Consider the following 56115-nt stretch of genomic DNA (forward strand, 5'->3'; position numbering starts at 1 on the left):
TGCGATCCTTCAGGAAACGGGGAAGCAAAGAAGAGATATTTTGCATGTCATGCTCCTCCGATCCGGATTGTGGAAAAACGCCGGATGACCGGCTCGGGCAGGGTGTAGCTGTAGAGGCTCCAGATCGGCAGATCACGGGCGTCATATTCCACCTTGACCGTGAACTGGTTGGCATTGGCGGGATCGGTGGCGACGTTGACCGTGAAACGCGTCTTGTCCATGAAGGCGTAGCTGAGGTCACTTTTGGTGACGAAATCACGGGCCAGCTGCTGGCGCTCGGTCGTATTCAGTCCGGCAACAGCCGTCCTTGCCGCGTCGGCGGCGATCTGCTGCACCGAATAGGCGGCCATCAGGTAGATACCGTAGGCAATCATGGTCAGCAGGACGAGAAAGAAAATCGGCGCGACGATGGCGAACTCGACAGCGGACGAGCCGGATCGATCACGAAGGAAATGCACTCCATTACGCATAAAGCACCCCCGTTTCTTCAGGCACCAAAGTCAGATGCCTTTATTCTTATTTTCGGAAATGCTAATTTGTAGGTGTTAATTTTGTATTGATGTCGCTCTTATGGGTTGCAGGCCGGGAAAGGCCTTCGCGTTGATACCCATGGATTTCAGATCAGCCGAAGCCCTTTGAAGCTGGCGTGGCCGTCTTTGCCGATGATGATGTGGTCGTGCACCGCTATCCCCAGCGGCTTTGCCGTATCGATGATGGTTTTGGTCATCTCGATATCGGCACGCGAGGGGGTAGGGTCTCCACTCGGATGATTATGTATTAAAATCAAAGCCGTAGAGGAAAGTTCGAGGGCGCGGCGCACCACTTCGCGCGGGTAAACCGGCGTGTGGTCCACGGTTCCCTGACCCTGCACCTCGTCGGCGATCAGGACGTTGCGCTTGTCGAGGAACAGGATGCGGAATTGTTCGCGGGTTTCATGGGCCATGGCGGCATGGCAATAGTCGATGACCGAAGACCAGGAGCCGAGAATCTGCTTGTTGCGGATTTCGCCCTTCAGCATGCGCTGGGAAACGGAGGCGACGAGCTTCAGATCGAGCGCCACGGCCTCACCCACGCCCTTCACCTCCTGCAACAGCGGCAGCGGCGCGCCGAGCACCCCGCCAAGGGTACCAAAGCGGGCGATCAACGCCTTGGCGATGGGTTTGGTGTCACGCCTCGGTATCAGCCGGAAAAGCAGAAGCTCCAGCAGTTCGTAATCGGCAAGGGCGGTATCGCCGCCGTCGCGATAACGCGCCCGCAGCCTGTCCCGATGGCCGTGATAGTGTGCGATCTCCGCTTCCGGCTCCGCAACGGCTGCGGGGTGTTCCGAGGTCTTCTTCACCGCACTTCGCGGTTCGGCAAAGAAGCCGCGCTCATCCGTTCCGTCGAACAGATCGCCGTTTCCCGCCTGAAAGCCGGAGGTCGATGGAAGATCGGCGGAAGGCGGGGCAGGGCGTTTTGCCATGGCGGTCTGGCCTTATGCGAGTGGCGGCAGGCCCGGACGGTCAAAGCCGCCCGGCGACAGTGTGAAGATTTCGCAACCGGTCGCGGTTACGCCGACCGCATGTTCGTATTGTGCGGAAAGGGAGCGGTCGCGCGTTACTGCCGTCCAGCCATCGGAGAGTACCTTCACATGCGGCTTGCCGAGGTTGATCATCGGTTCGATGGTGAAGATCATGCCCTCGCGAATCTCCGGGCCTTCGTCCGGGCGGCCGTAGTGCAGGATATTGGGGGTGTCGTGGAACAGGCGTCCAACGCCGTGGCCGCAGAAATCACGCACCACCGAGCAGCGTTCTGCCTCGGCATAGGCCTGAATAGCTGCGCCGATCGCGCCGGTGCGCGCACCCGGTTTCACTGCCGCGATGCCGAGCATCAGGCATTCATAGGTCACTTCCATCAGACGTTCAGCCGCGCGCTTGATCGTGCCAACCGGATACATGCGGCTCGAATCGCCGTGCCAGCCGTCCAAAATATAGGTCACGTCGATATTGACGATTTCGCCTTCACGCAGCGGCTTTGCGTCCGGAATGCCGTGGCAGACCACATGGTTGATAGAGGTGCAGACGGATTTCGTATAACCGCGGTAATTCAGTGTTGCCGGCAAAGCGCCATGGTCGGCGCCGAACTCGAAGACGAAACGGTCGATGGCATCAGTCGTCACACCCGGCTTGACGATTGCCGCCAGTTCGTCGAGGCAACGCGCCGTCAGCTGGCACGCCTTGCGCATCCCGTCGAAATCCTCAGGGGTATAAAGGCGGATGACGCCGGTATTCTTGAGGGGGGCGGAGGCTGCGTCGATATAGGTGACCATCATAGTGCTTTCTGTCTCTTCACGTCCCTGTTCATAAAACAGCCGGACGCCATTCGTCCATCTTAACCGTTCCCGTGACTGAAATTTGTGCCGGGGAAACGTCGCATTTCACCGCATAGGCCTCCACGCCGCGCGACATGGCTCGCTGAAACGCCAGCGCATAGACCGGATCCAGATCATCGCAGATGCGCATCCGGTCGCAATCGTTGCGCTGAATGAGATAGAGCATCACCGCGCGGTGACCGGCCTCCGCTGCGTCGCCCAGCTCCTCCAGATGTTTGGCGCCGCGTTTGGTGGCGGTATCAGGGAATTCGGCCAGACCTTTTTCGCGCATGAAATGCACGTTTTTTACTTCCACATAGGCATCCGGCCGCCCAATTTCGGAAAGCAGGAAATCGATGCGGGAATTGCGGCCGTATTTCTGCTCGCGCCGGATCGTCGAATAGCCGGCAAGCTGCGGGATGCGGCCATTGAGGATCGCTTCTTCCGCCAGCCGGTTCGGCATGCCGGTATTGATGCCGACCACGGTGCCATCGGCCTCGACCATTTCCAGCATATGCCGGTACTTGCGGGTTGGGCTGTCATGCTCGGACAGCCAGATACGCGAGCCGGGCGTGGTCAATCCGCGCATGGAGCCGGTATTGGGGCAGGAGCCTGTAATCGCCGTGCCGTCCTCCAGAACAGCGTCGAAGAGGAAACGCTTGTAGCGGGCGATCAGCGTGGCGGGAACGAGTGGGGGCGTGAAGAGCATGTGGCCTGAAAGATGAGAGGTGGGGGCTGGTCAGGACAGGACGTAGGTTCCGGGGGCATCGCCGAGCACTGGTCGCTTGCCGTCTCCCGGCGCCCTTGCCTTTACCTTTTCGCCATTCTGGCTTTCGATCCAGTTTTGCCAGTGCACCCACCATGATCCCTTGTGGGCCGTGGCTGCGGCCTGCCAGGCATCAAAGTCTCCGGATGGTGACGCGCCTGTCCAATATTGGTATTTTTCGGATTGCGGCGGATTGACCACACCGGCTATGTGGCCGGAAGCGCCGAGCACGAATTCCACGGGGCCGCCAAACAGTGCCGCCCCCGTGAAGACCGATTTCGCTGGCGCGATATGGTCGTCGCGGGTGGCGAGATCATAGACGGGGATTTTTATGTCGCCGAGGTTGATCCGTTTGTCCGCCACGCGCATCAGCCCGCGGGCGAGATTGTTGTCGAGATAACAATTGCGCAGATAGAAGGAATGGCAGGCAGCGGTCACCCGGGTCGAATCTGAATTCCAGTAGAGGAGATCGAAGGGCAGGGGTTCCGTGCCGCGCAGATAATTATCGACCATATAGGGCCAGATGAGATCGGAGGCGCGCAGCATGTTGAAGACTGTGGCCATGATCGAGCCATCGAGATAACCGACGGCCTGCATGTGCCTGTCGAGCGCGGCGAGCTGGCCTTCGTCGATGAAGACCTTGAGGTCGCCCGCATGGATGAAATCCGTCTGGGCTGCGAGAAGTGTGGCGCTGCGAATGCGCTCATTGCCTTCCTGCGAATGCAATGCCAGGGCCGAAGACAAAAGCGTGCCGCCGACGCAATAGCCGATGGCATTGATCTCTTTTTCGTCGGTTTGCTCCTCGATCGTGTCGAGGGCGAAATCGATACCTTCGCGAATATAGTCCTCCCAACCCTTGTCGGCCAGCCTGGCGTCCGGGTTGATCCACGAGACCATGAACACGCTGTGACCCTGATCGAGACACCATTTAACGAAGGATTTCTGTGGGTTGAGATCGAGGATATAAAATTTGTTGATCCATGGCGGCACGATGAGCAGCGGCCGTTTGAGGGCCTTTTTCGTCGTCGGCGCGTAATGGATGATCTCGCAGAGCGGGCTTTTGGCAACCACCTTGCCTGATGTGATGGCGATGTTCTGGCCGATGACGAATTTGCTGTAATCGGTCTGGCGCAGTTTCAGATGGCCGTGGCCGGCCGCGACATCTTCGGCAAGCTGTGCCATGCCCTTGACGAGATTGGCCCCGCTCGACGCGACCGTCTCGCGGAAGACCTGCGGATTGGTGAAGACGAAGTTGGCCGGCGAGAGGGCTTCCGTCACCTGGCGCATGTAAAACAACGCCTTGGTGCGGGTGTGCTCGTCCAGCCCTTCGGCTTCCATAACCATCCGGTCGGCAAAACCGACGGTGGTCTGATAGGCTTTGAGGAGAAAATCGAAAAATGGATTGGCCTGCCAGTCCGCGTCGGCAAAACGCCTGTTCTTTCGCTCTGCCGGGCCGGTCTGTGCGGCTTTTTCCGAGCGGGAATCGGCATCTTCCGAAAACTGCGCCACCGATTTTGTCCACAGATCGTAATAGCTGGAAAGCAGATGGGTCTGCGCTTCGAGCGAGCGCTTCGGTTCAGCCATCCAATATTCGGCGACGTCGGACAGCGTCTTGACGAGGTCGGTCATCGGATCGGCGCTGGTCTGCGGAATTTCACCGCGTTCGCGGGGTGCCAGCCATTCGGACGCGGCTTTGCCGAGGTTTTCCAGCGCGCGGGCGATGTTGACCGCAAAGGCTTCCGGGTCGCGAATCAGGTAAGCCTCGGCGGATGTGGCGTCGAAACCGGGCGTTTTGCCACCCTTTTTCTCTGCCCCGCCGTCAACACCTGCCATGCGCTGTCCTCCACCAAATTTGTGTTTGCACATTCTGCATGAAAACGAATACAAGTTCCACCAGCAAGGGGAGGCCACGAAGAGCCGAACCGCAGTCGAATTCGATATCGGCGATATCCTTACAGGCGGAACATGACGATGGGCAAGCACATGGGTACATGGGGAAGATTTGCGGAAAACGCTGGAAGGATCGCCCTTCTTTCGCTTTCCGGCGCCATGCTCGTTACAGTACTTGCCGCCTGCAAGACCCCGGCACCGATCGTCGCACCGGCCCATATGCCCCACCCGCAAGCCCAGATCGTCGGCCCGCGCCCCGTCAGCGACAATGTGGTGAGCCAGAGACGCGATACCGGCACCTATCCAAGCTTTTCAGCGCCGATTACGGCTGCCGGCAGCCAGATGGGGGATGACGAGGCGTCCAAAATGGAATCGAACCTGTCGCGCCTCGGTGCTGCACGCCGCAACGGCCAGATTTCGGAAGCTGAATACAAACGCCGAGTCGCGGAATTACGGGCGCTTGGCGAAAACCAGAAGCCGGTTGCGACGCCTGTTACGCAGTGAGGTTCTTCCGTTCGTCGTTCTGGGGCCTTTACCGAGAATCGACAACCTGTGGATCTCGAGATTCGCTCGGCACAAGGCCGAGGATAACGGCAATCCTTGTGCTTCATTCTGTTACCAAGCCGTTCTCATAACCCCTTATTTACCCTGCCTTTGAACCATCTGCTTACTGAAGATGTTAAGCGGATGGATGCGCTTTGCCGCTTATGATGCGGTCATAACAAACAGGCCGCTGAAAAAGCGGTAGACAGGGTGAAATATCATGAGATGCATCGCTGCTTTGCTGGTTCTTGCCGGTTTTGCGCTCGCACCCGCGCAGGCGCGGGCGCCGTACATCAACATCGGAACGTCAGCGCCTCAGGGACGATGAAAAGTTGAAAAACGCCGGTCAGTCGTTTCCGGCGGCTTCGCTGAGCATATCGAGGTCCGGCACTGTAATATGACGGTTGTTCTCGATGCTGATCGTGCCTTCCTTGCGCAGCTTAGTCATTTGCCGACTAACTGTTTCGATGGTGAGACCAAGGAAATCGGCTATATCTGCGCGCGATAGCGGCAGGTCGAACGTTGATTTATCGTCCTTTTCCGGATCGATATGCGTGGCGATCATATAAAGGAAGCTGGCAACCTTTTCCTGCGCCGATTTTCGGCCAAGTGTCAGCATCCAGTCGCGCGCCTCATCCAGTTCCTTCAGAGACTGGCTGTGAAGCTTGCGTTCCATATCCGGCACTTCGGAAACCATGCGGTCGACGATGCGGCGCGGGAACAGGCAGATTTCCACATCGGTTGCGGCTTCCGCCGTCATCTTGCTTTCCGCCATGAACGGGCGGCCGAGAAAATCCGGTGCAAATTGCAGGCCGACGATCTGCTGGCGGCCATCTGACATCATCTTCGAGAGCTTCACCACGCCGTTGAGAATGTTGCCGTAGGAGCTGACGAGCTCCCCCTGGGCAAGCAGCTCGTTGCCCGCTTCCAGCTTCTTACGGCTGGAATGACGGTTGAGGTCGCAGAGCTGCTGCGGCGTCAACGTGCTGCAAAGACCACCGTGACGCGCCTCGCAGGAGCGGCATACGACGGGATATTCCGAATTGTGGATGGTCTTCTGTAGCGTGTCCATCAGCCTTTTCCGATGCTGGCTTTAAGGGACGAATGCGACCGCAGGTGTAAAATCCGGTCTTTTCGAAGGCTTGCGCCGTGTAGTCGTCGCCCCCGCGTCTACTTTAGCAAGAACTTAAGGTGCAATTTGATTGAAGTCAAAGTTGCAAACTGTCGCAGCCGTTACTGAAGGGGAGGAAATCGACATTTTCTTGATAAAAGGCAAATCCGGGGATGAATACCGAACTTCTTCGCAAATATTCGGGCGCCGTGCCGCGTTACACGAGCTATCCTACCGCGCCGCACTTTCACGAGGGAATCGATAATGGCACTTATCGCCGCTGGCTCGGCGAGCTTGGCCACCGGAACCGGATATCGCTTTACCTGCATATTCCCTATTGCGACCGGCTGTGCTGGTTCTGTGCCTGCCACACCAAGCACACGCTGAAATACGAGCCGATTGCCGTTTATCTTGAGGCACTTAGGCGGGAGATAGAAGCCGTCGGCTCGCTTGTTTCCCCCGATGCAGTGGTCAGCGCAGTGCATTTTGGCGGCGGTTCTCCCACTATGCTGAGGCCTGAAGACATGGTGGGCTTGATGGACTGCCTAAGACGCCATTTCACCTTTGGTCTGGCGCCCGAAATCAGCGTGGAAATGGACCCGAACGATCTTGACGAAAGTCGCTATGACGCGCTTGCCGTCATCGGCATGACGCGCGCGAGCCTCGGTGTGCAGGACTTTGATGACAAAGTGCAAAAAACCATCAACCGGATTCAGACCTTCGAGCAGACGGAATCGGTGGTAGATGCCGTGCGGGCAAGGGGCGTTCACTCGGTCAATTGCGACATTCTCTATGGCCTGCCGTTCCAGACCTGCGAGACATTGCAACAGACGGTTGACCAGATCATCTCACTCGACCCCGACCGGATCGCGCTGTTCGGTTATGCGCATGTTCCGTGGATGAAAAAACACCAGTCGCTGATCCCTGAGCAGGCATTGCCAGATATTGCCGAGCGCTACCGCCAGATGACGATGGCGGCGGAGATGCTCGGCAAGGCGGGTTACAGGGCAATCGGGATCGATCACTTCGCCAAGCCCGCCGACACTCTGAGCCGGGCGGTCGAGACGGGGGAGCTGCGGCGGAATTTTCAGGGCTACACCACTGACACGGCCGATGCCCTGATCGGGCTTGGTGCATCCGCGATCGGCCGGTTGCCCCAGGGCTACGTGCAGAACATGGTGGCGACGGGGGAATATCAGCGGATGGTGGGCGAGGGTGGTTTCGCGGTTCTAAAGGGAATAGAATTGTCTGACGAGGATCACCTGCGCTCCTATGTCATCGAGCGGCTGATGTGCGATTTTTCGCTCGATCTGGGCGATTTGAAGCGGCGTTTCGGCAGGGTCAGCCATTCCGTCAGCATGGAGGCGCAGCTTTTCGCTGGCGGCGACAGGGACGGTGTGGTGCGGATGGATGGCGATGTTTTTGCCGTGACGGAGGCGGGAAAACCCTTTGTCCGTCATATCGCGGCAACCTTCGACGCCTATCTCGGCAGCGGACGCGGCCGTCATTCGGTTGCTGTTTAGGCAACAGTTTTAAGGCAAATTTCAAAGTTACGTCACGAAACCATTGGCTTTTTTGTGCGACTTGCCTATGTGGTGCGTCAGACAGGATATTTAATACGAACGACAATAAGGATTATGGGCGTGACAGCTACATTCGACAAGGTTGCCGACATTATCGCCGAAACCAGCGAAATCGACCGCGAAACCATTACGCCGGAAAGCCACACGATCGACGATCTGGGCATCGACAGCCTCGACTTTCTGGATATCGTTTTCGCCATCGACAAGGAATTCGGTATCAAGATTCCGCTCGAGCAGTGGACGCAGGAAGTCAACGAAGGCAAGGTTACCACCGAAGAATATTTCGTGCTGAAGAACCTCTGTGCCAAGATCGACGAATTGCGCGCAGCCAAGGGCTGAGGCGATAATGCCCGCTTCGAGCGGGCATTTCTTTTTCTGGACCTGACCTTCAGGGACGGGTCGTAACCGACCAGAAACGGGCCGGACGGATGCTGCTTGAATATTTTCAGATGATCGACAAGGTCGAAGCCGTGGATATGGCGACGCGCACATTGAAGGCGCGGTCTGTCGTTCCCGACAAAAGCCCGGTTTTCGAGGGACATTTCCCCGGCATGCCGCTGGTTCCGGGCGTGCTTCTGATCGAGACCATGGCGCAGGCTTCCGGCATGATGGTTCTGGCGTTCAGCGATTTTTCCGCCATGCCCTTCCTGATGTCGGTTGACGGCGCCAAGATGCGCACCTTCGTGGAGCCGGGGGCGGTTCTCGATATCGAGGCGGTGCTGGAACATGACGGTTCGGGTTTTGCAGTCACCAAAGCGAAGATCACTTGCGAAGGCAAGAAGGTCTGCGATGCGCAGCTGAAGCTCAGGACAATGCCTTTCAGCGAAATTCCGCTCGCGCCTATCGTCAGGAAGCGGGCCGAGGAAGTCGGCCTGATGGCGGCGATTGCCGCGGATGCGCAAAAATAAGCGCTTCCGCTGATGCCGGGAGACGGCATTTTTCCCCTAGACCCGGTTTTGATTCACGAAAATCGTGGGCTTGTGCTGGCGGATCGGGCCTTCACCATTGCCAATCCGCATCGCGCGCTTTATTCCGCAACGCATGGAGTGGTCGTTTGCGACCGCTGTTGGATAGCCGTGACCGCTTCAATGGTCAGGCTGCAAAGGATGACAGACGATGAAATCTGACAATGATGTGGTGATAACCGGGGTCGGCATCGTGACCTGTCACGGCGTCGGCAGCCAGGCGCATCTTGCGCTTCTTTCGGGAACTGCGGCGCCGGCAACGGTGATCGAGACCGAAAAGTTCAAACCCTATCCGGTTCATCCCATGCCGGAGATCGACTGGTCCACGCAGATTGCCAAGCGCGGCGACCAGCGCCAGATGGAAAACTGGCAGCGTCTCGGCGTTTTTGCCGCCGGCCTCGCGCTTGATGATGCAGGGCTGAAGGAAAACCCGGAGGCCTGCGCTACCATGGACATGATCGTGGCTGCGGGCGGTGGCGAGCGTGACATCAATGTCGATACGCTGATTGTCGATGAGGCGCTGAAACGCAACGACCGCGAAGTGCTGCTCAACGAGAAGCTGACGACGGAATTGCGTCCGACCCTGTTTCTCGCCCAGCTTTCCAATCTGATGGCCGGTAACATCTCCATCGTGCATAAGGTCACAGGGTCCTCCCGCACCTTCATGGGCGAGGAAGCAGCCGGCATTTCCGCCGTCGAGACGGCGTTTCACCGTATCCGTTCCGGCGAATCCAGCCACGCCCTGGTGGGCGGCGCCTTCTCGGCTGAGCGCCCGGACATGATCCTGCTGTTTGAAGCGATCGGCGCGCATGCGCAGGGCGATTGGCAGCCGCTTTGGTCGCGTGGCGGCCAGGACGGCGGCGGCATGATTTCCGGTTCGCTGGGAGCCTTCCTGGTGCTGGAATCGCGCAAGCACGCCAGTGAACGCGGCGCACGCATCTATGCCCGCATCGACGCCATCGAGGGCGATCGTGGCAGCCGTGATGACGGCAAGATGGAAAAGCGCATGGAACGGCTGCTTGCCCCTGCAAAGGACAGTGCTGCGACCGTCGTGTTTTCCGGTGCGAGTGGTTACGACGCCGTGACGCAGCGTGAAAAGAATATTCTCGAAAAAGCTTTGCCGCAGGCCGTCATTCGCGGTTTCGGCGGTATCACCGGCCATGGACTTGAAGCACAGTTCCCGCTTGGGCTGGCGCTTGCTGCCCTGACGCTTGAAAGCGGCGCTAAGGTTCCTACTTTCGATGGCGCCGCGGAAAAGCCCATGGGCGAGGCGGCCAGCGAAGCGGTCGTCACCACCGTCGGCCATGTTCGCGGCGAAGGTGTCGCCGTTCTGTCCCGTGACGTGTGAGGAGAAAAGACCATGACTTCCAACTTCAAGGATCATCTCGGTCGCCCGATCGTTGCAGTCACCGGTATGGGCATCATCACATCGCTCGGGCAGGGTCTTGCCGATAACTGGGCGGCTCTGACTGCGGGCAAGTCGGGCATCCACAAGATTACCCGCTTCCCGACGGAGGGGCTTTCCACAAGGATTAGCGGCACCGTCGATTTCATCGACATCCCGGTTCCGAATTCCGTCGAGCGCTCTTATGCCTTTGCACGCGAGACAACCATTGAGGCTTTGGCGCAGGCCGGCATCTCGGGCGATTTCGATGGCCCGCTGTTTCTGGCTGCACCACCGATCGAGCCGGAATGGAGCGCCCGTTTCGAGCTTGCCGACCGGTCTCCGCCGGCCGCCCAGCCGGGTGATGCCTATGAACGGTTCCTGACGGCTTTCCGTCAACGTCCGGACCCGGCGTTTCAGGAAGCGGCTCTATTCGGTGCGATTTCGGAGCGTCTTTCGGACCGCTTTGGTACACGGGGCCTGCCGGTCACGCTCTCGACGGCCTGTGCATCCGGCGCGACCGCAATCCAGCTTGGTGTCGAGGCTATCCGCCAGGGCCGCACCGAGCGCGCGCTGACGGTTGCGACAGACGGTTCGGTCAGCGCCGAAGCGCTGATCCGCTTTTCGCTTCTTTCGGCGCTGTCGACCCAGAATGAGCCGCCGGAAAAGGCATCCAAGCCGTTCAGCAAGGACCGCGACGGTTTCGTGATCGCCGAAGGTGCGGCAACGCTGGTGCTGGAATCGCTTGAATCGGCAATTGCGCGCGGCGCGAAGGTTCTCGGCATCATCAAGGGCGCCGGCGAGAAGGCCGACAGCTTCCACCGCACGCGTTCCTCGCCAGATGGCGGCCCGGCGATCGCGACGATCCGCGCCGCACTTGCGGATGCGGGTGTTGCTGAAAGCGATATCGGCTACATCAACGCCCACGGCACCTCGACGCCGGAAAACGACAAGATGGAATATGGCTCGATGCTTGCCGTCTTCGGCGAAGGCCTGAAAGACATTCCGCTGTCATCCAACAAGTCGATGATCGGCCATACGCTGACGGCGGCCGGTGCTGTGGAGGCGGTGTTCTCGTTACAGACCATGCTGACCGGCACCCTGCCGCCGACGATCAACTACAACAACCCTGATCCGACCATTTCGCTCGATGTGGTGCCGAATGTGAAGCGGGACGCGACGGTCAATGCCGTGCTTTCCAACTCCTTCGGGTTCGGCGGGCAGAATGCCAGCCTTGTCATGACGCGTGAACCGGCTTAACCGGTTCCGCCAGAAGACAGGGGCGTTTCCGGCCTGAACGAAGCCCGGGAACGCTCTCGCTGGTGTGACTACACATTCCGACCGCAAAACCGTTACAGAGTTTTGCTGGAATTACTCTTGAGATAGACGCCTCCGGGCGAAGGACTAAAAACATGCGCGCTCTTCAACTCGTGGACGACCGGAAGCTCGAAAAAGTGGACCTGCCTGAACCCGATGCACCAGGTCCGGGCGAGGTGACGCTGCGCGTCAAGGCCGTGGCGCTGAACCACATCGACGTCTGGGGCTGGCGCGGCATGGCTTTTGCCAAGCGCAAGATGCCGCTGACGATCGGTGCTGAGGCTTCGGGCGTAGTGGAGGCCATTGGCCCGGGCGTTTCGAATGTGCTGCCTGGCCAGCTCGTCGCGATCTACGGCGCGCGCACCTGCGGGATCTGCAAGCCGTGCCGTGAAGGCCGTGACAATCTTTGTGAACATGTTCAGGGCGTGCACGGTTTCCATCTCGACGGCTTTGCGCAGGAAAAGATCAATATTCCGGCCCGCCAGCTCGTTCCGGCGCCGCATGGCGTCGATGCCATCGGCGCGGCTCTGGCGCCTGTGACCTTCGGCACGGTCGAACACATGCTGTTTGACAATGCCAAGCTGGAATCGGGCGAAACGATCCTCGTGCATGCCGGCGGTTCCGGTATCGGCACGGCGGCGATCCAGCTGGCCAAGAAGATGGGCTGCACCGTCATCACCACGGTCGGCTCCGACGACAAGATCGAACGGGCGAAGGCTCTGGGTGCCGATCACGTCATCAACTACCGGACCGACCGTTTCGAAGGCGTCGTGCGCAAGCTGACGAAAAAGAAGGGTGTAGACGTGGTGTTCGAGCATGTCGGCAAAGACACCTGGGCGGGATCGATGTTCTCGCTGAAGCGTGGCGGCCGTCTCGTCACCTGCGGCTCAACCTCAGGCGTATCGACCGATATCAACCTGATGATGCTGTTCCAGCAGCAGCTGAAGCTGCTCGGCTCCTTCGGTTGCCGCATGGAAAACATGGCCAACGCCATGCAGAAGATGGCGCGCGGCATCGTTCATCCTGTTATCGACACAGAAGTCACCTTCGAGGATATCGACCGGGCGCTAGAGCGCATGGAAACGCGCCAGGTATTCGGCAAAATCGTTCTGCGGATGGATTGACGCCTTGAAACTGTTCATTACGCGGATCGTCCTGAAGCTGGACCATTTCCGGCAATGGCTGATTGCGACGTTTGCCTTCGGCCTTCTCAATCTGCTGAAGATATTTCCAGCTGACGCGGGAATTCGCGCTGCCGACAGGCTGGCGCGTTTCGTGGGGCCGAAAACCGGCCGCCACAAGCTGATGCTCTACAATCTGGCGCGCGCCTTTCCGGAGAAATCCGAAGAGGAGCGGCTTACCATCGCAATGGACAGCTGGGGCAGCATGGGGCGGCTTGCGGCGGAATATGTCTTTCTCGACAGGCTGTTCGATTTCGATCCGGAAAATAGCGAGCCGGGCCGTATCCGGGTCGAGGGTATTTCGACCTTTATCGAGCTTCGCGATAACCCGCGGCCCTTCATCGTATTTACTGCCCATAGCGGCAATTTCGAATTGTTGCCGGTGGCCAGTTCTGCCTTCGGTCTGGATGTGACGGTGCTGTTCCGGCCGCCGAATAATCCTTTCGTGGCCGACAAGGTGTTCAAGTTCCGCAAGGAACGCATGGGCAATCTCGTGCCGTCGCATGCCGGCTCTTCCTTCGCGCTTGCGCGGCAGCTGGAAAGGGGCGGCGGTGTCGGCGTGCTCGTCGACCAGAAGTTCGGCAAAGGCTTGACGACGAAGTTCTTCGGCCATGAGGTGCGCACCAACCCGCTTCTTGCCAAGCTGGTGCGGCAGTTCAATTGCGATGTCTATCCCGCCCGCTGCGTGCGTCTGCCTGATAACCGCTACCGGCTGGAAATAGAGCCGAGGGTTGAAATTCCGCGCGATGAAAAAGGAAATGTCGATATTCAGGCGACGGCGCAGCTTTTGAATGACAAGGTGGAAAGCTGGGTCCGCGAATATCCAGAACAATGGCTGTGGTATCACGACCGTTGGGACGTTAAACACCAGATCTGATTATTTGCAGCGCGGCCGAATTTCTAGTGATTTTTTACAGAATTCGGCCGTAAAATTGCGTTTTTAAGTATTTTTACTTATTAGTGGAACCTTATTTTTCGTTCATGGATTATCGAAATTGAAAAAATAGCAGTAGCTATGATATTTTAGAGATTAATCCCTGCGGCGGTCCTGCGTGTCGTTACGTGATTTTTTAATGCACAGACGCTACAATGAGGGGATAAGTGTCTATCCATTCGGATTGGGAGCGGGCTGTCTGCCCGTTCAGGGAGAGTTGGGTTGAAAGATTTGATTGAGCTGTTCTGGCTGCGTTATACGGAACTGCAATCAGCGGTTGGTAAGAACGAGGCCGACAAGATCGCAGTGCTGGAGCGTGAACTGGAGCTGCTGCTTGATCGGGTCATCGGGCGTAAGACCGGCAGTTCCGAGGACATTCGTGAGCAATTCCGTTTCGCCATCGACCTCCTCAATCACGAGGCGGAAGATCTCGGCTGCGTGCAGCGCAATTCCGATCTTTTGAGAACGCTGGTCGACCGCTATGTCGGCATGCCGCTCAAGGCAAAGGTGATCGGCGACGAGGACGAGGACATCCTGGAGTGGCACCACCGCCATCTCATTCTCGATGAGGATATGCTGAACGATCTTGACGAGCCGGTGGTCGTCGTTTCTCCCGGTTATCGGGTATCATTCTCCAATGGGATCGATGCTTTTCCGCGCAATACGCCGGAAGGGCCTTTGGGATGTCATATCGCCGAGCTTGTCGGAGTGCACCGTTTTCAGAACGATCTGCGGGAGAGGCTCGACAATTGCTTCAAGGGCGGTACGTCGAAATACACCTATGCCGAAGATCATGACGGCCATACGATCGTAAAATCGCTGGAAATGTCGCCCTGCTATTCCTCCAACTACAAGCTGGTTGGCGCAATGGTGGTCATCCGCGAAATCGCCGATCGCAGGCGCCGTCGCGCCACGGCATAAATTCACGGTTCGAACGCAAGCGTCGAGCCGTGTCCTTTTCCTGTCATTTCGGGAAGATGGTTTCCCAGATCGTGGCGATTGACCATGCGGATGATGCATCCGCGAGAAGCTTCGTCGCCATTGCCAGACAGGAAAGAACCAAAAGCGGGCGTATGATCTTCGCGCCGTTTTTCATCGCGAAACGCGATCCGATCTGCGCGCCGACGAACTGGCCGATGCCCATGGCGATGCCAAGCTTCCAGAGAACCGCGCCTCCAGCCGCAAAAACAACAAAGCCGCCGAAGTTCGAACCCAGGTTCAGAAGCTTGGTATGGGCGGTTGCCTTCAGCATGCCGAAGCCGGCAAGCCCCACGAAGGCAAGCATGTAGAAGGAACCCGCGCCGGGGCCGAAAACGCCATCATAGAAACCCACGAGCGGTGCGGCGGTGAGGCCGAACACGAAAGGCGTTATGCGGCGATGGCTGTCGATATCGCTGAGCTGCGGCTTGAAGGCGAAATACAGGGCAATCGCGATCAGCAGAAAGGGCATGATGGTGCGCAGGAGGTCTGACGGCACGAAGGCGGCGGTGAAAGCACCGAGCCCGCCGCCGATCATCGCCATGATCGCCATCGGCAATTGTTCCCTCAGATTGACATGGCCGCGGCGGGCATAGGCAATGGTGGCCGACGCCGAGCCGAACTGCGATTGCAGCTTGTTTGTGCCGAGCGTATCGAGCGGCGGAATTCCCATGATCAGCATGGCCGGGATAGTGATGAGACCGCCGCCGCCGGCGATGGAATCGATAAATCCGGCAAAGATTGCGACGCAGAAAAGAACGAGGAAAACGTTGAGGGCGATGTCTTGCACTTGGCATGTCCAGGCGGGCTTAAGGGAGAGGGCCTCTTCTTTCACCGAAAAGATCGCCACGCAATATTTTTCTCTCCGATCCGAGACGGGCAGGGGGATTGCGGTGTTGCCGCTTATGGGTATGTTTCCGTGGCGCACCGCCAGACGCGGCGATGACGAGACATCAGAATGAGGGCATTATGCATAAAGTGATATTCGATACGGACCCCGGTGTAGATGATGCCATGGCGCTTCTTTTCCTGCACCGTCACCCCGATATCGATCTGATCGGCGTCACCACCGTCTTCGGCAACGCGCCCATCGATATCACCACCCGCAATGCGCTCTTCCTGAAACGGGAATGGCAGATGACGGCGCCGGTAGCGAAAGGTGCGGGCGTGACCTTCGATCCGGCCCGCAAGGAAGGCCACTGGCCGACTTTCATTCATGGCGAAAACGGTCTCGGCGATATCGATATTCCAAAGACCATTGATCTCCCGCTCGATCCGCGTCCCGCGCATCGCTTTATTATCGAGACGGTCAAGGCCAATCCCGGCGAGGTGATGCTGATCGCTGTTGGTCGCATGACCAATCTGGCCTTGGCGCTGCGCGAAGAGCCGGATTTTGCGGCGTTGGTGAAGCAGGTGATCGTCATGGGCGGCGCCTTCGATATCAACGGCAATGTGTCGCCGGCGGCCGAGGCCAATATTCACGGTGATCCGGAAGCGGCCGATCTCGTCTTCACCGCGCCCTGGCGCGTGGTCGTCGTCGGCCTGGACGTGACGACGAAAACGGTGATGACGAGCGCCTTCATGGCCGAGATGGCAGAGGCGGGCGGCAAGCCGGTGCAGCTACTTTCCGATCTGTCGCAATTCTACATCGATTTCTACAAGACACGCACCGGCGATGGCATGGTGGTGCATGATAGCTGCGCCTGCGTTTACCTTGTCGCGCCCGAACTGTTCGAGACTCGCAGCGGCCCTATACGCGTCGTCTGCGGCGGGCTTGCCGATGGCCAGACCATTCAGAAGCCGGATGGCCGCGCCTTTCCGCCGGGCGACTGGGACGGGCATCCGAGCCAGCTCATCTGCACCGATATCAAGCCGGAGCGGGTGCTTTCCGTCATTCGCGCGGCAATTGTGAAGGGCGAGCGCGACTGAACGACCGGAATGGCCGTTCTTGAGCATGGTCTGCCTTGCATTTTCCAAGAATCTGGCGTTATGCAGGTTTCCTGATTACATTGCGCAATTCGCCTTGCCTGTGGTCTGAAAAGGCCGCGCCGAGCCACAAGGCGGATGATCGCGATGCCGCGTGGACCGAGAAAACCGCTGTAGGTTTTCTTGTGCTTTGCGGTACAATGAATAGCGCCCGCCGGATCGGTTCGTGTCGGCGGCGTTTAACAACAAGAACGAACTTCGTTATGGGCCGGCAGAACCGGTCCATTTCCATGAGGAAAGTGATGGAAGAGTTTCATAAGGTCCGGCGTCTGCCGCAATACGTCTTCGAACAGGTCAACCGTTTGAAAGCGAGCGCGCGAGCGGCCGGGGCCGATATCATCGATCTCGGCATGGGCAATCCCGACCTTCCGACCCCCAAGGCGATCGTCGACAAGCTGTGCGAAGTCGTTCAGGACCCTCGCACCCATCGCTATTCCTCGTCCAAGGGCATTCCCGGCCTCCGCCGCGCGCAGGCTGGTTATTATGCCCGCCGGTTCGGCGTGAAGCTGAACCCCGATACGCAGGTCGTCGCGACCCTTGGTTCCAAGGAAGGTTTCGCCAATATGGCGCAGGCCATCACCGCGCCTGGTGACGTGATCCTGTGTCCGAACCCCACCTATCCGATCCACGCTTTCGGCTTCCTGATGGCGGGCGGCGTTATCCGTTCCATGAATGTGGAGCCGGACGAGAGCTTCTTCGGGCCTCTGGAGCGGGCGGTGCGCCACTCCATTCCGAAGCCGCTGGCGCTGATCGTCAACTATCCGTCGAACCCGACGGCGCATGTTGCCTCGCTCGATTTCTACAAGGACGTGATCGCATTTGCGAAGAAGCACGAAATCATCGTGCTTTCCGACCTTGCCTATTCGGAAATCTATTTCGACGACAACAATCCGCCGCCTTCGGTTCTCGAAGTTCCCGGTGCAATCGACGTTGCGGTGGAATTCACCTCCATGTCGAAGACCTTCTCCATGCCCGGCTGGCGCATGGGCTTTGCCGTTGGCAATGAGCGGCTGATCGCGGCGCTGACCCGCGTGAAGTCCTATCTCGATTACGGTGCCTTCACGCCGATCCAGGTTGCGGCGACGCACGCGCTGAACGGCGACGGCTCCGACATCGCGGAAGTTCGCAGCGTTTATCGCCGCCGTCGCGACGTCATGGTCGATACGTTCGGCAAGGCGGGCTTCGAAGTTCCACCGCCGGCGGCAACGATGTTCGCCTGGGCGAAGATCCCGGAAAAGTTCCGCCATCTCGGCAGCCTGGAGTTTTCCAAGCTTCTGGTTGAGAAGGCAGACATTGCCGTTGCTCCCGGCATCGGCTTCGGCGAAATGGGCGATGATTACGTCCGCCTCGCGCTCGTTGAAAACGAGCATCGAATTCGTCAGGCAGCGCGCAATCTGAAGCGTTTCCTGTCGAGTGCTGACGAAACGATGCACAATGTCGTTTCGCTCAATGCCCACAGATAAGGGCAACCGAAGGCGGCCGGGCCCCGGCCGTCACCATCACCAGCAAATCAGGAACATACCCATGGCAGATTCATTGAGAATCGGCATAGCGGGGCTCGGCACTGTCGGCGCTTCGCTCGTGCGCATCCTCCAGCAGAGAAGCAACGAACTTGCGATTACCTGCGGACGCGCGATTGAGATTATTGCAGTGAGCGCGCGCGACCGTTCGCGTGACCGCGGCATCGATCTCAAGGGTATTACCTGGTTCGATACGCCGGAGCAGCTTGCAAACGAAGCCGATATCGACGTGTTGGTGGAACTGGTCGGCGGTGCTTCCGGCCAGGCGGAAAAAGCTGTGCGCGCGGCACTTTCGCGCGGTCTCCATGTGGTGACAGCCAACAAGGCGCTGCTTGCCAAGCACGGCGTCGAGCTGGCGACGATTGCCGAAGACAAGGGTGCGCTTCTCAATTTCGAAGCGGCTGTGGCCGGCGGTATTCCCGTCATCAAGGCGCTGCGTGAATCTCTCACCGGCAACAATGTGTCGCGCATCTACGGTATCATGAACGGCACCTGCAACTACATCCTGACCAAGATGGAGAAGGAAGGGCTATCGTTCGAGGTCTGTTTGAAAGAAGCGCAGCGGCTGGGGTATGCCGAAGCCGATCCGGCCTTCGATATCGAGGGTAACGACACCGCCCACAAGCTCGCCATTCTGACGACGCTTGCCTTCGGCAACAAGATTTCGGCCGACGACATCTATCTCGAAGGCATCACCAACATCTCCAGCGAGGACATTCAGGCGGCCGCCGAGCTCGGTTATCGCATCAAGCTTCTCGGCGTGGCGCAGGTGACCGAATCCGGTATCGAGCAGCGGGTGCATCCGACCATGGTGCCACTCGATTCCGTTATTGCGCAGGTTGATGGCGTCACCAATGCGGTGGCGATCGAGTCCGATATTCTTGGCGAACTTCTGATGGTTGGCCCAGGTGCGGGCGGCAATGCCACGGCCTCTGCCGTGCTCGGTGACATCGCCGATATCGCCAAGAGCCGTCCCGGTGCCCAGCAGGTTCCGGTGCTCGGCCGTCCGGCGAAGTCGCTGACCGATTATCGTCGCGCCAAGATGAAGAGCCATGAAGGCGGCTATTTCATCCGGCTGACGGTGAAGGACCAGGCGGGCGTCTTCGCTTCCATCGCTACCCGCATGGCGGATAACAACATCTCGCTGGAATCCATCGTGCAGCGCCAGCGCGTGCATGTGGAAGGCGCGCCGCAGACGATTATCCTCGTGACCCACGCGACGATGGAAGATGCGATCCGCAAGGCCGTCAAGGCGATCAAGAACGAGAAATATCTGGTCAGCGAACCGCAGGTCATCCGCATCGAGCGGACCTGAGACGCTTTACAATTTTTCTGAATTTGAGGGCCGCGCCACCACATGGAGGCGCGGTCTTTTTTCTCCCGAAATCCGTTTTGGCGGCCACAGGATAAAACCGCCGTAAAATTTGAGGGTATCGCCTCAGAACCGCTGGAAAACAACGCGATTCGGTTCTATGGTTAATCATGTTACCAAGCGAGGGAGGCGTGGCTGTGACATCGATTATCCTTTTCAAGGACAGTAAGCGCGAAAGCGTTCTGGCCGCCAATCATCGGGCGCGGCCTCACAATGCCAACGACAATATTCGAGGCATGGAATTCGATATTGCCGAATATGAGCGCAACTGGTGTTCACTTGCGGTGTTTTCCCTGTTGCTGCTGGTCGGCGCGGTATCGATCGTCAGCCCGTTTTTCTCGATTTTCTCGGTGTGAAACCTCATACGGGCGTTTTTGCTTGAAAAAGACGCCATCGCCATTTAGCCCGTTGTCATGACAAGGCGCGGATACGCATTCGCATGACAGGACGATGGACAGGATGGCAATGATGGAGCCGGCCGATACGGTGGTCCGCGCATTTCTAAGCGTGGAGCGGTCGGCGACAGAGCAACGTTGGGTTTCGCGGCTGGATCAGGCCGCACAGAACCGTGCGCTGGCCATGTCCCAGATCCATGCCATTCCCGAACTGATTGCCCGGGTGCTGGCCGGGCGAGGGGTGGGGGTGGATGAGGCTCTCGCTTTTCTCGATCCGACCATTCGCTCATTGATGCCCGACCCGCATGTTCTGACCGATTGCGAAAAGGCTGCCGAAAGGCTGGTCCGCGCCATCGAGACCGGCGAGAAGGTGGCGATCTTCGGCGATTATGACGTTGATGGCGCCGCGTCTTCCGCGCTGATGTATCGTTTTCTCGCGCATTTCGGGCTGACGCCGGAAATCTATATTCCAGATCGTATTTTCGAGGGTTATGGGCCGAACCCGGCGGCGATGCAGCAGCTTGCCGCCAATGGCGCGACCCTGATCGTGACGGTCGATTGCGGCTCCACCAGCCATGAATCGCTGAATGCCGCAAAGGATGCCGGAACAGATGTGGTGGTGATCGATCACCACCAGGTCGGTTCGGAACTGCCGCCGGCGGTGGCGCTGGTCAATCCCAACCGCGAAGACGATCTTTCGGGGCAGGGGCATCTCTGCGCCGCAGGCGTGGTGTTTCTGGTTCTGGTCGCCACCCTCAGGCTGTTGAAGGACAGGCGCAACAGACAGGCGTTCACGATCGATCTGCTGGCGCTGCTGGATATAGTCGCACTCGCAACCGTATGCGACGTGGTGCCCTTGAAGGGGCTGAACCGCGCCTATGTGGTAAAGGGGTTGATTGCCGCGCGCCATATGAACAATGCCGGGCTGGCGGCGCTGTTCAGAAAGGCGGGGTTGGGCGGGCCGGTGACACCGTATCATTTCGGTTTCCTGATCGGACCGCGCATCAATGCCGGTGGCCGTATTGGCGATGCCGCACTGGGTAGCCGTCTGCTTACACTCGACGACTCGTCACAGGCGGACGTGATTGCCGAAAAGCTGGATGAGCTGAACCGCGAGCGACAGGCGATGGAAGCCGTGATGCTGGCGGAAGCCGAAGCGGAAGCGCTTTATGAGTATGGCGACGGGTCTGGCGCTGGCGTCATCGTTACCGCACGGGAAAACTGGCATCCTGGCATCGTCGGACTGCTCGCCTCACGCCTCAAGGACCGTTTCCGCCGCCCGGCCTTTGCCATCGCTTTCGATCCCTCTGGCAAGGGCACAGGCTCCGGCCGCTCGATCAATGGTTTCGATATGGGCAGAATGGTCCGCGCCGCTGTGGATGCCGGCCTGTTGGTCAAGGGTGGCGGTCACGCCATGGCCGCGGGCCTGACGGTGGAACGCGCCAATCTCGGCAAACTCCGGACCTTCTTCGAGGAAGCCGCCGCAAAGACGGTGAGCGAGCTGGTGGAAAGCAGCGTGCTGAAGATCGACGGCGCAATCGGCGCGTCTGGCGCGACCCTGCAGCTTGTCGATCAGCTGGAACAGGCAGGTCCTTATGGCTCCGGCCATTCTCAGCCCATTTTTGCCGTGCCTGCCCACCGGCTGCGCGATGTGCGTCTGGTCGGCACCTCACACGTCAAGATCACGCTGGAGGCCATGGATGGTTCACGGCTGGATGGCATCGCATTCCGCGCCGCAGAGGCCCCTCTGGGGCAGATGCTGCTGAATGCGCGTGGCAGGTCCATCCACGTGGCAGGCACAGTGGGTGCCGATCTCTGGCAGGGCCAGAGGCGTGTGCAGCTGCGTGTTCTGGACGCGGCTTTCGCGCCCTGACAGTCGGCACAGATCGAGACTTGATTTTACGGGAAAAGCTGAAGGAAGGCCGGAAACGGCATGCATCCTATATCTCACACATCACGTGAAGATTTGAACGCATAATACTGATTTTCAAGGAAAAGCAAGTGGCACGCCCTAGGGGAGTCGAACCCCTCTTTTCAGAATGAAAATCTGACGTCCTAACCGATAGACGAAGGGCGCGTGCGCTTGTGGTGTGGCGCCCTTATAGTCAGGCTCCCGTTGCTCCGCAAGCGGAAAAATTGATTTTTTCCGCTTCGTGACGAGTTTTTTTATGGAGGCCGGACCGGCTGTGGAAAACTGCGCCGGGACTGGCCAAGGCCTTGAAATTTCGCCGCTATCACTGCGCGCCGGCAATGCCTTCATGACTCGTGGAAGGCCTCGGGGCGTGGTTTTCCAACCCTTAGCTGGCATCTGCTGCCCGCCAGAAATAACCGACGATGTGATTTGGCTGGAAGGGGAAAGGCAAGCCGGTCGATTTGCCCGCTGGCGATTCATCCGGCTCGCCTTCCATCGGGGGGGACACCACTCTAACGTATCGCCCGGGAATCGGTTCCGGCGCATCGATCAGGCGTGACGAATTCGCTATCTGCGAAGCTGCTTTATATTTTCGAAGGGGGAAACACGAAGGCAAGTGGCACGCCCTAGGGGAGTCGAACCCCTCTTTTCAGAATGAAAATCTGACGTCCTAACCGATAGACGAAGGGCGCGTGCGCTTGTGGTGTGGCGCCCTTATAGTCAGGCTCCCCGTGGTCCGCAAGCGGAAAAATGCATGATTTGACAAAAAAATGACATTGGCTGTCAGAACCCTTGGAAAACAAGGATTTCCGTTTCGTAACAAATGGTTAAACCGAGGTCGGCTTGGCAGTTTCAGTGCTTCTCGCGGATGAAGAACGATGTGAGACGACGATTTGCAGGGGCCGGTGATTCACTCAGCGGGGCTTCTGGTGCGAAAGAAGCCATCAAAATGAATGGCGAACCTTGCCAAACATTCCGGCGTCACCCTTGGGTTTTTCCCGAGATCCGCAACCGCTCGATTTTGTTGACTTAGATATTTAGGACAAGCCCATGGATGAGGTCGAGCGTGGAGAGGCTGTCGTCAAATGAAAACGGGGCCGAAATGGCCCCGTTTCGTGATGCTAGCTGATTGCAGTGTCTCAGTGCAGGATCTGGCTGAGGAACAGCCTTGTGCGCTCGTGCTGGGGATTGTCGAAGAATTCGGCGGGCGAATTCTGTTCGACGATCTGGCCCTGGTCCATGAAGATGACGCGGTTTGCGACCTGGCGGGCAAAGCCCATTTCGTGGGTCACGCACAGCATCGTCATGCCGTCTTCGGCAAGGCTGACCATGGTATCAAGCACTTCCTTGACCATTTCCGGGTCAAGCGCCGAGGTCGGCTCGTCGAACAGCATGATCTTCGGCTTCATGCACAGCGAGCGGGCGATCGCCACGCGCTGCTGCTGACCGCCGGAGAGCTGGCCAGGGTATTTATGCGCCTGTTCGGGGATCTTGACGCGCTTCAGATAGTGCATCGCCACTTCTTCGGCTTCCTTTTTGGGCATCTTGCGAACCCAGATTGGCGCCAGCGTGCAGTTTTCCAGAATCGTCAGATGCGGGAAGAGGTTGAAGTGCTGGAACACCATGCCGACTTCACGACGCACCTCATCGATCTTCTTCAGATCGTTGGTGAGTTCGATACCGTCGACGTTGATCGTGCCCGACTGATGTTCTTCCAGCCGGTTGATGCAGCGGATCATGGTCGATTTGCCCGATCCCGAAGGGCCGGCGATGACGATACGCTCGCCCTTCATCACCTTCAGGTTGATGTCGCGCAGGACGTGGAAGTCGCCATACCACTTGTTCATGCCGACGAGTTCGATTGCCACGTCCGTTGTCGAAACGGCCAGTTTTTTTGTTTGGGTTTCTGCCATTTTGAGCGTCCCTTATCGTTTATGCCCGGTGTCGAGGTGCCGTTCCATGAACAGCGAATAACGCGACATGCCGAAGCAGAATATCCAGAATATGAACCCGGCGAAAATATAGCCCGTCATTGCGGTGACAGGTGTCGCCCAGTTCGCATCCGATTGGTTGAGTGTGACAATGCCAAGCAGGTCGAACATGCCGATGATCGAGACCAGCGACGTGTCCTTGAAAAGACCGATGAACGTGTTGACGATGCCCGGAATGACGAGCTTCAGCGCCTGCGGCAGCACGATCAGCCGGGTTTTCTGCCAATAGTTCAGGCCGAGCGAGTCTGCCCCTTCATATTGCCCCTTCGGGATGGCCTGCAAGCCGCCACGGATCACCTCCGCCATATAGGCGGACGAGAAGAGCGACACGCCGACCAGAGCGCGCAGGAACTTGTCGAAGGTCCAGCCGTCGGGAAGGAACAGCGGCAGCATGATGCTGGCGAAGAACAGGACGGTGATCAGAGGAATACCTCTGATAACTTCGATGAAAAGCACGCACAGCATTTTGATTACCGGCAGGTTCGACCGGCGGCCAAGCGCCAGAAGAATACCGAAGGGCAGGGACACTGCAATTCCGAAGAAAGACAGGATCAGGGTGACCATCAGGCCGCCCCAGAGCTGCGTTTCCACCACCGGCAGGCCGAAGACGCCGCCGATGAGGAGGAAAAACGCAATGACTGGCAGGATGATGAAAAGCGCCAGCGCATTGAGCCGCTTGAACGGCGCTTTCGGAATGAGCATTGGCACCAGGAGGATGGTGAACATGACCATCACAAGGATAGGACGCCAGCGTTCATCGATCGGGTAACGGCCGAACATGATCTGGCCGAACTTCGCCGAAACGAAGGCCCAGCATGCGCCGGACTGGCCATCGGCCAGCGCACCGCCCTGGGAGGCGGTGAGGCAGGCGATGCGATCCGTACCGGTCCATACCGCGTCTACGAACAGCCACTTGAAGATTGGTGGCAGAAGATAGGCGAGGAACGCGATGGCAAGAACCGTAAGGACGGTGTCCTTCGGCGTGGCGAAAAGTTTAGTGCGCAGCCAATGGCTGATGCCAACCGCGCTTGAAGGCGCGGGTTTGGCTTCTTCAATGGTGTGGCGCACGAACGCGTGATTGCTGATCGTCATCTATTATCTCTCCACCAGGGCCATTTTCGCGTTCAACCAGTTCATGACCACGGCCGTGAGAATGGACAGCGAGAGATAGAGAACGAGCCAGATAGCGACAACTTCGACCGCCTGTCCCGTCTGGTTCAGGATCGTGCCGCCAACGGAGACGATGTCGGCGAAACCGACCGCGACCGCGAGCGATGAGTTCTTGGTCAGGTTGAGATACTGGCTTGTCAGCGGCGGGATGATGATGCGCATCGCCTGAGGAACGACGATCAGACGTGTCGTCGTGCTGGCGCGAAGACCCAATGCCTCCGCTGCCTCGGTCTGCCCTTTTGCCACGGCCTTGATGCCGCCGCGAACGATCTCGGCGATAAAGGAAGCGGTGTAGAAGGAGAGCGCCAGAAACAGCGACATGAATTCAGGTGCGACGACCGAACCGCCCGCAAGGTTGAACCGCCCGGCAATCGGGTAATCGAATGTCAGGGGTGAGCCGAGCGCGAGGAATGTCGCAGCCGGAAGGCCGATGATGAGAAGTGTTGCGGTGATGCCGGTGCGGAACTGCTCGCCGGTTCTTTCCTGCCTAGCCTTCGCCCAGCGATAAATGAAGACGCTGATGACGATGGCGACCACAAAAGCGAGCGGTATCAGCCACGTCCCTTCGCCCCAGAGAGGCTTTGGAAAGAAGAAGCCGCGATTGTTGAGGTAGGTTCCAAGTGGAAGCTGCAGCGAATCGCGGGCCTGCGGCAGAACGGAGATGACGCCCTTGTACCAGAAGAAGATGACGAGCAGGGGCGGGATGTTGCGGAAGATTTCCACATAGGCCTGCGCCAGCTTCGAGATCAGCCAGTTGTTGGACAGCCGGGCGATACCGACGATGAAACCGATGATCGACGCGGCGATGATGCCGAAAAATGCGACCTGAATTGTGTTGAGAATACCAACGAGCAATGCCCGGCCATAGGTCGCATCGCTGGTGTAAGCGATCAGCGACTGGCCGATATCGAAGCCGGCTCTTCCATTGAGGAAGCCGAAGCCGGACGAAATGTTTGACCGTTGAAGATTTGTGATCGTATTCGTCACGATGATCCAGACGAAGGCGGTCAGGATGACGACTGTCAGAACCTGATAAAAAATTCCGCGTATGCGTGGATCGTAAATGAGTGACGACGCGCTTTGCGCGCGCGATCGTTGCGAACTGACCGCGTTGCCTGCCATAGGCACCTTTCCCTTTTATATGCTCTTTGCGAGCTTATTCTATAATTTCAAGTGGAGGCCGGGCATTGCCCAGCCTCCCTTCAGTCCTTAGCCAACGATGGTGCCGATCAACGAACCGGCGGTGCGTATTGCAGGCCGCCCTTGGTCCAAAGCGCGTTCTGGCCACGCTCGATCTTCAGCGGCGAGCCGGCGCCAACGTTACGGTCGAAGACTTCGCCGTAGTTGCCGACCTTCTTGACGATGTTGTAGGCCCAGTCGTTCGTCACACCGAGATCGGTACCGATCTTGGTGCCTTCTTCAGTACCAAGCAGACGCTTGATATCAGGGTTGGCGCTGTTCTTCTGCTCGTCGACGTTTTTCGACGTGATGCCCAGCTCTTCGGCGTTGACCATCGCGTAGTGAACCCACGTAACGATGTCGAACCACTGGTCGTCGCCCTGGCGAACGGCCGGTCCAAGCGGCTCCTTGGAGATCACTTCAGGCAGAACGATGTTGTCATCGGGGTTCTTCAGCTTGAGACGGATAGCGTACAGACCGGACTGGTCGGTGGTGTAAACGTCGCAACGGCCGGAATCATAAGCCGAAGTAGCATCGGATTCCTTTTCGAAAACAACCGGGTTGTACTGCAGGTTGTTGGTCTTGAAGTAGTCGGCAAGATTGAGCTCGGTGGTCGTGCCGGTCTGAACGCAGACGGCGGCGCCGGAAAGCTCAAGCGCGGACTTCACGTTGAGGCCCTTCTTGGCGATGAAGCCCTGGCCATCATAATAGTTGACGGTACGGAAGTTGAAGCCAAGCGATGTGTCGCGGCTGATCGTCCAGGTGGTGTTACGGGTCAGAACGTCGACCTCGCCAGACTGGAGAGCCGGAAAACGGTCCTTGCTCGAAAGAGCGACAAATTTAGCCTTTGTAGGATCGCCAAAAACCGCAGTGGCAATACCGCGGCAATAGTCCACGTCGATGCCGGACCATTCGCCCTTGTCATCGGGATTGGAAAATCCCGGAATGCCAGCGCTCACGCCGCAGGTGACGAAACCTTTCGACTTCACGTCCTGAAGCGTCGCAGCCGAAGCGACCGAGGCTCCTCCCAAAACTGCTGCGCCGATAACGGCCGACAGAATTGCCTTTTTCATTTTTCCCAACCTTTGTTTGTTATCGTCAATCGGAAGAGGACCGGCATATTGTTTTTGCCCCAGCTCCCCCCTTCAGCAGATCTTTTCGATCCGCTTTTTCTATCACAATCGTAATTGGCAGCGGGGTCAAGACATGCTGACAATAATTGTGCCTATAAAACGGAATTTTCCAAATTTTGGTCGGGAAGTGTGCAAAGGGTGAAAATATAAGCATATTTTTGCGGAAAAATACACTTGCACGATTTTTGTATACTTCTTGTATGCTGTTGCCGGGTGCATCAATCCTCCCATCTACGAATGTTCTGCGGGACTTGACCTTGCCTCCGGCTCTCCGCATTGTCGCTCGCGTCAATATCCCTTCGAAAGCTGATCTGAAATGACCAAGACCAATGACCTGCTTTCCACCGCAGGTATGAATACGCGCCTGACCCATGGCGGCAACGATCCCGCCGACTGTTTCGGTTTCGTCAATCCGCCCATCGTGCGCGGTTCTACCGTGCTTTTCCCCGATGCCGAGACGCTTTCGACCGAAAACCAGAAATACACCTATGGCACCCACGGCACGCCGACGACCGATGCGCTATGCAATCTCGTCAACGAGCTGGAGGGTTCTTTCGGAACCATTCTCGTGCCATCGGGCCTTGCGGCGATCACCGTGCCGTTCCTCGCCTATCTTGGCGCCGGCGATCATGCGCTGATCGTCGATTCGGTTTATTTTCCAACACGCCGCTTCTGCAACACGATGCTGAAGAAGCTTGGTGTGGAGGTGGAGTATTACGACCCGGCCATCGGGACGGGTATCGAAGCGCTGATCCGCCCGAATACCAAGCTGGTGCATCTCGAAGCGCCGGGTTCCAATACCTTCGAGATTCAAGACGTTCGGCTGATCACCGAGATCGCCCACAGGCACGATTGCGTCGTGACGATGGACAATACCTGGGCGACACCGCTTTATTTCAAGCCGCTCGATTTCGGTGTCGATGTTTCCATCCATGCCGCCACCAAATATCCGTCAGGTCATTCCGATGTCCTGATGGGCTTTGTTTCCGCCAATGAAAAGCACTGGAAGACGCTTTATCAAGCGAACACCAATCTTGGCATCTGCGTGACGCCTGATGACGCCTATCAGATCCTGCGCGGCATGCGCTCCATGGGCATTCGGCTTGCGCACCACCAGAAAAGCGCCCTCGACATCGCCACCTGGCTGGAAAGCCGCGACGACGTCGTGAGCGTCCTGCATCCGGCCCTGCCGAGCTTTGCCGGGCATGAACTCTGGAAGCGCGATTTCAAGGGCGCGAGCGGCGTATTTTCCTTCGTGCTGAAGGCCGAAGAGGGCAAATACAAGCAGACTGCGGCGGCATTCCTGAATGCGCTGACCTTCTTCGGGCTCGGCTATTCCTGGGGTGGATACGAATCGCTTGCCGTGTCGGTGTCGCTTGTCGACAGGACGATCGCCAAAGGCCCGTCGGAAGGTCCGGTCATCCGTCTGCAGATAGGGCTTGAAGATATCGCCGACCTCAAGAAGGATCTCGAGGCCGGGTTTGCTGCGGCAGCCGCGGTCTAACCTCAGCCTTTGGCGCGGTAGCCGTATAGCCAGTCGAAGTCCTTCAGGAAGGCTTCCCTCGGACGTGTCGAGAAGACGAAGTCCCGGGCAAGCCGAACCGGGCCTGTGGCGTGATAGGCGAAACGATTGAGAGAGGCCCGCTTGCGGGCCTTTTCTATGCGCGGCAGACGCAGGGCTTCGAAGGCGGCAAGGGCCTGTGGTACGGGCAGGGATGTTCCGGTCAATGTGCCCGCCAGTTCAAAAGCATCCTCGATGGCCATCGCCGCCCCCTGTGCGGCAAAGGGCATCATCGCGTGGGCAGCGTCGCCGATCAGCACCGTATCGCGACCATTGTGCCAGCGTCCGGCACCGGCCTGATAAAGTGGCCAGAAGGTCGGATTTTCCGACGATGCCAGCAGCCGAACGATATCCGGGCTCCAGCCGCGAAACTGCGCGAGCAGCATGGCTTTCTGTTGGCCGCTCGATTCCGCCCGCCATGTTGCGCCGGGATCGGCGCCGAGTGCGATGGCCACAATGTTGAAGCCGCCGACTTCCTTCAGCGGGTAGGCGACGATATGGCCACCCGAACCGAGATAGGCGGTGACGGCGCTTTTGTTGATGGCTGACGGCACATCTTTTGCCGCGACCGTGAAGCGCCAGGCAATATTGCCGGAGAAGGTGGCAGTGGGGGCGGAGGGGACAGCGAAACGGGCCGCGGACCAGACACCGTCTGCGCCGACGATCAGGTCGTGATCGCGGAACGTGGTTGCAGCGATGACGTCTGTCGTCGCGTTTTCGATACGTTTGCCAAGATGCAGGCGGCAGAGCGGATTGCGTGTTACCGCATTGAGAAGCGCGTTTTGCAACGTCGAGCGATGCAGCACGCCATAAGGTGCGCCCCAGCGTGTGCGGGCCGTCGCACCCACGGGCAAGGACAGCAACCTGGCAAGCGATTTGCCATCGGCCAGATCGACACTGACCGGCTCGGTCCAACGCGCCTTTATCTCAGCCATCACGCCGAGTTCGGCAAGGATGCGGGCGGCATTGGGCGATACTTGCAGGCCCGCACCGACTTCCGTCAGTTCGCCGGCCTGTTCAACGATGTCAGAGCTGATGCCCTGGCGGGCAAAAGAAAGCGCTGCGGTGAGACCGGCGATGCCGGCACCGACGATGGCTACGGATTTGATGGGCATGTCGCGCCCCGATCAGGAAAGGTGGAAGGTCAGGCGGCCTTCACATGGAAGACGCATCCTGGAGGATTGGTCTGCTCGGCCTTCAGCGACGGATTGTAGCGGTAAAGGGTGGAGCAATAGGAACAGACCTTCTCGTTGTCGTCGCCCATGTCGATGAAGATGTGGGGATGATCGAAAGGCACCGAAGCGCCGGTGCACATGAATTCCTTGACGCCGATCTCGATCACGCTGTGTCCGCCATCGTTCTGGAAGTGGGGAATGGAATGCCCGGCCATGTTCGTCTCCAAATGCAATATCGTGGTTAAGCCGCAGGTCGTCATCGAGCATGGGCTTATTGCTGCGGATATGTAGCCTCAAACGCATTGCATCTCCATAAAAATCGTCAGGAAAACATGTTCAAAATTGCGATTTCCTGCCATATGGTCCGGCAAAAAGGATGTCCTTGATGAATCTCAACATGCCGCAATTTTCCGATTTTTCCCATGACGGCCTTCGCCTTGCCTATTTCGATGAAGGTGATCCGGCGGGCGATCCGGTTCTGTTGATTCACGGCTTTGCCTCCAGCGCCAACGTCAACTGGGTGCATCCAGGCTGGCTGAAAACGCTTGGTGACGCCGGTTACCGGGTGATTGCCATCGACAATCGCGGCCATGGCGCAAGCGACAAGCCGCATGATCCGCAAGCCTATTATCCGCCCGTCATGGCCGGCGATGCGGTGGCGCTGCTTAATCATCTCGGCATCGCGGAGGCTCATGTGATGGGCTATTCGATGGGCGCACGCATTTCGGCCTTTCTGGCGATGGCGCATCCGGAGCGTGTCCGCTCACTGGTTTTCGGCGGACTTGGCATCGGCATGGTGGAAGGTGTGGGCGACTGGGATCCGATCGCCGAAGCGCTGCTGGCACCCTCGCTCGATGTCGTCACGCATGAGCGCGGCCGCATGTTCCGCGCCTTTGCCGACCAGACGAAAAGCGACCGGCTGGCGCTTGCAGCCTGTATCGAGACGTCGCGTGTCCTCGTCAGCCGCGAACAGGCCGCAAAGATAGATGCGCCGACGCTGATCGCGGTCGGAACCAATGACGATATCGCCGGATCGGGTGCCGAACTTGCGGCGATCATGCCGCATGCGCGCGCTATCGACATTCCCGGCCGTGACCACATGCTGGCCGTTGGCGACCGGGTGTTCAAGGCGGCGGTTCTGGAATTTTACCGCAGCCTTTGATGGGTGACGGCAAGAAACGGTTTTTCATGCTGCATGAAGAAAAACTGAAGCCTTGCCGCCTTTAAAGTCGTCATTCGAATCCCATTTCTTATGCACGTCTTTTTCTGTATAAAGAACGACTACTGCAAACGAGGAGACCATTCATGGTCGCACGTACCGAGGCCCGTCAGCCGGAACAGCTGGCGATCGTCGATCCGATCTGGGGCAGCCTGCTGCATGAAGCGCGAAGCGCAGTGGCGCAGGACCCGCTGCTTTCGGCTTTCCTTTATTCGACAATCCTCAATCACCGGTCTCTGGAAGAATGCGTGATTTATCGCATCTGTGAACTCCTCGATCATCCCGATATGCAGGCCGTTCTTCTGCGCCAGACCTTTCAGGACATGCTGGATGACTGGCCCGAATGGGGCAGCGTGCTGCGCGTCGATATCCAGGCGGTTTACGATCGTGATCCGGCCTGCACGCGCTTCATGGAGCCGCTCCTTTATTTCAAGGGGTTTCAGGCCATCCAGACGCATCGCCTTGCCCATTGGCTGCTGCAAAAGGGCCGCAGGGATCTGGCGCTTTATCTGCAAAGCCGCTCGTCCAGCATTTTCCAGACGGATATCAATCCGGCAGCACGCATCGGCAAGGGTATCTTCCTCGATCATGCCACCGGGCTTGTGGTCGGCGAGACGGCCGTTATCGGCGACAACGTTTCCATCCTGCATGGCGTGACGCTTGGCGGCACCGGCAAGGAGGGGGCGGACCGTCATCCGAAGATCGCCAATGGCGTGATGATCGGAGCGGGCGCGAAAATCCTCGGTAATATCGAGATCGGCAGCTGCTCGCGCATCGCCGCCGGTTCTGTGGTGCTGAAGCCGGTCCCGCCGAAGACCACCGTTGCCGGTGTGCCGGCGCGGGTGGTGGGAGAGGCAGGGTGTTCCGAACCCTCGCGCCTGATGGATCAGGTCATCGGAGCCGATATCTGACGGGTCCGATATTTTCTCAATTGTCCGTGTGGAAGGCTCCGCGTGAAAGACATGGCCTGTGAAAGACATTGGCGATGTGCCGCTTTCACTTTACTTTCGCCTTTGTCCCATGCCAAAAGCGGCGCAACCCGAACCGCACAGGAGAATAGTGGTGAAAGCCGACGAAATCAAAAAACTCGACGCCTATTTCAAGCGCACCTTCAATGAAAAGATGGTTGTGAAGGCGCGTCCCCGTAAGGACGATTCCGCCGAAGTGTATCTTGGCGAAGAGTTCCTTGGCGTTGTCTACATCGATGACGAGGACGGCGACCGCTCGTACAACTTCTCCATGGCAATCCTCGACGTCGATCTTTGATCGTCACTGCCCGGTGACGGGTGTTTTCCCGGATTAATAGTCGCCCGCGGTGGTTCACGCCGCGGGCGATTTGTTTTTGCGGTCGGTGATACGCATCATCAAGCGGCTTTGCGGCCGCAACGTCACCCTCATCAGTGGCTCTGCCGGACTTGCCGATCTGTTTTCGAGATGGACGTTCTGCAACAGCACCGCCAGGATCGACACGGCCTCCATCATCGCAAATGCGTTGCCGATGCAGACACGCGGACCTGCACCGAAGGGCATATAGGCGTAACGGTGACGCGCCTTGGTCTTTTCCGGCTCGAAGCGGGAAGGGTCGAAACGTTCCGGTTCGTCCCACAGCGCCGTGTGCCGGTGGACAGCGTAGATCGGCACATAAAGAACGGTTCCGGCAGGAATATCATGGTCGCCGAGCTTGAAATCCTGCAACGCCGTGCGGGTAACGACCGGGGCAGGTGGGTAAAGCCGCATCGCCTCGGAAAATACCTGTCTGGTATAGGTCAGTTGGGCGATGTGCTCTGCGGCGACGGGATTTGCACCCGTGACGGCTGCGATTTCCTCAACGACTTTCCGCTCCACGTCGCTGTGTTGCGACAGCAGATTGAACGTCCATGCCAGACCGAGCGCAGTCGTTTCGTGACCGGCGGTGATGAAGGTGAGCAGATTGTCGATGATTTCCTTGTCGCTCATCGTGCGTCCCGTCTCCGGGTCCTTCGCCTGAAGTAGCATGGACACCAGATCGTGTCTCTCGACGGGGTTCCGCCGCCGGTCCGCAATCACCGTCGACAGGCTGGAGCGCAGATAACCGACAGCGGCCCGGGCCTTGCGACGGCCGGGGTGAGGGAGCCATTCCGGTGCGCCCAGCATGGCGAGCGCGAAGGTCCAGCCTGTCGGTTTCAGATAGTCGGTGATGCTTTGCTCCACGCGCCCGATATCGATCCCGTGGCCGCCGGACATCATGGTCTCAACGATGATGTCGAAGGTGGTCCGCATCATTTCATGGCCGATATCGATGTCAGCGAAAGGAGATACGCGCCAGCGCCTGCCGGTTCGCTCCGCCGCCTCGATCATGACGGGCAGCAGTTCCAGCAGCTTTTCGTGCCGGAAGGCGGCGGCAACGGATTGCCGTTGCCATTTCCAGTGATCGCCATCGGCGGTCAGAAGGCCCTGTCCGAGAGCGGGGCCAAGCGCGCGGCGCACGTCCTCACCCTTGCCGAGCAGATGGGCGTTCTTGACGAGGGCCTCATGAATAAGTGCAGGATCGGCAAGATGGACGCGCATCGTACCGCCGACACGGATAAACACCGCCGGTTCGTTGAAAATCTCCGGTGGCAATGCGTTCAGCGGATTGCGGATGAGTGAGAGGGCCAAACGTGCTGTGGCGAATTTCGATACGGGTGCCGCAGCGGATGTATCCGGGAGCGGGGTGCGAAGGTCGGTTCCGGGCATGGACAGGTCCTTTATTCGCGTTGAACACTCAAATTTATTTGTTAAGGTGTGTACCTTATTTTATTCATTTAAGGTGTGCACCTTAGGTTTCAATAGCGGGGTCCGATATCAATGAAGAAAAGCGAGGCCGGACGATCGACGGGGCGTCCTTCCCCCACACGACAGAGAATAATCGCTGCCGCACTCCAACTATTTAACGAGAGGGGGCCTGATCACGTAACCACAGCCGAGATCGCAAGGGCAGTGAATATCAACGAGGGTAATCTTTATTATCATTTCCGCACCAAGGAGGCATTGGTGCTGGCGCTGTTTGCCCTGTTCGAGACCGACGCGCTGGCGGTTGTCGCAAAGATTGACGAAGAGGACGAAGTAGCCGCATCGACATATGCTGGCTTTTTGCGGCTCTGGTTTTCGCTGGTGTGGAACTACCGCTTTCTGTTTCGTGATTTTGTCGGCCTTCTTTCCTCCGCGCCTGCGCTGGTGGAGCCGGTTCGCGGCATAAGCGCGGCAATGCGATTTGCCGTTGATGATATCGTCAGCCGGATGGAGAGGGCAGGGCTTGCAGAGATTCCAGAAACCGAGCGGGCGGCCCTTCTTACCAATCTATGGATCGTCTCGACCTATTGGGCGGCCTATCTCAACCTTCAGGAAGGGGTCACCGAATTCGGGCCGCAGCAACTGAACTGGGGACTTCGGCAGGTGTCCAGCCTATTTCGACCCTATCTCTCACCATTGGCCACCTCCGAGCTGGAGGCGCTGCTTGAAGTTGATCCATGATTTCACCTGATGGTGATAATGTGGCTGCGGGCAAAAACGCCCGCGACAATATTCTATCGCGGGCGTTTCCCATCTCGCGGGTCTTAAGCCGCCGTTATCAGGCCGACTTCAGCAGATCGCCGTGCGGATCGAGCACGAACTTGGTTGCGGCACCCTGGTCGAAGCTTTCATATCCCTGTACGGCGTCGTCGAGTGCGATGATCTTGGCGTTGACGATGTCGGCAATGGGCAGGCGGTCGTGCAGGATCGACTGCATGAGCTGGCGATTGTATTTCAGCACCGGCGTCTGGCCGGTATGGAAAGATTGTGCCTTGGCCCAACCGAGGCCGAAGCGAAGCGACAGGCTGCCCTGTTTTGCTGCGGCATCGACCGCACCTGGATCTTCGGTGACGTAAAGGCCGGGAATGCCGATCGAGCCGGCGGCACGGGTGATTTCCATCATCTGGTTGAGAACGATGGCCGGCTGTTCGCCGCCCGAATGGCCCCGCGCTTCGAAACCGACGGCATCGATGGCGCTGTCGACCTCGTTGGTGCCGACGATCTCGGCAATCATGTCGCCCAACCGGTCACCCTTGGAAAGATCGACGGGCTCGAAGCCGACCTTGGCGGCGTGCGCAAGGCGATCCTTGTTGAAATCACCGATCATGACGACGGCGGCACCGAGAATACGGGCAGATGCGGCAGCCGCCAGACCGACCGGACCGGCGCCCGCGACATAGACCGTGGAGCCGACACCGACGCCGGCCTTGACCGCGCCATGAAAGCCGGTCGGCAGGATGTCCGAGAGCATGGTAAGGTCGCGGATCTTGGACATTGCCCTGTCGCGGTCGGGAAATTTCAGAAGGTTGAAGTCGGCATAGGGAATGGTGACGTATCTCGCCTGTCCGCCGATCCAGCCGCCCATGTCAACATAACCGTAGGCGCCGCCGGCACGGGCGGGGTTCACCGTCAGGCACACACCGGTATCCTGCGACTTGCAGCAGCGGCAGCGACCGCAGGCGACGTTGAACGGCACCGAGACGATATCGCCGATATCAAGCATCTCGACGTCGACGCCTTTTTCAATGACTTCGCCGGTGATCTCATGGCCAAGGACGAGGCCGGGCATCGCCGAGGTGCGGCCGCGCACCATATGCTGGTCCGAACCGCAGATATTCGTGGAAATAACCTTGAGAATGACACCGTGCTCGATACGGCGGCCATCCGGCGCCTCCAGCTTCGGATCATCGATGTCGCGGACCTCGACCTGGCCGGGGCGCAAATAGACGACGCCTCTGTTTTTGCTCATATCCATCTCCTCCTTGGGTTGAACACCAATACCGGCCCGCTCCTCCGCGGACAGGATATCGTCAAAACTCATGCGCGAACCCGTATGCGGCTCGCGTGGAATCTCAATCGGCGAAGGGATGGAAAGAAGAACAATCGGCGCGTCTGGACAAACGTCGCCTGCCTCTTGATCACCGCCCGCCGCAGATACCCGGCATTACGCCGGATATGTGCAGCAAACCATTTGGCGGGCGATGTGGCGGTCGGGAATACGACAACGCCTATAGCCGCAACGACACCGGCTCTCGCCAGATGTCACGGTGGCGTTATCTGTCGATCGATTTTCTCAGGCGCCCGGCGGCATCCTGAATATATTGCCAGGCGACGCGACCGGAGCGGCCGCCGCGCGTGGTCGCCCATTCCAGCGCCTCGTGATGCAGGGTTTCGCGATCAAGGCCGAGATCGAAATGTTCGGCATAGCTGTCAATCATCGTCAGATAGTCTTCCTGGCCGCATTTGTGGAAGCCGAGCCACAGGCCGAAGCGGTCCGACAGCGAGACCTTTTCCTCAACAGCTTCTGAAGGGTTGATGGCGGTCGATTGCTCGTTCTCCATCATGTGGCGCGGCAGAAGATGACGGCGGTTGGACGTGGCATAGAACAGCACATTGTCCGGACGCCCCTCTATGCCGCCATCGAGTGCTGCCTTCAGCGACTTGTAGGCCGTGTCGTCGTGATCGAAAGAGAGGTCGTCGCAGAAGACGATGACGCGTTCGCCGGAAGCTTTCAATATATCCAGCAAGGCGGGCAGGGTGTGGATATCTTCGCGATGCACCTCGACCAGCTTCAAGGGAACGCCGCTTGCGGCGCGCACATCTTCGTGAACGGCCTTGACCAGCGAGGATTTGCCCATGCCGCGTGCGCCCCAGAGCAGCACGTTGTTGGCGGGAAAACCATCGGCAAAACGCAGTGTGTTCTCGTGCAGGATATCGCGCACATGATCGACGCCGCGAATGAGTTTCAGCGCAATGCGGTTCGGACGTGAAACCGGCTGCAGAAAGGAATTGACCGGCGTCCAGACAAAGCAATCCGCCGCATTCCAGTCGTTCACGGCAGGTGCCGGGCCTGCCAACCGTTCCATGGCGACGTTAAGCCGGCGCAGTTCGGCAAGAAGCAGGGTGGCCGTCTCTTCTCGAATCATGGTGTTTCTTCCGCTTATCCGATGTTCATAACGATGTTTTCAACCCGGCCTAGCATGGCGTTTCAGGCCCATAAAGGTTAAGAGGTCCGGAATCGGTACGGCGTGGCTTCTGCATCTGTTGCATTCCCGGCGTTCCCCACTATATTCCGGCGGCTTGAAAGCTGGGGCGGCATACGAGGTCGTGCTGTAATCGTTGAGGAGTTTTATATGTTCATTAGTCAAGCTTTTGCCCAGGACACGGCGGGCGGCGCGTCTGCATTCGGTTCCGGCCTTGAGATGCTTTTCCTGTTTGCACCGCTTATGGTGGTCTGGTACTTTTTCCTCATTCGCCCGCAGCGCGCGCAGATGAAGAAGCGTCAGGAAACGTTGACCAATATTCGCCGTGGCGATCAGGTCGTTCTTGGTGGCGGCATCGTTGGCAAGGTGACCAAGGTCATCGACGACAATGAACTCGAAGTCGAAATCGCCGAAGGCGTGAAAATCCGTGCCGCTCGTGCTTACATTGCCGAAGTGCGCGTGAAGGGCGAAGTGGTCAAGACGGAAGCCGCTTCCTGATCCTGCCGGATAATTGAACGTCCGCTTCCGAATTTGACGGGTTGCGCATCGCGCAACCCCAACCCTGACCGAGATCGAAATGCTTCATTTTTCCCGTTGGAAAACAGTCTTTATCTGGTTGCTTGTGCTGGCAAGCGTCTTCATCGCATCTCCCAACCTGTTTTCGGACAAACAGCTGGAGGGCATGCCTGCCTGGTACAAGGACAACAAGGTAACGCTCGGTCTCGACCTTCAGGGCGGCTCGCACATCATGCTCAAGATCGAGCGTTCCGACATCGTCAAGGAACGGCTTGAAACGATCGTGGGTGACGTGCGCACGCAGCTTCGCGACGCCAACATCCGCTATTCGGGGCTTACGGGCAACGGCCAGCAGATCCAGGTTCGCATCAGCGATCCCGCTCAATATGAAGCGGCGAAAACCGCGCTTCGCGACCTGACGCAGCCGGTGTCCGCCGGAACGCTGGTCGGCGGTTCCATCACAGAAGTGACGATGAACGACGGCGGCGACAATCTGCTGCGGCTCAACCTGACCGATGAAGGCGTGGATTATCGCCTGTCCTCGGCCGTGTCGCAGTCCATCGAAGTCGTGCGCCGCCGTGTTGACGAAGTCGGCACCACCGAACCTCTCATCCAGCGTCAGGGTTCCGACCGCATCATCGTACAGGTGCCGGGCCTCCAAGATCCGCAGCGCCTGAAATCGCTTCTCAACCAGACGGCAAAGCTGTCCTTCCGCATGGTCGACACCACCATGCCGGTGCAGGAAGCGATGAATGGCCGTCCGCCTGCGACCTCAGAGGTTCTTTATTCGCAGGACGATCCGCCGGTTCCCTATCTGGTGGAACGCCGCGCGCTCGTTTCCGGCGACAACCTCGTCGATGCGCAGGCAAGCTTCAACCAGCAGACCAACGAACCCGTCGTCACCTTCCGTTTCGACAGCCGCGGAGCGCAGCGCTTTGCGCAGGCGACGCAGCAGAATGTCGGCAAGCCTTTCGCCATCGTACTCGACAATCAGGTCATTTCTGCACCTGTCATCCGTGAGCCGATCATCGGCGGTTCGGGACAGATTTCCGGTAGTTTCTCGGTTCAGGGCGCCAACGACCTTGCAGTCCTGTTGCGTGCGGGCGCACTTCCGGCCACGCTGACCGTGGTTGAGGAACGCACCGTCGGTCCGAGCCTTGGTAACGACTCCATCACCGCCGGCCTCACGGCAAGCGCCATCGGCGCCGTCGGCGTCCTCATCTTCATGTTCGTCTTTTATGGCTTCTTCGGCCTGCTTGCGAACATCGCCCTCATCGTCAACGTGGTCATGCTGATCGCCGTCCTCAGTGTGATCGGATCTACGCTCACCTTGCCCGGTATTGCGGGTATCGTCTTGACGATCGGTATGGCGGTGGATTCCAACGTTCTGATCTACGAGCGAATACGCGAAGAGGTGAAGAGCGGAAAACCGCTGATCCAGTCACTGGATAACGGTTTCACACGCGCCTTTGCGACCATTATCGACGCCAACCTGACGACGCTGATCGTTGCAAGCGTGCTGTTCTACATGGGCACGGGTCCCGTCAAGGGCTTTGCCGTCACGCTTGCGGTCGGTATCATCACCACCGTCTTCACGGCCTATACGCTGACGGCCTGGATGTTTGGCTACTGGGTTCGCCGCAGCCGTCCGAAACATCTGCCGAAGGGTGTACGCACCGCCATGTTCGACGGTCGCGACATTCCGTTCATGCGTTATCGCCGTGTGGTTTTCATGATCACCGGTGTGATCATGCTCGCCTGCGTCGGCGGCTTCGTGGCCAAGGGCCTGAACCTCGGCATCGATTTCCAGGGCGGCTCGGTTATCGAAGTACGCGCCAAGCAGGGTGAGGCCGATCTCGCAGATATTCGCGAGCGCCTGAACCAGCTGAACCTCGGTGAAATCCAGGCACAGAATTTCGGCACGCCGCAGGACGTTCTCATCCGCATTCAGGCGCAGGACGGCGGCGAAAATGCCGAGCAGTCGGCAATCACCCTGGTGCGCGGCGAGTTGCAGGACAAGTATGATTTCCGTCGCGTGGAAGTCGTTGGTCCGGCCGTGTCCGGTGACCTGACCGTGACCTCCACGATCGGCGTTGTGCTCGCCATGGCGGCGATCATGATCTACATCTGGGTTCGCTTCGAGTGGCAGTTTGCACTGGGTGCGGTCATCTCGATGGTGCACGACGTGGTCTTCACCATCGGCCTGTTCGTCTTCCTGGGTATAGAGTTCAACCTGACCAGTATCGCAGCGATCCTGACGATCATCGGTTATTCGCTGAACGATACGGTGGTCATCTACGACCGTGTCCGTGAAAACCTCCGGCGATACAAGAAGATGCCACTTTCGATGATCATCGACGTCTCGCTGAACCAGACCCTTTCGCGCACGATCCTTACCGGTCTGACCGTGCTTCTGGCACTGCTGGCACTGTATCTGTTCGGTGGCGAGGTCATTCGTTCCTTCACCTTCGCCATGTTGTTCGGCGTCGGTATCGGCGTGTTCTCCTCGGTCTATATCGCGGCTCCGGTGCTGATCGCCTTCAAGCTGCGTCCCGACAGCAAGGATGCGGAAGACGAGAAGGATGAGAAGTCCGGCAATGCCATCGGCGGCAAGCCTGCCGTCTGATGGCCGGCGGGATTGAAATACGCCCGGCCCATTTTCCCGGCCGGGCGCCCATCGATGCCTATGGCAATGGCGGTTTCCGTTTCGCCGACATGTCGCACCGCGGCTCTCTCCTGTTGTTGCCTTCCGGCATTCACGGCTGGAGCCCGGTTGATGTGAAAGAAATGACGCTTGAGCATTTCGACAAGGTTCTGGCTGATGCGCAGGATATCGAGGTGCTTTTGATCGGCACGGGTGATGGCATGCGGGTCTTGCCGAAGGAATTGCGCGAAGCCTTCAAGCAAGCGGGCATTTCGGTCGATCCGATGAGCACGGGTGCTGCCGTTCGCACCTATAATATCATGCTTTCGGAATCGCGCGCCGTGGCTGCGGCGCTGATTGCCGTCGAAGGCTGACAGGACGTTTCGCACGGGGAAACATGGCACCCACAGAGAATCTAGACGTCTGCCTCGCGACGCTGCGCGACACCGATCGCGACCGCTATCTCGCGTGCCTTCTGTCTCCGGCCGACAAGCGCGCAGCGCTTGCCGCGCTTTATGCCTTCAATGCCGAAATTGCCCGAATCCGCGATTCCGTGCGCGAGGCGCTGCCTGGCGAAGTTCGTATGCAATGGTGGCGCGATCTCCTTGATGGCAATGCGCATGGGGACAGCCAGTCTCACCCCGTTGCTGCCGCTCTTTTGTTGGCGATCGAGCAATATCGCCTGCCGCGACCGGTTCTTGCCAATATGATCGAGGCGCGCATCTTCGATCTTTATGACGATCTGTTCGTGGATCGTAACGCGCTCGAAGGCTATGCGGGGGAGACCGCCTCGGCACTGATCCAGCTGGCGAGCCTTGTGCTTTCGCCGGAAGACACTCCAGCAAGTGCGGAAGCTGCGGGACATGCGGGCGTTGCGCAGGCCATGGCCGGCATTCTAATGCTGATGCCGCTGCACCGTCGTCGTGGGCAGGTCTATATCCCTGCGGATATGCTCGCGGCTGCTGGGCTTGATCGCGAGACGTTTCTGGAAGGCGACGACAAACAACGCATCGGCATCGCCATCGAGATTTTTGCAACGCACGCGCTTGATCACATCGAGAAGGCGAGACGCGCCAAGATGTCCCGGAATGTCTTTGCGGCCTATCTTCCCGTTGCCTTGTCCGGCCCGGTCATCGCCGCTGCCAGAAAGGCGGGAGCGGGCGTGTTTGAAGGCGAAGTGCAACTGTCGCAGCTTCGCCGGCAATGGCTGCTGGCAAAGGCGTCTTTCCTCAAGCGTTTCTGATTGCTCGACCTGCACATCGCGCAGACAGATCGGAGCAATTTTCGCGTCGAGGCCGGAGAGCCACACTTCACGCAAGCCTCGGTGTTTAAGAGCTTGAGCCGGGTTCGCATCGTTTCGATTCGCGAATCGCGATGTTTCGGTGCTGAGGGAGCCTTCCCGCATGAATATGGCGGTCTGGATAATCGTTTTCGTGCTGCTTGCGGTCTTCGCTGTTTATGCCTGGCGCATGACACGGGCAACGGATGAGGACAATAACCACGATGTGGGGCAGGCGATCATGGATTTTGCCCGCGCGTTTCCCACCGAGGCGATCAGAAGCCTGCATATGACGGTGGATGGCGGCGCAGCCTTCGTGCGGCTGCACGACAACAAGGCCGGCTTCATGCGCAATATGGGATCCCATTATGTGTGCCTGATGATCGATCCCGAGCGGATAAGGGTCGAGAGTCTGGAAAGCGGTGACGGTTTCGTCGTCACGTTTTTCGATACGCCGAAATATAGCGGCTCATACCGCTTCAAATCCGCCGGAGAGGCCGCCGAGGTTTCACTGTGGCTGCTCGGTAGCCTTGTGGAGGCGCAGGACCATCACGACTAAGGACCGCAGCCCTCGGGCGCCTGAAAGCGTTCTGGGTGTCATTGTCCGTCGAGCGGCGGGTTCGCTTCCGTCTGTACACGCTCGCGCCAGATGATGAAAAGGCCGGATGCAACGATGATAAGGATGCCGAGCCATTTCGATGGCGTCGGAAAATCCGAAAACAGCGCATAACCGAGAACCGTCGCCGAGATGATTTCGAAATACTGGAATGGTGCCAGAAGCGACAGCGGCGCCAGCCTGAAGGCCCTGACGATCAGGAGATGCATATAGCCGGATATCGACCCTAACACGATGAGCAGGGTGAGGGTGAAGCCGGATTGCGGAAGCGAGATCGCGAAATCCTTGTCACCGTAGGCGTCGCCGGCCAGAAGGGCTGCCGCCATGAACACCGTGCCGGCAATGCCGGACATGGTCTGCATGACAAGCGGACTGTCGGCATCGCCGATAGCGCGGTTAAGGAACAGGTAGAGCGTGTAGAGAAATGCGCAGGCGACCGGCAGGAGCGATGTCCAGCCGAAAATCTCAAAACTCGGCTGAATGACGATCAGAGCGCCGCCGAAACCCACCGCAATCGCTGTCCAGCGTTTCCAGCCGACCCTGTCGCCGAGGAAAAGGGCCGACATCATCGTCAGCATGAATGGCTCGACGAAATAGATGGCAAAGACATCGGCGAGTGGCATGTATTTGACGGCGGCGAAGAACATCAGGCTGGCACTGGCATGCAGCACGCCGCGCAGGCAGTTCATCCACGGTCGTCTGGCGCTGAACAGCGCTTTGGGTGAGACCAGCAGCAGCAGGGGCAGGGTGCACAGAAGCTGGAAAAAGAAGCGGTAGAAAGTGACCTGCGCCGGTGACATTCCGCCGCTCACCGCCATGTATTTGGCGATGGCATCCATGACGGGCAGCACGAACATGCAGCCCGCCATGATCATCATGCCCTTGGCGACATCGTTCAAACCGGTCTGGCTGGTCATGGGTAGGGCTGCGCTTTCAACCAAAAGGTCTGACGAGGAAACAGGAGCGCCAGAGGGCGCTCCCCCTCGACGAGGTCAGGCGGCCTTCTGGCGTGGCAGGCTCTTCATATCAATGACGAAGCGATAACGCACATCGCTTTTTATCATGCGTTCATAAGCCTCATTGATCTGATCGATATTGATCATCTCGATTTCGGCGGCGATGCCTTTTTCGGCGCAGAAATCCAGCATTTCCTGGGTTTCGGGAATGCCGCCAATCATCGAGCCGGCGAAGGTCTTGCGGCCGGGGATGAGGCTGAATGCGTGCACCGATAGCGGCTTCTCAGGCGCTCCGACCTGCACCAGTGCGCCATCTCGCTTCAGCAACGCAAGATAGGCGTTGATGTCGTGGTCGGCGGCAACCGCGTCGATGATAAGATCGAGGCTGGAAGCCGCTTTCTTCATCTGGTCGGCATCGCGTGAAACGATCACCTCATGGGCACCGAGCTTTTTCGCGTCTTCTGCCTTGCCGGGGGAGGTGGTGATCATCACGACCGTAGCGCCCATGGCATTGGCGATCTTGACTGCCATATGGCCGAGGCCACCGAGACCGACGACGCCGATGCGCTTGCCGGGACCTGCATTCCAGTGCCGCAGCGGCGAATAGGTGGTTATGCCGGCGCAGAGCAGGGGTGCTGCGGCTGCTGGATCGAGCCCTTCGGGGATCCGCAGCACATAGCGATCATCGACGACCACATGGGCAGAATAACCACCAAGCGTATGTGCGCCGCCGCCCATGGCCTTGTCAGGCGAGTTATAGGTGCCGGTCATGCCGTTTTCGCAATATTGCTCCAGCCCTTCGGCGCAGCTTGCGCATTCACGGCAGCTGTCGACGATACAGCCGACGCCGACGCGGTCACCCGCCTTGAATTTCGTGACCTGCGCGCCCACCCGACCGACGCGGCCGATGATTTCGTGACCGGGGACGCAGGGGTAGAGAGAACCCGGCCATTCGCTGCGGGCCGTATGGATATCGGAGTGGCAGACGCCACAGAACTCGATTTCGATTTCGACATCGCGCGGGCCGGGATCGCGACGCTTGATGGTCGCGAGCTTCATCGGCGAAGAACCGTCATCGCAGGCATAGGCTGACGTTGTGAACATGGTCGTTCCTCCTCTTGTGGTGATCGATATTGCATGCACTTGCAGGCGACAAAAAAGTTGCGGCGGGTTTCAGCCGCCGGAGCCGGCTTCGGGCACTGCCGGGCCAAAGACCTCCTCAAAGGCCTCTCGCAGCAGAACATCGACATCGCCGATCATAACCGGCAATCCAAGATCGACAAGGCTGGTGACGCCATAGGCGCTGATGCCGCAGGGAACGATGCCGGAAAAATGCGCGAGGTCGGGATCGACATTGATCGACAGCCCGTGAAAGCTTACCCATTTGCGCAACCGGATGCCGAGCGCGGCGATCTTGTCCTCGGCCATGCCGCCATCGGGAAGCAGAGGTTTTTCCGGACGCCTGACCCAGACACCAACCCGGTCTTCGCGCCGTTCGCCACGGACATTCATCTTGTCGAGCGTGCGGATGATGACATTCTCCAGCGCGGCAACATAGGCGCGGACATCCTGGCGCCGGCGTTTCAGGTCGAGCATGACGTAAACGACGCGCTGTCCCGGCCCGTGATAGGTATATTCGCCACCGCGACCGGTGGCGAAGACAGGAAAACGCTCCGGCTCGATGAGGTCGGCAACATCGGCGCTGGTGCCTGCCGTGTAGAGTGGCGGGTGCTCCAGAAGCCACACGAGTTCGTCGGCCTCGCCATTGGCTATGGCGGCAACTTCGCGTTCCATCTCTTCTATAGCCAGTTCGTAAGGCACGAGACCTTCCGAGATTCGCCAGCGAACAGGCGGCGAGCCGGGAACGGGCAGCATATTTGTCTCGATATCCGTGCGTGTGAGCATGAAAAAGTCCTTTCCACAGCCTTCTCGCAAAATGATGAGAAGGCTGCAACCCCAGCATTTCCGGGCTTCCTGCATATAGGGTGGGCCGGGCCGATTTTTAATTTCAAAAAACTGTCACGACGCTCTTGTGCACCCAAAATCCTTTTGCTACATGCACCCCCGTCGGCGCAAGTCGACGCCTACCACGATGCGGTCGTGGCGGAATTGGTAGACGCGCAGCGTTGAGGTCGCTGTGGGGCAACCCGTGGAAGTTCGAGTCTTCTCGACCGCACCAAAGAAACCCGCTTCGGCGGGTTTTTTCTTTTTCTGCCAATTGTTTGGCTTTGCTCCTCCCAAAAAAGAAGAAGCAGTTACGTCGATTAAATACGCCTCGGGCGACTTCGACTTGTTTCGTCTCGGCAGCCCGGGCTGTAAAATTTCAGGGCGTCAGATTATCGATCTTGCCGCCATTCGGATGAGATGTTTGCGGCTTAGCGTCTCCCCGCGCGATTGCCGTCACCGACCCGGTAGGGGTCGCCATCCATGACCTGGTCCATCCGCCATTCGTTTCCGCGATAAGGGCTTTGCCACGTCTGGCAGCCAGCTAGAAAGACAGTTGCCGACAGCAACCCAAAAGTAAGAGCGGTTCGCAGCATATGAGCATCCTTCGACATTTCATCTTGCAGTCATGTAGGTGCAAGCGGTCGGCTTTGCGACGCTTTTTTTTGAAATTGTCGTGCTTTCGAAACCGGCATCCGGATCAGGCGCCATTAAATTTCGGTGGATATCGATACACGTTGTAGTAGCCGGTTAAATACCCCCTCAAAACAAGGGGTGGAATATTAGAGGTCTGATGTTAGCGTTTGTCAGAAAAAAAGGTCTGGAGGTTTTCGTGCAGGGGGACAAAGCGGATTCAGACAATGCGCTCGGCTATTATATGTGGAGCATTTCCGACAACAGGTTGATCATGGACACCGTCACCGCGGAGTGTCATGGCTTTTCCGAAGCGGTGGCATCGCGAGGTGTGTCGATTGAGGATATTCTCGAAAGAATAGATGTGGAAATGCGCGATCAGGTGGCGCGGGCAATTTTCGAAAGCATCACTACCGGCGTGTTTTTCGACCAGCGCTACAAGGTGCATCTGCCTGATGGTTCCATCCGCTGGATCGTGGCGAAGGGCAGGGCGATTTTCGATGCTGAAAATACGCCGTTTCTTGGTCTCGGCAGCGTTCGTGATATCACTCTCAAAAAAACCTACCAGTTCGAGCCACGCCAATAGCTACCGAGTGTTATGAAAAATGGCGCAAAAAAAGAGGCGGCTTTCGCCGCCTTTTTCTGTTCGCACGCTACCGTGATATCAGAAGACGGCGAGATATTTCAGCAGCGAAATAATGCCGATGATGATGACGATGACTTGCGCGATCTGTTTCGCGCCGCCGCCGACGGGCAGTCGTGCGATGAGCCACAAGACGAGCACGATCACCAGGAAGGTGATCAGAATGCTGACGAGCGTAGATGTAACCATAGGTCCCAGCTCCCTGAATAATAAAGGTTCAACGGTCGTTCACCGTTGTGTGAGTAAAAAGCGCCAGACAGGTTTTGGTTCCATGCGATTGGTTGCACGCGATTAAATTAGGAATATTTGAATGATAGATGGTGGAAAGGTGAAGTTAAGGCCGGTTGGCGCCACCGCCAAGGTCGGGCGGATTGGTCGCCCACTGATTTCGACAGTGACCGGCGGCGCCCTGGAAATTGTGACGGGTGTCTCTGAACCGGGCTTCAATCCGATCGACCTCCTTTATTCGTCGCTTGCGGCATGCCTGGCGCTCAGCGCCCGGATTGCGGCGAGCCGCATGGGGTTGCTGGACGGCTTCGAGAGCGTGCTCGTTGACGTTTCCGGTGAGAAATCCGCGCAGGAGCCCTATCGCATCATCCGTTTCGATATCAGGATGGAGATTGCCGGGAGTTTCGATGAGGCGACGCGCGCCGCAATTGCCCATGCGGCCGAAGATATCTGCACCGTCAGCAACACTTTGAAGGGCGACGCGGACTTTGCTCTTTCGATCGCTAGCTGATCGTCACGGCTTTCGGGATTTTTCCCATTTCTTCACAAGCCGGTCGCGTTTCAGCTTCGACAGGCGCTTCAGCCAGAACACACCATCCAGCTGGTCGATCTCGTGCTGGATGCAGATGGCGTGAAATCCCTTGGCGCTCTCTCGATGTTCCACGCTCGCTACGTCCTGAAACCTCACCTCGACCTCAGACGGACGTTCCACCTCCTCGGTGAAGCCCGGCATTGAGACGCTGCCTTCCACATGCCGCATGGTCTGCGCGGAGTGACTGACGATTTCGGGATTGATGTATGTCAGCACGGTTCCCGGTGTCAGCTCAAGCACGAAGACGCGCTGTTTTACACCGATGTGAGCCGCTGTGATGCCGACGCCGGGGGCGGCGCGCATGGTGTCGATCAGGTCCGTGACCAGATTTTGCAGGTGGTCGTCAAAAACAGTGACCGGCGCGCAAATCTCTGAAAGACCGGCATGGGGGTAGGGCAGGATCGGCCTGATTGCCAAGGAATGCTCCGTTCGTTTCAGGTTTGGGAGGATAGCGCGGCGAGCGCCTGTCCCTCCGCTGTGACCTCCAGCCAACTGCGCTGGGTGCGGGCGTCGCGTTTCGTTACCCGCACAAAGCGCGGTGACAGGGCGGAGATTTCGCGCAGGACGAGGGCATGCGCAAGTCCCAGCCGATTGGCGATGCTGCGGCTGTCGGTGGCGATATCCATATTGATGGCCAGAAGGATCGCCGCGCCCGTGGCCGAAAGCGCCTGCGACGATCCTTGCACGATCTGCTCCACCGCTGCCATGAAAGCCGCTGCAGATTGTTCCTCACCCATCAAGCCATCCCGTTCAAGAGGCGGAACCGGCAAGCAGGCGGAAGGAGACGAGTACCGATTTCGACGTTGGCGTAAAGCTGCCTTCGCCATAGCTTGACAGCGGCACCAGCACGTTCAGTTCGGGATAATATCCGCCGACACTGCCGCGCGGAATATTGTAGGGGACCAACCGGAAATTTTGAGCGATCCGCTCCACGCCATCGCCATATTCGCCGATGACATCGACGCGCTGGCGGGAGTGGGCGCCCAGCGCTTCCATATCCGCAGGATTCATGAAGATGACCTGACGTTCGCCATAAACACCGCGATAACGGTCGTCCATGCCGTAAATCGTGGTGTTGTATTGGTCGTGGCTGCGGAATGTCTGCAGCACGAAAAGATTGTCGCCCGTGAGCGCCTGCTGATGCTCGGTCTGTTCGGGAAGCGGGCCGCTATAAAAGACGGCCTTTTTTGCCGGCGTGTTCCATTCCCGTTCGGAGGCCGTGTTGCGCAGGCGAAAACCGCGCGGCACGCGGACGCGTTCGTTGAAATTGTCGAAACCGGGGATGACCCGCTCGATCATGTCTCGGATGAGATCGTAATCCTCGGCAAGCGCTTTCCAGTCGACCTGCGCATTGCCAAGGGTCGCTTGCGCAATGCCGGCAACGATGGCGACTTCGGAGCGTAGTTCCTCCGAGGCAGGCGGATTGATGCCGCCGGAACCGTGCACCATGCTCATGGAATCCTCGACCGTGACGATCTGCGGCTTGCCCGCAGAATTACGGTCGATTTCCGTTCGGCCAAGGCAGGGCAGCACGAAGGAGATTTCGCCCGGCACCAGATGCGAATGGTTGAGCTTGGTGGCGATATTGACCGTCAATTTCTGATTTTCAAAAGCCTTGACGATCAGCGGACTGTCGGGCGTTGCCCGCATGAAGTTGCCGCCGAGCGCGATGAAGGTTTGCGCCTTGCCATCCAGCATGGCGGCTACTGCTTCGACGGTGTTGTGGCCGGGTTTGCGCGGCATGGCGACGCCGAGTTCTTTTTCCAGTGCGTCTAGCAGCGCCGGCGGCGCTTTTTCATCGATACCGACCGTGCGATCACCCTGAACGTTGGAATGGCCGCGTACCGGGCAAAGACCGGCACCGGGGCGGCCGATATTACCGCGCAGCAACATGAAATTGGTGATTTCGCGAACCATGATGACGGAGTGGCGATGCTGGGTGACGCCCATGGCCCAGGTGGCGATGACGGAGCCGGCATTCATGTAGATGCGGGCGGCTTCTTCGATTTCTGCGCGGGTGAGGCCGGACTGGTCGAGAATGCTTTCCCAGCTGGTCGCCTCGACGGCATCACGATAAGCCTCGAACTCGACCGCATGTTCGGCGATGAAGTCGTAATCGATGATGGCAGATTCTCCGGCAGTCCTTGCGGCGTCGTCGGCTGCAAAGATCGCCTTGCTCATGCCGCGCACCACCGCCATGTCGCCGCCTTGCCGGGGCTGGTAATAATTGGTGGCGATCTTGGTGTTGCCGCCGGTGATCATCTCGATCTTGTCCTGCGGATCGGCGAAGCGCTCCAGCCCCTTTTCCTTGATCGGATTGAGGACGACGATTTTCGCGCCGCGAAGCGCTGCCCGGCGCAGGTCGCCCAGCATGCGCGGGTGGTTCGTGCCGGGATTTTGGCCGATTACGAAGATCGCGTCTGCCTGCTCGAAGTCTTCCAGGAGCACCGTGCCCTTGCCGACGCCGATCGAGGCTTTCAGGCCGACACCGCTTGCCTCGTGGCACATGTTGGAGCAGTCGGGAAAATTGTTCGTGCCGTAAAGCCGAACCATCAATTGATAGATGAAGGCTGCCTCGTTGGAGGCGCGGCCGGATGTGTAGAATTCCGCCCGGTCCGGGCTGTCGAGGCTGTTGAGAACGCCGCCGATTTCGGCAAAGGCGTCGTCCCAGGAGACCGGCAGATATTTGTCGCTCGCCCGGTCGTAACGCATCGGGTGGGTGAGGCGGCCCTGTTTTTCCAGATCGTAGTCAGACCAGCCGCGCAGTTCGGAGACGGTGCGGGTGGCGAAAAAATCCGGCGGCACCCGGGCTTCCGTCGCTTCCCATGCGACCGCCTTGACGCCGTTTTCGCAGAATTCGAAGGAGGAGCCATGCTCCGGATCGCCCCATGCGCAGCCCGGGCAATCGAATCCATCCGGCTGGTTTGCCTTCAGCAGCGTGCGTGCGCCGGAAATCGGCGCGCCGGATTCCATCAGCCGTTTGCCAACGCTTTTAAGCGCGCCCCAGCCACCTGCGGCGGCGGAAGCCTTGCCGATGAAATCTGTCTTGCTCATTGTCGTGATTTTCCTGAAATTTTCCTGGCCGCCCAGGGATACTTACCGTTTGGCAACGGCCGATCATATATAAAAAAAGCTCTTTCAGAATCGTCTATGGACGACATATGTCAATCTCTATCTTACCGGTTCCGACGGAACGGCAAGGGCTTTCCGGACGTTGTGCGGATTGAGGTGCACTGCCTGTCGCTGCATCATCATGGAGTGCTGCGCTCTTCGATCATGGTCTTGCGAAAGGGCGCTCCATGCCATTTTCGTCGCAGTTCAGAATCCCGTTGTTTTTCACCTATCCGGTTGTTGACAATATACTTTTTAACGCCATTCTGCCTGCAAATTCGTGCACTGCGGCATTTAAAGAAGGGGACGCCAGATGACAGACCGTGACGACGATCTTCTCGCGCCCGAAGAGTTGAAACCGACAGAGGCACCCTCCGATATCTACGCCGAGGACGGCTCTGTCCGCTCCGACTTTCTGGCGATGGTGGGGGCAGCGATTGCCGACCGCGATCTGCTTTTCCTGCGCAAGAATGTGGCGCGACTGCATGAGTCTGAACTCGGCGACGTGCTGGAGTCGATCATGCCGGAGCAGCGCCACGCGCTCGTGCGGTTGCTGGGTTCCGATTTTGACATGACGGCGCTGACCGAGGTGGATGAAGGCATCCGTCTCGATATCGTCGACCAGATGTCGAATGAGCAGATCGCTGCCGGTATCGGCGAACTGGATTCGGACGACGCTGTCTACATTCTCGAGGATCTCGACGACGAGGACCGCGAGGACATCCTCTCGCAACTTCCGTTCACCGAACGGGTGCGGCTGATGCGGGCGCTGGATTATCCGGAAAGCTCTGCCGGCCGTCGCATGCAGACGGAATTCGTTGCCGTGCCGCCGTTCTGGACCGTGGGACAGACCATTGATTATTTGCGTGAGGAGGAGGAGTTACCGGATTCCTTCACGCAGATCTTCGTCATCGACCCCACGTTCAAGCTAGTCGGCGCTCTCGATCTCGACAAGGTGCTGCGCGCCAAGCGTCAGGTGAAGATCGAAACGATCATGCACGAGACCAACCACTCCATTCCGGCCGAAATGGACCAGGAAGAAGCGGCGCAGCTTTTCGAACAATACGACCTTCTATCCGCAGCCGTGGTGGACAATAACGGCCGTCTGGTTGGCGTGCTCACCATCGATGACGTAGTCGACGTCATTCAGGAAGAAGCCGAAGAGGATCTGCTGCGCCTTGGCGGTGTGGGCGACGAAGAACTGTCTGACAGCATCACCAGCACCTCGCGCTCGCGTGTGCCATGGCTTGCGGTCAACCTCCTTACCGCCTTTCTGTCTGCCTCCGTCATCAGCCTTTTCGATGCGACGATCCAGCAGATCATTGCGCTGGCGATTTTGATGCCGACGGTTGCCGGGATGGGCGGCAATGCCGGATCGCAGACCATGACCGTATCCGTGCGGGCGCTGGCTACCAAAAGCCTAGATATTCACAACGCTGCCCGCATTATCAGGCGTGAAGCGGGCGTTGGCATCCTGAACGGACTGTTGTTCGGCTGTGCCATCGGCATCGTTGCAGGCGTGTGGTTCCAGGATGTCCATATCGGCGGCATCATTGCCGCCGCCATGTGTCTCAACATGCTGGCGGCGGCGCTGGCAGGTATTCTCATTCCGCTGGTTCTCGACAGGTTCGGGGCGGACCCCGCCGTTTCCTCTGCTGTCTTCGTGACAGCGGTAACGGACATTGTCGGCTTTTTTTCGTTTCTGGGCATCGCTACGTGGTGGTACGGTATTTCGGGATAGGCCCAAACAGGCGAAAGCGGCAGGAAAATTGACTTTTACGTGAAGGTCAAATAATAATTGTCCGGTTATGAATCGGATAGGCCCTTGGACAAGTATTATAGCATAACCGAACTGACGCGCGAATTCGGTGTTTCCACCCGCACCTTGCGATTCTACGAGGATGAGGGCCTCATTCACCCTGAGCGACGCGGGCGTACGAGGCTTTTCAGGTCTGCGGATCGGCGTCTCATTCAGGAAATCCTGCGCGGCCGCCGTATCGGTTTCACGATCGCAGAAATTCGTGAGATCATTCACGTCTACAAGGAGCCGCCGGGCGAATCAGGCCAGCTTGTGCTTCTGATGAAGAAGGTCGATGAGAAGCGCGCCGATCTCAGGCAAAAGCGCAAGGACATCGAAGAGACGCTGGCTGAACTCGACAATGTCGAAGAGGCCTGCCTCACGCGCCTTGCCGAAATCGGCGTAGGGACCTGATGCAGGTTTCCCGCCGTTGCGCTTGACGTGATGGCCCTGGATTTCCCGCGGAGAGGAAAACCTCTCACTTCGTCATGCTTTTGATTTTACGCGACGTGGATAGATCCTCGAGTCAAGCCCGAGGATGACGCAGAGCGTGGATTGACGTGTGTCGTCCTTTATTGCGCCTCAACCGTGCACTGTTGCGCCACGTCGCTGACCTTCGTCTGCTGCTCGGCGCTGAGCTTGCCTTCCATCATGATGTCAAACAGGCTTTCTGCCTGCAGCTTTTCAAGCGTGCAGCCGCAGAAACGTTGGCACAATTCCTGGCCGTTAGCCTGCTGGACGCAGCTTTTTTCACAGCTCGATTTGTAAAGCTCCACCTGGTCGACAGGAGGAGGCGGTGCCACAAGTGATACCGCGTAGACGAGGCCAATCAGCGCCGGCTGATGAATGAGGTAAAAGGCAAGGCTGTGACGGCCCGCTGTTGCTATCAGATTGCGGGGAGAGCTTGGGTTGCGAAAACGGTCCAGCCAGCTGCGCGGTGTGACGAATTGCGAAACCGCAAGTCCGGCAAGAAAGGGCGCAAGCCACGGCAACAGCGGCACATAATCGTTCGAGCGCGGCGGCATGGTGGAGAAACCGACCCATGCCAGCCATTTGCTGTTGAAAAAATCCGACTGGACGTATTGCGGCAGCGCAAAGGCAAGAGCCGCGAAAAGCAGCGTCACCAGCGGGGGTGCCCGCAGCAACAGCAGCCCGACAAGGCTTGCAGCGGCTATGTTGTGCAGGATTCCGAAAAAGATGAAGCTATCCGGAAAGGCGACATAGGTAGCGATGGTGATGAGCAGCGCCGAGCCCGCCACCATTGCAAAACGCTTGCCGAAGGACGGCCAGTTTATGGCTTTGCCATGGGCGAGAAACAGGCTGAAACCGGCGAGGAACAGGAACGAGCTGGCAATGGCGCGCGCATAAAGCTTCCACAGGCCGGTGGTTGCCGTACCCGGCTCCAGATAGCCGAAATACTCCAGATTCCATGTGAAGTGGTAAGACGCCATGGCGATGAGCGCCAGCCCGCGCAGTGTATCGAGACCGCCCATGCGGCCCTTGCGGCGGGTGTCGATTGCAGCTGTTTCTGTTTCCATAATTCCCGCTGTTTCAGCTGTCTGAAGCCGTTGTCTACTCAAGGGCTTGGCCCGTGAAGTAAGGCTATTTCAAGGCCCGGGCCTGTCCATGATGGCGCGGCGGGCCTCGGAGAAGAACTGGCGGCGCAACAGCGCCACTATGATGATGACCGTGCTTGCGATGAAGACATAGGGGCTGATGAACCAGCCGAGATAACCGATCGACAGGAAGATCGTCCGCAGCCCATCATTGAAGTTCTTAGCAGCGATAATGTTCATCTTTATGACGTTTTCAGCGGCACGCTCGGCAGCGTCGCGATCCGCGTTGACATCATGGACCATGGGTATGGCACCGAACAGGATCGTGCAATAATTGAACAGGCGGTAGGACCAGCCGAACTTGAAAAACGAGTAGCCGAAAAGGCAGGTTAGCCCCATGACCTTCAGTTCGAAGGCCGTGCGCCCGGCATATTGCACGAAGGGAAGGTCGCGAAACACGGTTTCGACCCGATCTGTCGCCCCCAGAAGAGCAAAGCAGCCGCCGATGGCAAAGATCGAGGTAGACGCGAAAAAAGCGGTACCATTCTGCAAACCCGCCATGATCTGCGTGTCGATCATCTTCAAGTCGCGTTTGAGAGAATTGTAAATCCAGTCGCGCCGGCGCTCCGCCATCGCCTGATTGAGGCTGGTTCGCGAAAACAGCGTCGTTCCCGTCGTGAGGTGGGTATAGGTGGCCCATAACACGATAAAAACGACGATCGAGATATAGTCCATGACGGTCATCACGGGCAGGTCACCTTGCTGTTTGCGAATCTTCGCGGCCATATTGATTTGAAGGCCATGGCAAGGCAATGGCAGCGGCCTCCATGGGCGAACATTCTCCCGCCGCGTTGCAGCTTCGTCATTTCGTTTTCTGCTAACGTTCCGGTAACCAAGTGGCTTTATCAATCCCGTCGCGGACGGAAAGGTCTGCCGGTTCCGGGTTAAGGTTTTGCGTACCGGTTCCGCTTGATTTTTCGTAGACACCGCTCGCCGATTGACAGAATGACCGTTCGCACCTAGCTTTTTGTCAGGACCGGTGTTTCCGGCATCCGGAGTTGCCAAGGCTGTCATATGTCCCGCATCGTGCGGACAGGTTTTGTCGTCTCCGATCCGGTATCATCGGCAGTCCGGCGTGAATAACCGGGGGACGCCTTTTTCTACGAATCGTTCCCTTCATGTACGGCTGTCTCTGGCTTGCGACACCGCAATGATGCCGGTCCGTCTTATTCTTTTCTTCCAGGTTCTTCATGACAGATAAAAACCGCTCCGTTTTCATTCTAGGCGGCGCGCGCTCCGGCAAGTCCCGTTTTGCCGAGGACCTTGCGGGCAAAGCCGACGGGCGCCTGCATTATCTGGCCACCGGCCGGGCATGGGATGACGAGATGCGTGATCGCATCGACCATCATCAGGCCCGGCGCGGCGAGGAGTGGACGACACACGAGGCGCCCGTTGATATCGCTGCCGTGCTCGCGCGGCTGGATGCGCCGGACAATGTTATCCTGATCGACTGCCTGACATTGTGGCTCACCAATCTGATGATGGAGAACGCCGATATCGAGACGGCGTTCGCCACGCTGGCAGCGGCAATCGCGTCCACCAAGGCGAAACTGATTCTCGTCTCTAACGAGGTCGGCCTTGGCATCGTGCCGGAAAACCGCATGGCGCGCGAATTCCGCGATCACGCCGGAAGGTTACACCAGCGCGTCGCGGCCATCGTCGATGAAGTCTATTTCGTCGCAGCCGGGCTGCCACTGAAAATGAAGGGCTGACGCAAGCCTTATAAAGCGGGTGTCGCGCGTCGGCGTCCGTTCTTTCAGTTTCTATGCACTTCTTATCGCCAAATCCCGGCTCGGTTTTGCCGGTGCTGCGACAGCTTCTCTTTCTTGATCTGGATCAAGGTGGCTTCCCCACGCCGGTGGCAATGCTCCAACCGACGCAAAGGCCCGTTTCCGCTTCGTAAAGCGCGC

At 58.3% G+C, this 56115-nt stretch carries 55 protein-coding genes and 3 tRNA genes (1 of these 58 only partly in view); 30 read left to right on the forward strand and 28 right to left on the reverse strand.

The features are described 5' to 3' along the window. The 6 genes from FB593_RS01720 to FB593_RS01745 all read right to left on the reverse strand — a co-directional run. Window positions 1-46, reverse strand: the start of a protein-coding gene (locus FB593_RS01720; protein ID WP_003515402.1) for a TadG family pilus assembly protein. Its footprint begins 1694 nt before the window's first position; the window shows 46 of its 1740 coding nt (coding positions 1-46); the start codon lies at window positions 44-46; the stop codon falls past the left edge of the window. A gap of 1 nt (window position 47) precedes the next feature. Next, window positions 48-470: a TadE/TadG family type IV pilus assembly protein gene (locus FB593_RS01725; RefSeq protein WP_003515401.1), complete on the reverse strand. Its 423-nt coding sequence runs from the start codon at window positions 468-470 to the stop codon at window positions 48-50. 146 nt (window positions 471-616) lie between these two features. Continuing rightward, window positions 617-1462, reverse strand: a complete 846-nt coding sequence (gene radC / locus FB593_RS01730; RefSeq protein ID WP_013636211.1) for a RadC family protein — start codon at window positions 1460-1462, stop codon at window positions 617-619. Window positions 1463-1474: 12 nt separating this feature from the next. Then, a complete protein-coding gene (map, locus tag FB593_RS01735) occupies window positions 1475-2308 on the reverse strand; it encodes a type I methionyl aminopeptidase (RefSeq protein ID WP_025593534.1) in 834 nt (277 codons plus the stop codon). A 31-nt stretch (window positions 2309-2339) separates the two neighbouring features. Then, window positions 2340-3059 carry a DNA/RNA nuclease SfsA gene (sfsA, locus tag FB593_RS01740; protein WP_003515398.1) on the reverse strand — a complete coding sequence of 240 codons (720 nt, stop codon included), beginning with the start codon at window positions 3057-3059 and terminating at the stop codon, window positions 2340-2342. Between the two features lie 30 nt (window positions 3060-3089). After that, complete coding sequence (locus FB593_RS01745) at window positions 3090-4949, reverse strand: PHA/PHB synthase family protein (RefSeq protein WP_145166280.1); 1860 nt, start codon at window positions 4947-4949, stop codon at window positions 3090-3092. 138 nt (window positions 4950-5087) lie between these two features. Here FB593_RS01745 and FB593_RS01750 point away from each other — a divergent pair, with 138 nt between their 5' ends. Then, window positions 5088-5510 carry a hypothetical protein gene (locus FB593_RS01750; protein ID WP_003515396.1) on the forward strand — a complete coding sequence of 141 codons (423 nt, stop codon included), beginning with the start codon at window positions 5088-5090 and terminating at the stop codon, window positions 5508-5510. Window positions 5511-5895: 385 nt separating this feature from the next. On the opposite strand, the gene fnrN is transcribed toward FB593_RS01750, so the two are convergent. Beyond that, entirely contained in the window at window positions 5896-6621 is a 726-nt protein-coding gene (gene fnrN, locus FB593_RS01755) for a transcriptional regulator FnrN (RefSeq protein ID WP_003515395.1), read from the reverse strand. A gap of 212 nt (window positions 6622-6833) precedes the next feature. On the opposite strand from fnrN, the gene hemN reads away from it, so the two are divergent. From hemN to FB593_RS01800, 8 genes are all read left to right on the forward strand, one after another. Further along, window positions 6834-8183: an oxygen-independent coproporphyrinogen III oxidase gene (hemN, locus tag FB593_RS01760; RefSeq protein WP_145166281.1), complete on the forward strand. Its 1350-nt coding sequence runs from the start codon at window positions 6834-6836 to the stop codon at window positions 8181-8183. A gap of 114 nt (window positions 8184-8297) precedes the next feature. Continuing rightward, window positions 8298-8582: an acyl carrier protein gene (locus FB593_RS01765; protein ID WP_019566223.1), complete on the forward strand. Its 285-nt coding sequence runs from the start codon at window positions 8298-8300 to the stop codon at window positions 8580-8582. Between the two features lie 89 nt (window positions 8583-8671). Next, complete coding sequence (locus FB593_RS01770; protein WP_019566224.1) at window positions 8672-9151, forward strand: 3-hydroxyacyl-ACP dehydratase FabZ family protein; 480 nt, start codon at window positions 8672-8674, stop codon at window positions 9149-9151. 208 nt (window positions 9152-9359) lie between these two features. Next, window positions 9360-10556 carry a beta-ketoacyl-ACP synthase gene (locus FB593_RS01780; protein ID WP_003515391.1) on the forward strand — a complete coding sequence of 399 codons (1197 nt, stop codon included), beginning with the start codon at window positions 9360-9362 and terminating at the stop codon, window positions 10554-10556. 12 nt (window positions 10557-10568) lie between these two features. Continuing rightward, window positions 10569-11852 (forward strand): beta-ketoacyl-ACP synthase, encoded by a 1284-nt coding sequence (locus tag FB593_RS01785; RefSeq protein WP_003515389.1) that lies wholly within the window; start codon window positions 10569-10571, stop codon window positions 11850-11852. Between the two features lie 152 nt (window positions 11853-12004). After that, entirely contained in the window at window positions 12005-13033 is a 1029-nt protein-coding gene (locus tag FB593_RS01790) for a zinc-binding dehydrogenase (protein WP_003515388.1), read from the forward strand. Between the two features lie 4 nt (window positions 13034-13037). Beyond that, complete coding sequence (locus tag FB593_RS01795) at window positions 13038-13967, forward strand: lipid A biosynthesis lauroyl acyltransferase (protein ID WP_019566226.1); 930 nt, start codon at window positions 13038-13040, stop codon at window positions 13965-13967. 279 nt (window positions 13968-14246) lie between these two features. Further along, the gene (locus tag FB593_RS01800; protein WP_013636202.1) at window positions 14247-14945 is read left to right on the forward strand and encodes a hypothetical protein; all 699 of its coding nucleotides are present in this window, start codon (window positions 14247-14249) and stop codon (window positions 14943-14945) included. A gap of 43 nt (window positions 14946-14988) precedes the next feature. Here FB593_RS01800 and FB593_RS01805 read toward each other — a convergent pair whose 3' ends face one another. After that, window positions 14989-15792, reverse strand: coding sequence for a TSUP family transporter (locus FB593_RS01805; RefSeq protein WP_026330928.1), 804 nt, complete (start codon window positions 15790-15792; stop codon window positions 14989-14991). Between the two features lie 179 nt (window positions 15793-15971). Between FB593_RS01805 and FB593_RS01810 the strand changes: the two genes are divergently transcribed. From FB593_RS01810 to recJ, 5 genes are all read left to right on the forward strand, one after another. Then, window positions 15972-16931 (forward strand): nucleoside hydrolase, encoded by a 960-nt coding sequence (locus tag FB593_RS01810; RefSeq protein ID WP_145166282.1) that lies wholly within the window; start codon window positions 15972-15974, stop codon window positions 16929-16931. 299 nt (window positions 16932-17230) lie between these two features. After that, window positions 17231-18451: an LL-diaminopimelate aminotransferase gene (locus FB593_RS01815; protein WP_003515379.1), complete on the forward strand. Its 1221-nt coding sequence runs from the start codon at window positions 17231-17233 to the stop codon at window positions 18449-18451. Between the two features lie 61 nt (window positions 18452-18512). Continuing rightward, entirely contained in the window at window positions 18513-19823 is a 1311-nt protein-coding gene (locus FB593_RS01820; protein WP_003515377.1) for a homoserine dehydrogenase, read from the forward strand. 188 nt (window positions 19824-20011) lie between these two features. Then, window positions 20012-20236 carry a hypothetical protein gene (locus FB593_RS01825; protein WP_111790338.1) on the forward strand — a complete coding sequence of 75 codons (225 nt, stop codon included), beginning with the start codon at window positions 20012-20014 and terminating at the stop codon, window positions 20234-20236. A gap of 103 nt (window positions 20237-20339) precedes the next feature. Then, on the forward strand, window positions 20340-22148 hold the full coding sequence (gene recJ, locus FB593_RS01830) for a single-stranded-DNA-specific exonuclease RecJ (protein ID WP_080863739.1): 1809 nt from the start codon (window positions 20340-20342) through the stop codon (window positions 22146-22148). Between the two features lie 129 nt (window positions 22149-22277). On the opposite strand, the gene FB593_RS01835 is transcribed toward recJ, so the two are convergent. From FB593_RS01835 to FB593_RS01865, 6 genes are all read right to left on the reverse strand, one after another. Then, window positions 22278-22352 (reverse strand) — tRNA-Glu (locus FB593_RS01835). A 452-nt stretch (window positions 22353-22804) separates the two neighbouring features. Next, window positions 22805-22879, reverse strand: a tRNA-Glu gene (locus tag FB593_RS01845). 447 nt (window positions 22880-23326) lie between these two features. Next, window positions 23327-24100 (reverse strand): amino acid ABC transporter ATP-binding protein, encoded by a 774-nt coding sequence (locus tag FB593_RS01850; RefSeq protein WP_003515372.1) that lies wholly within the window; start codon window positions 24098-24100, stop codon window positions 23327-23329. Between the two features lie 12 nt (window positions 24101-24112). Next, window positions 24113-25270, reverse strand: a complete 1158-nt coding sequence (locus FB593_RS01855; RefSeq protein WP_013636194.1) for an amino acid ABC transporter permease — start codon at window positions 25268-25270, stop codon at window positions 24113-24115. Between the two features lie 3 nt (window positions 25271-25273). Beyond that, a complete protein-coding gene (locus FB593_RS01860) occupies window positions 25274-26470 on the reverse strand; it encodes an amino acid ABC transporter permease (RefSeq protein WP_003515368.1) in 1197 nt (398 codons plus the stop codon). Between the two features lie 107 nt (window positions 26471-26577). After that, window positions 26578-27600: an amino acid ABC transporter substrate-binding protein gene (locus tag FB593_RS01865; RefSeq protein ID WP_003515366.1), complete on the reverse strand. Its 1023-nt coding sequence runs from the start codon at window positions 27598-27600 to the stop codon at window positions 26578-26580. 376 nt (window positions 27601-27976) lie between these two features. Between FB593_RS01865 and FB593_RS01870 the strand changes: the two genes are divergently transcribed. Further along, window positions 27977-29164, forward strand: a complete 1188-nt coding sequence (locus FB593_RS01870; RefSeq protein WP_003515364.1) for a cystathionine beta-lyase — start codon at window positions 27977-27979, stop codon at window positions 29162-29164. Window positions 29165-29166: 2 nt separating this feature from the next. Here the strand turns inward: FB593_RS01870 and FB593_RS01875 are convergent, their stop codons facing one another. After that, window positions 29167-30336 (reverse strand): FAD-dependent monooxygenase, encoded by a 1170-nt coding sequence (locus FB593_RS01875; RefSeq protein ID WP_112292183.1) that lies wholly within the window; start codon window positions 30334-30336, stop codon window positions 29167-29169. 29 nt (window positions 30337-30365) lie between these two features. Next, entirely contained in the window at window positions 30366-30611 is a 246-nt protein-coding gene (locus FB593_RS01880) for a zinc-finger domain-containing protein (protein ID WP_003495891.1), read from the reverse strand. 170 nt (window positions 30612-30781) lie between these two features. On the opposite strand from FB593_RS01880, the gene FB593_RS01885 reads away from it, so the two are divergent. From FB593_RS01885 to FB593_RS01895, 3 genes are all read left to right on the forward strand, one after another. After that, on the forward strand, window positions 30782-31558 hold the full coding sequence (locus tag FB593_RS01885) for an alpha/beta fold hydrolase (protein ID WP_025593509.1): 777 nt from the start codon (window positions 30782-30784) through the stop codon (window positions 31556-31558). Window positions 31559-31701: 143 nt separating this feature from the next. Then, window positions 31702-32526, forward strand: a complete 825-nt coding sequence (cysE, locus tag FB593_RS01890; protein ID WP_003515358.1) for a serine O-acetyltransferase — start codon at window positions 31702-31704, stop codon at window positions 32524-32526. A 151-nt stretch (window positions 32527-32677) separates the two neighbouring features. Continuing rightward, on the forward strand, window positions 32678-32881 hold the full coding sequence (locus FB593_RS01895; RefSeq protein WP_003515356.1) for a DUF3126 family protein: 204 nt from the start codon (window positions 32678-32680) through the stop codon (window positions 32879-32881). A 54-nt stretch (window positions 32882-32935) separates the two neighbouring features. Here FB593_RS01895 and FB593_RS01900 read toward each other — a convergent pair whose 3' ends face one another. Next, window positions 32936-34330 (reverse strand): cytochrome P450, encoded by a 1395-nt coding sequence (locus tag FB593_RS01900; protein WP_145166283.1) that lies wholly within the window; start codon window positions 34328-34330, stop codon window positions 32936-32938. A gap of 111 nt (window positions 34331-34441) precedes the next feature. Here FB593_RS01900 and FB593_RS01905 point away from each other — a divergent pair, with 111 nt between their 5' ends. Next, complete coding sequence (locus FB593_RS01905; RefSeq protein WP_145166284.1) at window positions 34442-35107, forward strand: TetR/AcrR family transcriptional regulator; 666 nt, start codon at window positions 34442-34444, stop codon at window positions 35105-35107. A 97-nt stretch (window positions 35108-35204) separates the two neighbouring features. Here FB593_RS01905 and fdhA read toward each other — a convergent pair whose 3' ends face one another. Next, window positions 35205-36395, reverse strand: a complete 1191-nt coding sequence (fdhA, locus tag FB593_RS01910; protein ID WP_025593503.1) for a formaldehyde dehydrogenase, glutathione-independent — start codon at window positions 36393-36395, stop codon at window positions 35205-35207. A gap of 304 nt (window positions 36396-36699) precedes the next feature. Further along, window positions 36700-37572, reverse strand: a complete 873-nt coding sequence (locus FB593_RS01915; RefSeq protein WP_013636188.1) for an ATP-binding protein — start codon at window positions 37570-37572, stop codon at window positions 36700-36702. 207 nt (window positions 37573-37779) lie between these two features. Between FB593_RS01915 and yajC the strand changes: the two genes are divergently transcribed. From yajC to FB593_RS01940, 5 genes are all read left to right on the forward strand, one after another. Beyond that, window positions 37780-38127 carry a preprotein translocase subunit YajC gene (gene yajC / locus FB593_RS01920; protein ID WP_003515350.1) on the forward strand — a complete coding sequence of 116 codons (348 nt, stop codon included), beginning with the start codon at window positions 37780-37782 and terminating at the stop codon, window positions 38125-38127. 79 nt (window positions 38128-38206) lie between these two features. After that, window positions 38207-40771, forward strand: a complete 2565-nt coding sequence (gene secDF, locus FB593_RS01925; protein ID WP_003515348.1) for a protein translocase subunit SecDF — start codon at window positions 38207-38209, stop codon at window positions 40769-40771. Then, entirely contained in the window at window positions 40771-41163 is a 393-nt protein-coding gene (locus tag FB593_RS01930; RefSeq protein ID WP_145166285.1) for an Mth938-like domain-containing protein, read from the forward strand. The genes secDF and FB593_RS01930 overlap by 1 nt, the downstream gene beginning before the upstream one ends. Window positions 41164-41186: 23 nt before the next feature. After that, entirely contained in the window at window positions 41187-42032 is an 846-nt protein-coding gene (locus FB593_RS01935) for a phytoene/squalene synthase family protein (RefSeq protein WP_003515344.1), read from the forward strand. Window positions 42033-42192: 160 nt separating this feature from the next. Further along, the gene (locus tag FB593_RS01940) at window positions 42193-42627 is read left to right on the forward strand and encodes a hypothetical protein (RefSeq protein ID WP_065702494.1); all 435 of its coding nucleotides are present in this window, start codon (window positions 42193-42195) and stop codon (window positions 42625-42627) included. Window positions 42628-42665: 38 nt separating this feature from the next. Here FB593_RS01940 and FB593_RS01945 read toward each other — a convergent pair whose 3' ends face one another. From FB593_RS01945 to lipB, 3 genes are all read right to left on the reverse strand, one after another. After that, window positions 42666-43601, reverse strand: a complete 936-nt coding sequence (locus tag FB593_RS01945) for a DMT family transporter (RefSeq protein ID WP_038491061.1) — start codon at window positions 43599-43601, stop codon at window positions 42666-42668. A 75-nt stretch (window positions 43602-43676) separates the two neighbouring features. Continuing rightward, on the reverse strand, window positions 43677-44744 hold the full coding sequence (locus FB593_RS01950; protein WP_003515339.1) for an NAD(P)-dependent alcohol dehydrogenase: 1068 nt from the start codon (window positions 44742-44744) through the stop codon (window positions 43677-43679). A gap of 69 nt (window positions 44745-44813) precedes the next feature. Further along, complete coding sequence (gene lipB, locus FB593_RS01955) at window positions 44814-45545, reverse strand: lipoyl(octanoyl) transferase LipB (protein WP_038491058.1); 732 nt, start codon at window positions 45543-45545, stop codon at window positions 44814-44816. Window positions 45546-45734: 189 nt separating this feature from the next. Here lipB and FB593_RS01960 point away from each other — a divergent pair. Continuing rightward, window positions 45735-45819, forward strand: a tRNA-Leu gene (locus FB593_RS01960). Between the two features lie 558 nt (window positions 45820-46377). After that, window positions 46378-46803 (forward strand): PAS domain-containing protein, encoded by a 426-nt coding sequence (locus tag FB593_RS01970; protein WP_003515332.1) that lies wholly within the window; start codon window positions 46378-46380, stop codon window positions 46801-46803. Between the two features lie 78 nt (window positions 46804-46881). Here the strand turns inward: FB593_RS01970 and FB593_RS01975 are convergent, their stop codons facing one another. Continuing rightward, window positions 46882-47049 carry a Thivi_2564 family membrane protein gene (locus FB593_RS01975; protein WP_003502827.1) on the reverse strand — a complete coding sequence of 56 codons (168 nt, stop codon included), beginning with the start codon at window positions 47047-47049 and terminating at the stop codon, window positions 46882-46884. A 121-nt stretch (window positions 47050-47170) separates the two neighbouring features. Here FB593_RS01975 and FB593_RS01980 point away from each other — a divergent pair, with 121 nt between their 5' ends. Then, complete coding sequence (locus tag FB593_RS01980; protein ID WP_145166286.1) at window positions 47171-47599, forward strand: OsmC family protein; 429 nt, start codon at window positions 47171-47173, stop codon at window positions 47597-47599. Window positions 47600-47602: 3 nt separating this feature from the next. Here FB593_RS01980 and FB593_RS01985 read toward each other — a convergent pair whose 3' ends face one another. Genes FB593_RS01985 through FB593_RS01995 form a run of 3 tightly spaced genes read right to left on the reverse strand, consistent with a single transcriptional unit; the run spans window position 47603 to window position 50734 of the window. Next, entirely contained in the window at window positions 47603-48097 is a 495-nt protein-coding gene (locus tag FB593_RS01985; RefSeq protein WP_145166287.1) for a peptide deformylase, read from the reverse strand. A 17-nt stretch (window positions 48098-48114) separates the two neighbouring features. Further along, on the reverse strand, window positions 48115-48417 hold the full coding sequence (locus FB593_RS01990) for a hypothetical protein (RefSeq protein WP_065660927.1): 303 nt from the start codon (window positions 48415-48417) through the stop codon (window positions 48115-48117). Between the two features lie 13 nt (window positions 48418-48430). After that, a complete protein-coding gene (locus tag FB593_RS01995; RefSeq protein ID WP_145166288.1) occupies window positions 48431-50734 on the reverse strand; it encodes an FdhF/YdeP family oxidoreductase in 2304 nt (767 codons plus the stop codon). Window positions 50735-51104: 370 nt separating this feature from the next. Between FB593_RS01995 and mgtE the strand changes: the two genes are divergently transcribed. Both mgtE and FB593_RS02005 read left to right on the forward strand, forming a co-directional pair. Then, window positions 51105-52532 (forward strand): magnesium transporter, encoded by a 1428-nt coding sequence (gene mgtE, locus FB593_RS02000; protein ID WP_013636179.1) that lies wholly within the window; start codon window positions 51105-51107, stop codon window positions 52530-52532. Between the two features lie 84 nt (window positions 52533-52616). Further along, window positions 52617-53003 (forward strand): MerR family transcriptional regulator, encoded by a 387-nt coding sequence (locus FB593_RS02005; RefSeq protein WP_003515319.1) that lies wholly within the window; start codon window positions 52617-52619, stop codon window positions 53001-53003. A 158-nt stretch (window positions 53004-53161) separates the two neighbouring features. On the opposite strand, the gene FB593_RS02010 is transcribed toward FB593_RS02005, so the two are convergent. Together FB593_RS02010 and FB593_RS02015 are read right to left on the reverse strand one after the other, a co-directional pair. Then, window positions 53162-54127, reverse strand: coding sequence for a heparan-alpha-glucosaminide N-acetyltransferase (locus tag FB593_RS02010; protein WP_112497494.1), 966 nt, complete (start codon window positions 54125-54127; stop codon window positions 53162-53164). 69 nt (window positions 54128-54196) lie between these two features. Next, a complete protein-coding gene (locus FB593_RS02015; protein ID WP_013636176.1) occupies window positions 54197-54889 on the reverse strand; it encodes a DUF599 domain-containing protein in 693 nt (230 codons plus the stop codon). Window positions 54890-55395: 506 nt separating this feature from the next. On the opposite strand from FB593_RS02015, the gene cobU reads away from it, so the two are divergent. After that, window positions 55396-55917 (forward strand): bifunctional adenosylcobinamide kinase/adenosylcobinamide-phosphate guanylyltransferase, encoded by a 522-nt coding sequence (gene cobU, locus FB593_RS02020; protein WP_025593484.1) that lies wholly within the window; start codon window positions 55396-55398, stop codon window positions 55915-55917. Window positions 55918-56115 lie beyond the last annotated feature (198 nt).

The organism is Rhizobium sp. SJZ105, assembly GCF_007828365.1.
In the GTDB taxonomy this organism is placed as follows: domain Bacteria; phylum Pseudomonadota; class Alphaproteobacteria; order Rhizobiales; family Rhizobiaceae; genus Agrobacterium; species Agrobacterium tumefaciens.

What these genes read in the sequence shown, in the direction of transcription:
- FB593_RS01770 (WP_019566224.1), top strand. Translation starts at nt 8,672, where the DNA reads ATGCTGCTTGAATATTTTCAGATGATCGACAAGGTCGAAGCCGTGGAT.
- radC (WP_013636211.1), bottom strand. Translation starts at nt 1,462, where the DNA reads ATGGCAAAACGCCCTGCCCCGCCTTCCGCCGATCTTCCATCGACCTCC.
- map (WP_025593534.1), bottom strand. Translation starts at nt 2,308, where the DNA reads ATGGTCACCTATATCGACGCAGCCTCCGCCCCCCTCAAGAATACCGGC.
- FB593_RS01885 (WP_025593509.1), top strand. Translation starts at nt 30,782, where the DNA reads ATGAATCTCAACATGCCGCAATTTTCCGATTTTTCCCATGACGGCCTT.
- cobU (WP_025593484.1), top strand. Translation starts at nt 55,396, where the DNA reads ATGACAGATAAAAACCGCTCCGTTTTCATTCTAGGCGGCGCGCGCTCC.
- FB593_RS01810 (WP_145166282.1), top strand. Translation starts at nt 15,972, where the DNA reads ATGCATAAAGTGATATTCGATACGGACCCCGGTGTAGATGATGCCATG.
- hemN (WP_145166281.1), top strand. Translation starts at nt 6,834, where the DNA reads ATGAATACCGAACTTCTTCGCAAATATTCGGGCGCCGTGCCGCGTTAC.
- FB593_RS01930 (WP_145166285.1), top strand. Translation starts at nt 40,771, where the DNA reads ATGGCCGGCGGGATTGAAATACGCCCGGCCCATTTTCCCGGCCGGGCG.
- FB593_RS02015 (WP_013636176.1), bottom strand. Translation starts at nt 54,889, where the DNA reads ATGACCGTCATGGACTATATCTCGATCGTCGTTTTTATCGTGTTATGG.
- FB593_RS01915 (WP_013636188.1), bottom strand. Translation starts at nt 37,572, where the DNA reads ATGATTCGAGAAGAGACGGCCACCCTGCTTCTTGCCGAACTGCGCCGG.
- sfsA (WP_003515398.1), bottom strand. Translation starts at nt 3,059, where the DNA reads ATGCTCTTCACGCCCCCACTCGTTCCCGCCACGCTGATCGCCCGCTAC.
- FB593_RS01750 (WP_003515396.1), top strand. Translation starts at nt 5,088, where the DNA reads ATGGGCAAGCACATGGGTACATGGGGAAGATTTGCGGAAAACGCTGGA.
- FB593_RS01745 (WP_145166280.1), bottom strand. Translation starts at nt 4,949, where the DNA reads ATGGCAGGTGTTGACGGCGGGGCAGAGAAAAAGGGTGGCAAAACGCCC.
- FB593_RS01935 (WP_003515344.1), top strand. Translation starts at nt 41,187, where the DNA reads ATGGCACCCACAGAGAATCTAGACGTCTGCCTCGCGACGCTGCGCGAC.
- FB593_RS01970 (WP_003515332.1), top strand. Translation starts at nt 46,378, where the DNA reads ATGTTAGCGTTTGTCAGAAAAAAAGGTCTGGAGGTTTTCGTGCAGGGG.
- FB593_RS01945 (WP_038491061.1), bottom strand. Translation starts at nt 43,601, where the DNA reads ATGACCAGCCAGACCGGTTTGAACGATGTCGCCAAGGGCATGATGATC.
- FB593_RS01940 (WP_065702494.1), top strand. Translation starts at nt 42,193, where the DNA reads ATGAATATGGCGGTCTGGATAATCGTTTTCGTGCTGCTTGCGGTCTTC.
- FB593_RS01905 (WP_145166284.1), top strand. Translation starts at nt 34,442, where the DNA reads ATGAAGAAAAGCGAGGCCGGACGATCGACGGGGCGTCCTTCCCCCACA.
- FB593_RS01850 (WP_003515372.1), bottom strand. Translation starts at nt 24,100, where the DNA reads ATGGCAGAAACCCAAACAAAAAAACTGGCCGTTTCGACAACGGACGTG.
- FB593_RS01725 (WP_003515401.1), bottom strand. Translation starts at nt 470, where the DNA reads ATGCGTAATGGAGTGCATTTCCTTCGTGATCGATCCGGCTCGTCCGCT.
- secDF (WP_003515348.1), top strand. Translation starts at nt 38,207, where the DNA reads ATGCTTCATTTTTCCCGTTGGAAAACAGTCTTTATCTGGTTGCTTGTG.
- cysE (WP_003515358.1), top strand. Translation starts at nt 31,702, where the DNA reads ATGGTCGCACGTACCGAGGCCCGTCAGCCGGAACAGCTGGCGATCGTC.
- mgtE (WP_013636179.1), top strand. Translation starts at nt 51,105, where the DNA reads ATGACAGACCGTGACGACGATCTTCTCGCGCCCGAAGAGTTGAAACCG.
- FB593_RS01880 (WP_003495891.1), bottom strand. Translation starts at nt 30,611, where the DNA reads ATGGCCGGGCATTCCATTCCCCACTTCCAGAACGATGGCGGACACAGC.
- FB593_RS01785 (WP_003515389.1), top strand. Translation starts at nt 10,569, where the DNA reads ATGACTTCCAACTTCAAGGATCATCTCGGTCGCCCGATCGTTGCAGTC.
- yajC (WP_003515350.1), top strand. Translation starts at nt 37,780, where the DNA reads ATGTTCATTAGTCAAGCTTTTGCCCAGGACACGGCGGGCGGCGCGTCT.
- FB593_RS01855 (WP_013636194.1), bottom strand. Translation starts at nt 25,270, where the DNA reads ATGACGATCAGCAATCACGCGTTCGTGCGCCACACCATTGAAGAAGCC.
- FB593_RS01780 (WP_003515391.1), top strand. Translation starts at nt 9,360, where the DNA reads ATGAAATCTGACAATGATGTGGTGATAACCGGGGTCGGCATCGTGACC.
- recJ (WP_080863739.1), top strand. Translation starts at nt 20,340, where the DNA reads ATGGCAATGATGGAGCCGGCCGATACGGTGGTCCGCGCATTTCTAAGC.
- fdhA (WP_025593503.1), bottom strand. Translation starts at nt 36,395, where the DNA reads ATGAGCAAAAACAGAGGCGTCGTCTATTTGCGCCCCGGCCAGGTCGAG.
- FB593_RS01975 (WP_003502827.1), bottom strand. Translation starts at nt 47,049, where the DNA reads ATGGTTACATCTACGCTCGTCAGCATTCTGATCACCTTCCTGGTGATC.
- FB593_RS01870 (WP_003515364.1), top strand. Translation starts at nt 27,977, where the DNA reads ATGACCAAGACCAATGACCTGCTTTCCACCGCAGGTATGAATACGCGC.
- FB593_RS02010 (WP_112497494.1), bottom strand. Translation starts at nt 54,127, where the DNA reads ATGGAAACAGAAACAGCTGCAATCGACACCCGCCGCAAGGGCCGCATG.
- FB593_RS01765 (WP_019566223.1), top strand. Translation starts at nt 8,298, where the DNA reads ATGGGCGTGACAGCTACATTCGACAAGGTTGCCGACATTATCGCCGAA.
- lipB (WP_038491058.1), bottom strand. Translation starts at nt 45,545, where the DNA reads ATGCTCACACGCACGGATATCGAGACAAATATGCTGCCCGTTCCCGGC.
- FB593_RS01900 (WP_145166283.1), bottom strand. Translation starts at nt 34,330, where the DNA reads ATGCCCGGAACCGACCTTCGCACCCCGCTCCCGGATACATCCGCTGCG.
- FB593_RS01790 (WP_003515388.1), top strand. Translation starts at nt 12,005, where the DNA reads ATGCGCGCTCTTCAACTCGTGGACGACCGGAAGCTCGAAAAAGTGGAC.
- FB593_RS01875 (WP_112292183.1), bottom strand. Translation starts at nt 30,336, where the DNA reads ATGCCCATCAAATCCGTAGCCATCGTCGGTGCCGGCATCGCCGGTCTC.
- FB593_RS01865 (WP_003515366.1), bottom strand. Translation starts at nt 27,600, where the DNA reads ATGAAAAAGGCAATTCTGTCGGCCGTTATCGGCGCAGCAGTTTTGGGA.
- FB593_RS01815 (WP_003515379.1), top strand. Translation starts at nt 17,231, where the DNA reads ATGGAAGAGTTTCATAAGGTCCGGCGTCTGCCGCAATACGTCTTCGAA.
- FB593_RS01995 (WP_145166288.1), bottom strand. Translation starts at nt 50,734, where the DNA reads ATGAGCAAGACAGATTTCATCGGCAAGGCTTCCGCCGCCGCAGGTGGC.
- fnrN (WP_003515395.1), bottom strand. Translation starts at nt 6,621, where the DNA reads ATGGACACGCTACAGAAGACCATCCACAATTCGGAATATCCCGTCGTA.
- FB593_RS01950 (WP_003515339.1), bottom strand. Translation starts at nt 44,744, where the DNA reads ATGTTCACAACGTCAGCCTATGCCTGCGATGACGGTTCTTCGCCGATG.
- FB593_RS01860 (WP_003515368.1), bottom strand. Translation starts at nt 26,470, where the DNA reads ATGGCAGGCAACGCGGTCAGTTCGCAACGATCGCGCGCGCAAAGCGCG.
- FB593_RS01980 (WP_145166286.1), top strand. Translation starts at nt 47,171, where the DNA reads ATGATAGATGGTGGAAAGGTGAAGTTAAGGCCGGTTGGCGCCACCGCC.
- FB593_RS01990 (WP_065660927.1), bottom strand. Translation starts at nt 48,417, where the DNA reads ATGGGTGAGGAACAATCTGCAGCGGCTTTCATGGCAGCGGTGGAGCAG.
- FB593_RS01820 (WP_003515377.1), top strand. Translation starts at nt 18,513, where the DNA reads ATGGCAGATTCATTGAGAATCGGCATAGCGGGGCTCGGCACTGTCGGC.